This is a genomic window from Paenibacillus sp. CCS19 (assembly GCF_033239625.1).
GTDB lineage: Bacteria > Bacillota > Bacilli > Paenibacillales > Paenibacillaceae > Paenibacillus_T.
Genome location: NZ_BTCK01000021.1, coordinates 57,672 through 102,499 on the forward strand (window position 1 = coordinate 57,672; position 44,828 = coordinate 102,499).

At 51.7% G+C, this 44,828-nt stretch carries 40 protein-coding genes and 1 other annotated feature (1 of these 41 only partly in view); of the genes, 39 read left to right on the forward strand and 1 reads right to left on the reverse strand.

Annotated features, from left to right (window positions below):
* The 36 genes from SBI19_RS15675 to SBI19_RS15850 all read left to right on the forward strand — a co-directional run.
* Positions 1–44 carry the end of a ketopantoate reductase family protein gene (locus SBI19_RS15675; RefSeq protein ID WP_317969776.1) on the forward strand. It extends 955 nt beyond the left edge of the window, so 44 of the gene's 999 nt are visible here — the last part of the coding sequence; the start codon falls outside the window, past its left edge; it ends in the stop codon at positions 42–44.
* 27 nt (positions 45–71) lie between these two features.
* Positions 72–473, forward strand: a complete 402-nt coding sequence (locus SBI19_RS15680) for a DUF3397 domain-containing protein (RefSeq protein ID WP_317969778.1) — start codon at positions 72–74, stop codon at positions 471–473.
* A 209-nt stretch (positions 474–682) separates the two neighbouring features.
* Positions 683–2,347 carry a bacillithiol biosynthesis cysteine-adding enzyme BshC gene (bshC, locus tag SBI19_RS15685; RefSeq protein WP_317969780.1) on the forward strand — a complete coding sequence of 555 codons (1,665 nt, stop codon included), beginning with the start codon at positions 683–685 and terminating at the stop codon, positions 2,345–2,347.
* A 75-nt stretch (positions 2,348–2,422) separates the two neighbouring features.
* On the forward strand, positions 2,423–3,694 hold the full coding sequence (locus SBI19_RS15690; protein ID WP_317969782.1) for an adenosylhomocysteinase: 1,272 nt from the start codon (positions 2,423–2,425) through the stop codon (positions 3,692–3,694).
* A 1,000-nt stretch (positions 3,695–4,694) separates the two neighbouring features.
* On the forward strand, positions 4,695–5,132 hold the full coding sequence (gene mraZ / locus SBI19_RS15695; RefSeq protein WP_191202244.1) for a division/cell wall cluster transcriptional repressor MraZ: 438 nt from the start codon (positions 4,695–4,697) through the stop codon (positions 5,130–5,132).
* A gap of 47 nt (positions 5,133–5,179) precedes the next feature.
* Positions 5,180–6,130, forward strand: coding sequence for a 16S rRNA (cytosine(1402)-N(4))-methyltransferase RsmH (gene rsmH, locus SBI19_RS15700; protein ID WP_317969785.1), 951 nt, complete (start codon positions 5,180–5,182; stop codon positions 6,128–6,130).
* Positions 6,131–6,237: 107 nt separating this feature from the next.
* Positions 6,238–6,660 (forward strand): cell division protein FtsL, encoded by a 423-nt coding sequence (ftsL, locus tag SBI19_RS15705; RefSeq protein WP_317969787.1) that lies wholly within the window; start codon positions 6,238–6,240, stop codon positions 6,658–6,660.
* A 9-nt stretch (positions 6,661–6,669) separates the two neighbouring features.
* Complete coding sequence (locus SBI19_RS15710) at positions 6,670–8,925, forward strand: penicillin-binding transpeptidase domain-containing protein (protein WP_317969789.1); 2,256 nt, start codon at positions 6,670–6,672, stop codon at positions 8,923–8,925.
* Between the two features lie 191 nt (positions 8,926–9,116).
* Positions 9,117–11,078, forward strand: a complete 1,962-nt coding sequence (locus SBI19_RS15715) for a stage V sporulation protein D (RefSeq protein ID WP_317969791.1) — start codon at positions 9,117–9,119, stop codon at positions 11,076–11,078.
* A gap of 104 nt (positions 11,079–11,182) precedes the next feature.
* Positions 11,183–12,670, forward strand: a complete 1,488-nt coding sequence (locus SBI19_RS15720) for a UDP-N-acetylmuramoyl-L-alanyl-D-glutamate--2,6-diaminopimelate ligase (RefSeq protein WP_317969793.1) — start codon at positions 11,183–11,185, stop codon at positions 12,668–12,670.
* Positions 12,667–14,097, forward strand: a complete 1,431-nt coding sequence (locus tag SBI19_RS15725; protein WP_317969795.1) for a UDP-N-acetylmuramoyl-tripeptide--D-alanyl-D-alanine ligase — start codon at positions 12,667–12,669, stop codon at positions 14,095–14,097. The genes SBI19_RS15720 and SBI19_RS15725 overlap by 4 nt, the downstream gene beginning before the upstream one ends.
* A gap of 14 nt (positions 14,098–14,111) precedes the next feature.
* The gene (mraY, locus tag SBI19_RS15730) at positions 14,112–15,074 is read left to right on the forward strand and encodes a phospho-N-acetylmuramoyl-pentapeptide-transferase (RefSeq protein ID WP_317969797.1); all 963 of its coding nucleotides are present in this window, start codon (positions 14,112–14,114) and stop codon (positions 15,072–15,074) included.
* A gap of 202 nt (positions 15,075–15,276) precedes the next feature.
* A complete protein-coding gene (gene murD, locus SBI19_RS15735) occupies positions 15,277–16,728 on the forward strand; it encodes a UDP-N-acetylmuramoyl-L-alanine--D-glutamate ligase (RefSeq protein ID WP_317969799.1) in 1,452 nt (483 codons plus the stop codon).
* Between the two features lie 45 nt (positions 16,729–16,773).
* Entirely contained in the window at positions 16,774–17,871 is a 1,098-nt protein-coding gene (gene spoVE / locus SBI19_RS15740) for a stage V sporulation protein E (RefSeq protein ID WP_317969801.1), read from the forward strand.
* A gap of 7 nt (positions 17,872–17,878) precedes the next feature.
* Positions 17,879–18,997, forward strand: coding sequence for an undecaprenyldiphospho-muramoylpentapeptide beta-N-acetylglucosaminyltransferase (murG, locus tag SBI19_RS15745; protein ID WP_317969803.1), 1,119 nt, complete (start codon positions 17,879–17,881; stop codon positions 18,995–18,997).
* A gap of 294 nt (positions 18,998–19,291) precedes the next feature.
* Positions 19,292–20,197, forward strand: a complete 906-nt coding sequence (gene murB / locus SBI19_RS15750) for a UDP-N-acetylmuramate dehydrogenase (RefSeq protein WP_317969805.1) — start codon at positions 19,292–19,294, stop codon at positions 20,195–20,197.
* A gap of 15 nt (positions 20,198–20,212) precedes the next feature.
* Positions 20,213–21,499: a UDP-N-acetylglucosamine 1-carboxyvinyltransferase gene (gene murA / locus SBI19_RS15755; RefSeq protein WP_317969807.1), complete on the forward strand. Its 1,287-nt coding sequence runs from the start codon at positions 20,213–20,215 to the stop codon at positions 21,497–21,499.
* Between the two features lie 177 nt (positions 21,500–21,676).
* Positions 21,677–22,444: a cell division protein FtsQ/DivIB gene (locus SBI19_RS15760; protein ID WP_317969809.1), complete on the forward strand. Its 768-nt coding sequence runs from the start codon at positions 21,677–21,679 to the stop codon at positions 22,442–22,444.
* A gap of 213 nt (positions 22,445–22,657) precedes the next feature.
* Positions 22,658–23,911, forward strand: a complete 1,254-nt coding sequence (gene ftsA, locus SBI19_RS15765) for a cell division protein FtsA (RefSeq protein ID WP_317969811.1) — start codon at positions 22,658–22,660, stop codon at positions 23,909–23,911.
* Positions 23,912–23,927: 16 nt separating this feature from the next.
* Complete coding sequence (gene ftsZ, locus SBI19_RS15770; RefSeq protein WP_317969813.1) at positions 23,928–25,052, forward strand: cell division protein FtsZ; 1,125 nt, start codon at positions 23,928–23,930, stop codon at positions 25,050–25,052.
* 584 nt (positions 25,053–25,636) lie between these two features.
* Positions 25,637–26,569, forward strand: coding sequence for a sigma-E processing peptidase SpoIIGA (spoIIGA, locus tag SBI19_RS15775; RefSeq protein ID WP_317969855.1), 933 nt, complete (start codon positions 25,637–25,639; stop codon positions 26,567–26,569).
* Between the two features lie 34 nt (positions 26,570–26,603).
* A complete protein-coding gene (gene sigE / locus SBI19_RS15780) occupies positions 26,604–27,326 on the forward strand; it encodes an RNA polymerase sporulation sigma factor SigE (protein ID WP_317969815.1) in 723 nt (240 codons plus the stop codon).
* A gap of 531 nt (positions 27,327–27,857) precedes the next feature.
* The gene (locus SBI19_RS15785; RefSeq protein WP_317969817.1) at positions 27,858–28,268 is read left to right on the forward strand and encodes a GntR family transcriptional regulator; all 411 of its coding nucleotides are present in this window, start codon (positions 27,858–27,860) and stop codon (positions 28,266–28,268) included.
* On the forward strand, positions 28,269–28,958 hold the full coding sequence (locus SBI19_RS15790; RefSeq protein WP_317969819.1) for an ABC transporter ATP-binding protein: 690 nt from the start codon (positions 28,269–28,271) through the stop codon (positions 28,956–28,958).
* Positions 28,955–29,794 carry a hypothetical protein gene (locus SBI19_RS15795; RefSeq protein ID WP_317969821.1) on the forward strand — a complete coding sequence of 280 codons (840 nt, stop codon included), beginning with the start codon at positions 28,955–28,957 and terminating at the stop codon, positions 29,792–29,794. The genes SBI19_RS15790 and SBI19_RS15795 overlap by 4 nt, the downstream gene beginning before the upstream one ends.
* A 41-nt stretch (positions 29,795–29,835) precedes the next feature.
* Positions 29,836–31,038 carry a hypothetical protein gene (locus tag SBI19_RS15800; protein WP_317969823.1) on the forward strand — a complete coding sequence of 401 codons (1,203 nt, stop codon included), beginning with the start codon at positions 29,836–29,838 and terminating at the stop codon, positions 31,036–31,038.
* Between the two features lie 201 nt (positions 31,039–31,239).
* On the forward strand, positions 31,240–32,022 hold the full coding sequence (gene sigG, locus SBI19_RS15805; protein WP_110047538.1) for an RNA polymerase sporulation sigma factor SigG: 783 nt from the start codon (positions 31,240–31,242) through the stop codon (positions 32,020–32,022).
* 154 nt (positions 32,023–32,176) lie between these two features.
* On the forward strand, positions 32,177–32,461 hold the full coding sequence (locus SBI19_RS15810) for a YlmC/YmxH family sporulation protein (RefSeq protein WP_110047537.1): 285 nt from the start codon (positions 32,177–32,179) through the stop codon (positions 32,459–32,461).
* A 102-nt stretch (positions 32,462–32,563) separates the two neighbouring features.
* A complete protein-coding gene (gene pgeF / locus SBI19_RS15815; protein WP_317969826.1) occupies positions 32,564–33,415 on the forward strand; it encodes a peptidoglycan editing factor PgeF in 852 nt (283 codons plus the stop codon).
* On the forward strand, positions 33,412–34,128 hold the full coding sequence (locus tag SBI19_RS15820; RefSeq protein WP_317969828.1) for a YggS family pyridoxal phosphate-dependent enzyme: 717 nt from the start codon (positions 33,412–33,414) through the stop codon (positions 34,126–34,128). Before pgeF ends, SBI19_RS15820 begins: the two co-directional genes overlap by 4 nt.
* Positions 34,129–34,131: 3 nt before the next feature.
* Positions 34,132–34,611 carry a cell division protein SepF gene (locus SBI19_RS15825; RefSeq protein WP_317969830.1) on the forward strand — a complete coding sequence of 160 codons (480 nt, stop codon included), beginning with the start codon at positions 34,132–34,134 and terminating at the stop codon, positions 34,609–34,611.
* A 7-nt stretch (positions 34,612–34,618) separates the two neighbouring features.
* Positions 34,619–34,888 (forward strand): YggT family protein, encoded by a 270-nt coding sequence (locus SBI19_RS15830; RefSeq protein ID WP_317969832.1) that lies wholly within the window; start codon positions 34,619–34,621, stop codon positions 34,886–34,888.
* 15 nt (positions 34,889–34,903) lie between these two features.
* Positions 34,904–35,692: a YlmH family RNA-binding protein gene (locus tag SBI19_RS15835; protein ID WP_317969834.1), complete on the forward strand. Its 789-nt coding sequence runs from the start codon at positions 34,904–34,906 to the stop codon at positions 35,690–35,692.
* 81 nt (positions 35,693–35,773) lie between these two features.
* A complete protein-coding gene (locus SBI19_RS15840) occupies positions 35,774–36,262 on the forward strand; it encodes a DivIVA domain-containing protein (RefSeq protein ID WP_317969836.1) in 489 nt (162 codons plus the stop codon).
* Positions 36,263–36,352: 90 nt separating this feature from the next.
* Positions 36,353–36,700 (forward strand) — a binding site (T-box leader).
* A 56-nt stretch (positions 36,701–36,756) separates the two neighbouring features.
* Positions 36,757–39,852, forward strand: a complete 3,096-nt coding sequence (gene ileS, locus SBI19_RS15845) for an isoleucine--tRNA ligase (RefSeq protein WP_317969838.1) — start codon at positions 36,757–36,759, stop codon at positions 39,850–39,852.
* Positions 39,853–40,281: 429 nt separating this feature from the next.
* Positions 40,282–40,626, forward strand: a complete 345-nt coding sequence (locus SBI19_RS15850) for a DUF5665 domain-containing protein (RefSeq protein ID WP_317969840.1) — start codon at positions 40,282–40,284, stop codon at positions 40,624–40,626.
* On the opposite strand, the gene SBI19_RS15855 is transcribed toward SBI19_RS15850, so the two are convergent.
* Complete coding sequence (locus SBI19_RS15855) at positions 40,623–41,372, reverse strand: TraR/DksA C4-type zinc finger protein (protein WP_317969842.1); 750 nt, start codon at positions 41,370–41,372, stop codon at positions 40,623–40,625. The two genes, SBI19_RS15850 and SBI19_RS15855, sit on opposite strands and share 4 nt — an antisense overlap.
* 290 nt (positions 41,373–41,662) lie before the next feature.
* Between SBI19_RS15855 and lspA the strand changes: the two genes are divergently transcribed.
* The 3 genes from lspA to SBI19_RS15870 all read left to right on the forward strand — a co-directional run bounded on the left by lspA (position 41,663) and on the right by SBI19_RS15870 (position 44,589).
* Complete coding sequence (gene lspA, locus SBI19_RS15860) at positions 41,663–42,196, forward strand: signal peptidase II (protein ID WP_317969844.1); 534 nt, start codon at positions 41,663–41,665, stop codon at positions 42,194–42,196.
* An 18-nt stretch (positions 42,197–42,214) separates the two neighbouring features.
* Positions 42,215–43,219: an RluA family pseudouridine synthase gene (locus tag SBI19_RS15865; RefSeq protein WP_317969845.1), complete on the forward strand. Its 1,005-nt coding sequence runs from the start codon at positions 42,215–42,217 to the stop codon at positions 43,217–43,219.
* A gap of 134 nt (positions 43,220–43,353) precedes the next feature.
* A complete protein-coding gene (locus SBI19_RS15870; protein ID WP_317969847.1) occupies positions 43,354–44,589 on the forward strand; it encodes an LL-diaminopimelate aminotransferase in 1,236 nt (411 codons plus the stop codon).
* The last annotated feature ends 239 nt before the right edge of the window (positions 44,590–44,828 follow it).

Here is a 44,828-nt window from a genome sequence, read left to right on the forward strand (position 1 = left end):
CGGTGAATGCCTCGGTCGTGCAGCTGGTGCAAGCGATGAAATAATACTGCACATAGAAGGAGGCGGCGGGTATGTGGTTATGGGAAAGCGTTCGGCTTATTTATGCATTCCTTGCAGTCATACCAGTCATTCCGTTCGCTCTCATTTATTGGGGCTATGGATCTCTAACTAACGATAAGAAGAAAGCCTTCATGCTGGCGATGGATGTGACGACTGCACTTCTGGTTGGCTGCGTAGCTGTTTTGTTTGACAAAGTTTTCGGATTAGGAGGCACTTTCGGCTTCTACTTGATCGTTCTTGTTCTGCTGCTGCTTGGCGGTTTCATCGGCAATATTCAATTCCGCAAACGCGGAGCAGTGGATACGAAGAAAGTGTTTCGAGCGGTATGGCGAATCGGCTTTCTGTTCATGAGCGTATTGTATGTGCTGTTTATGTTTATCGGAATCGGCAAGGTGCTGCTGCTTCCGATGTAGTCTTATCACTTTGTGTATAAAGTCATCCGGCATACGTGCCGGCTGGCTTTTTTTCGTTCATACCGATTTATGAGCTTTGACGCTTCAAGGCTCCATTGTGTACAATGAATAAGTTAACTTTTAACATCGTACATTCATGATGACTTTAAGCATACAGTGTGGTTCTAACGGGCTGCTGAATATGATGCGGATCGAGGTTGAAATGGGATATGACATCTACTGAATTTTATGAGCTTCCGGCTTCCCAGCCGTTGAGTGAAGCTTATGCACAGCAATCGGATCAACGTCTTGGCGAGCTCTTTCACAGCGGCCATCCGTCCTCGGACGAAGCGTGGCGCAGTCGTGCGCAATATCTTGATCGCTCCGCCAGCAAGCGTGTTTCAGCCTCAGATATCGCAGGGGTGCTTCGTGCTTACAATTCTCGGTTTGGTATAACTTCGGAAGTGGCATCGAATATCGATGCGCTTGGCGAAGGAGCGCTAGTCGTGGTTGGCGGTCAGCAGGCTGGATTATGGACAGGTCCGCTGCTGGTGATCCATAAAGCGATATCGGTTCTGTCTGCAGCTAAACATGCTTCATCCGTCCTTGGACGAACGGTCGTACCCGTGTTCTGGATTGCCGGTGAAGACCATGATTGGGATGAAGCCAATCATGTGATGGCAGTTACGGATCAGGGACTGCGCAAGCTGTCGATTGCAAGACCCGATGGACCGCGCACATCGGTTAGTCGGACGCCAGTATCATCGGAAACCTGGGAAGCTGCGATTGAAGAGCTTGCTGCTTCGCTTCCGGGCTCCGAGTTCAAAGAGGGGCTTCTGGACAAGCTTCGTTCGATCTCGGCAAGCAGCAGCACGTTAAGCGACTCGTTCGCATATCTCATTATGATGCTGTTCGGCAGTGAAGGACTTGTCCTGATGGATGCGGATGACAAGCAGCTAAGAGCGATTGAAGCGCCGATGTTCTGTCGCATCCTTAGCGAGCAAGAGCCGCTTGGGCATGCTTACAGCACTGCATCGGCAAGACTGACTGAGCTCGGCTATCGGGCGCAGGCCTCTTATACGCCTGGTTGTGCGAACTTGTTCTTGTTCCGTCAGGAGAATGACGAGTTCGGCATGAAGAATGAGCGCGTATTGCTGTATAAGCGCGAAGATGGCGATGGCTTTACGGACCGCAAAGGCGAGTCGAGTTGGAGCCGGGAACAAATGGTTAACATCGCAGAAACGAAACCCGAGCAGCTCAGCAACAACGTACTGACGCGTCCGATCATGCAGGATTACGTGCTGCCGGTGCTTGCGGCTGTCCTTGGACCAGGCGAGATCGCTTATTGGGCGCAGTTGGGGGAAGCTTTCCGCCATTTTGGAATGGAAATGCCTATCCTTGCACCCCGCATGTCGTTTACCTTAGTCGAGGGAACGATTGCCAAACATATGTTGAAGTATGAGCTCACATTCGATGACGTCGTTGCACGCTTCGAGGAGAAGAAACAGGCGTGGCTCTCTGCGCAGGACAGATACGACATCGCTGCGAAGTTCGGTCATGCGAAGGAGCAGTTCGAGCAGCTGTACACGCCGCTAGTGGCGCTTGCTGCAGAGGTGCAGGCTGGACTAGAGAAGCTGGGACAGACGAATATGAGCAAAATCGTTGAACAAATTAGCTATTTGGAGTCGAAGACAGCCGACGCGTTCCGTAAAAGCCATGATGCGTCCCTTCGCCATTGGGAGCGGATTGGCCTCGCGATATGGCCGGCGGGCAAACCGCAGGAGCGCGCCTTGAATATGACAGCTTATTGGAACCGGTACGGATTAGACTGGCTGCAGCGTCTGCTGGAGCTGCCGTATGATCCGAACGGCGGACATCGCGTTATTTATTTGTAAATGTAGTTCAAAAAGTCCGTCGGTGCTGAAAACCGAACTTTTTGAACACCTAATTACAGAAAGGTTGAGATGAACATGAGTACAGATTCGAAGCAAACGAGCATCGTAGCCGATATGTCACTGGCGCCGGAGGGCCATCTGAAGATTGATTGGGTCAGCGCCCATATGCCAGTGTTGAACCGTATTCGCGAGCAATTCGAGCAAGACCAGCCGTTCAAAGGGCTGAAGGTTACAATCGCGCTTCACTTGGAAGCGAAGACGGCTTATCTTGCGAAGGTTGTTAAAGCCGGCGGCGCTGAAGTTACGATTACAGGCAGCAATCCGTTGTCTACGCAGGACGATGTATGCGCAGCGCTGGTAGAAGACGGCATCACCGTATTCGCGAAGTACAACCCAGAGCCGAAGGAATATAAAGAGCTGATGATCAAAGCGCTCGAAACGAAGCCGGATCTTATTATCGATGACGGCGGCGACCTTGTTACGATTCTCCACTCGGAGCGTCAGGATTTGCTGTCGACGATTCGCGGCGGCGCAGAAGAGACGACGACGGGCATCATCCGCTTGAAAGCACTCGAAAAGCAAGGTGCGCTGAAATTCCCGATGGTTGCGGTTAACGATGCCTATTGCAAGCACTTGTTCGACAACCGTTACGGAACAGGCCAATCGGTATTCGACGGCATCAATCGGACAACGAACCTTGTCGTTGCGGGCAAGACGGTTGTTGTTGTTGGCTATGGCTGGTGCGGTAAAGGCGTTGCGATGCGTGCCAAAGGGCTTGGCGCGAACGTCATCGTAACCGAGATCGATGCGATCAAAGCAGTGGAAGCTTACATGGACGGTTTTGCCGTTATGTCGATGATGGACGCTGCGCGAGTCGGCGATATCTTCGTAACGGTAACGGGCAACCGAGACGTTATCCGCGGCGAGCACTACGATGTGATGAAGAACGGTGCGATTCTATCCAACGCTGGACACTTCGATATCGAAGTCAACAAACCGGAGTTGGCAGAACGTTCGTCGAATATTCGCACGGTACGCCGCAACATCGAGGAGTATCAGTTGAAGGACGGACGCAGCATTTATCTGCTGGCAGAAGGCCGTCTGGTCAACCTTGCAGCAGGCGACGGACATCCAGCGGAAATTATGGATATGACTTTCGCGCTGCAAGCGGTGGCACTGCGCCATGTGAATGAGAATTACGAAGCGATCGGGCGTGCAGTCGCGAACGTGCCTTATGAGCTCGACGAGCAGGTGGCACGACTGAAGCTTGAAGCGCTGGGCATTGGTATTGATACGTTGAGCGATGAGCAGAAGGCTTATCTGGAGAGCTGGACTTCGCACGAGTAATGTAGGCTAACGCGCGGGGCACTCCGCATGGGAATGTTCCTACGATCGCTGTTGTATCCAGATTGTTCTGATTGCATAAGATCAGAAAAGGTAACAATCCGGATACAAAGGCGAACGCTTAAAAGCTTTTCGGAGAAAAGCTGCATCGGAAGCATATGCTTCGCTTCTCCGGAACAATTCCCATGCTTCGTTTACCGCAATCACAACATTTTGTAGCAGAGCAGGATTCGCAACCGCTCATCGTTGGGTGGGAAACTTGGTGGCTGCGCTTGAAGAATGCGCTTCGCCTGGAAGTGGGAGAGAGTGGGGCGGCTAATCATGCATTAGCCGCCTTGGAGTGAAAGGTTGAACAGGTGATGGACCTGTTCAACCTTTTTTTGTTACTAAGTGTGACTTTGCCTTAATTAAATGCAATTGAGGAGAGTTGAAGCGAGTTTAGGTGTGGCCTTGCTGCACTTAAATGAAAGTGTAGGGGGGTAAAGGGGTTTAGGTGTGGTTCTACCACGCTTAACGCAGACGTCGAATCATTAATTCGATATCAGAACGGAATTAAGTGTGGTTATCCCGCATTTAGATGAGTTTATAAAGGGGAATTATGAACGATAGGAGCGAATTTACCACTCTTAATCCCGAATCAGTACATGACATTTTCGGGGGAAGTGTTGAAAGTGGGAGCAAGTGGGGGAACTCCCTCCTGAAGCGATACTCGCTGAAAGTGGAGCAGAGTGGGGCGGCTGCGGTGCGTGTCAGCTGAATAGGAAGCGGTTGTGCAGGATTTGGCCTGCACAACCGCTTTTTTTTGTTTGTATGAACGTGAAAGTGGGGAGAAAGCCCATAATGACGGGCTTTGTGAGGCGGTGAACGCGATAATTTATATCATAAAATTATTTTAATAATCGTTGGTAAGTAGAAGGATTTTTATTTTAGGTGGCGAATAAGTGTGACTTAGTGGAGAAAAGTGGGGCGTAGTGGAGGAAAAAGGGGAAGGAGTGGGGCGGACGTGTTCATGGGCGAGCATCAGCATAGCATCGATGACAAAGGCCGTCTGACCATCCCATCCAAATTCCGTGAAGCGCTAGGCGACACTTTCATTGTTACGCGTGGCTTGGATAATTGCTTATTTATTTATCCGATGAGCGAGTGGAGCGTTCTGGAGCAGAAGCTTAAGGCGCTTCCTCTTATGAAGTCGGATGCGCGTGCTTTCACTCGGTTTTTCTTCTCAGGTGCAACCGAATGCGAGTTGGACAAACAGGGAAGGGTAAATTTGCCGAAGCATTTGTGCGAATATGCCAAGCTGGACAAGGAATGCATGGTACTTGGCGTATCCAGCCGAGTAGAGATTTGGAGTAAAGAGACGTGGGCAGGCTATTACGAGCAGTCTGAACAAGCCTTTAACGAAATTGCAGAGAAGCTGGTTGATTTTGATATTAACTTCTGATAAGTAGAGACAGCTAGAATCGACAGCAGGAATGGGAGGTTGACCGTGTGTTTCAACATGTAACAGTGCTCATGGACGAAGCGATTGAAGGATTAGCCGTGAAACCGGATGGCATTTATGTCGACTGTACGCTCGGAGGAGCGGGTCATAGCTCTGGCATTGCAGCTAAGCTAGGTAAGGGTGGAAGGTTGATCGCCTTCGATCAGGATGATTGGGCGCACGATAACGCACGTGTCAGACTTGCGCCATACATGGAGCAGGTAACGTTGGTGAAGAGTAATTTCCGTTATCTCGAACAGCGTTTGCGCGAGTGCGGCGTGCCGGAGAAGGACGGTATTCCACAGGTTGACGGTATTTTGTTCGACCTTGGCGTATCCAGCCCGCAGCTTGACGAAGCGGAACGCGGCTTCAGCTATAATCATGACGCGCCGCTAGATATGCGGATGGATCGCGGGATCGCGCTCACTGCAGGCGACATCGTGAACACTTGGGATGAGCGGGATATTGCCCGCGTTCTGCTTGAGTACGGCGAAGAGAAGTTTGCTCGCAAAATCGCCAGAGAAATCATTGCGGCAAGAGCGAATGCGCCGATCGAGACGACAGGCGAGCTTGTCGAACTTGTGAAGGCCGGTATCCCGGCAGCTGCCCGCCGAACGGGTGGACATCCGGCAAAACGGACTTTCCAAGCGCTGCGTATTGCAGTCAACGATGAGTTGGGTGCGGAAGAGGATGCACTGGAGCAGGCGATACGCTGTTTGAAGCCAGGCGGACGGGCATCGGTTATTACGTTCCATTCGCTGGAGGATCGCATTTGCAAGCAAACGTTCACGAAGTATGTGGAGAAATGCACCTGCCCGCCTGATTTTCCGCTGTGCGTATGCGGTGGTAAGGGAACGCTTAAGCTGGTTAATCGTAAACCGATCGTGCCTAGCGAAGCGGAGCTGGAAGCGAATCCACGCGCGCGGTCTGCGAAGCTAAGGGTGGCAGAGAAGCTATAGCCTCTCTTGCCAGCCTTCTATGGAGTTAATAACAACAACGTACATCATGCACCAAAACATATACATGAAGTCGTGCTATGCGACGCATTAACGAGAGGGGGATCATCATGGCTTATACGAATGGCAATCTGGCTTTGCAGCCGAAGAAAAAGCAGCAGGAGCAGCGTCAGCGACAGGTTGTCCGTGAAACAAGACGAACCGTAGTGGTGAAGCGTACGTTGCCGATGAAGGAGAAGCTGCTATACTTGTTCACGATCATCGCGGTCGTGCTTGTAATGGGAGCGGTTATATTCCGTTACGCTGAAGTCTATCAAATGAAATTCCAAGTGATGCAGTTGACGAATGAGCAGTCGAAGATGAATGCGGAAATCGAGGAGCTGCAGAAGCAGGTCGAGACGCTCAAGGATCCGAAGCGAATCGCTGATACCGCGGAAAAGCAGCTTGGCTTTAAAACCCGTGATTCAGAAGACGACAATGTGATCAAAGTGACGAAGCCCCAAGACGAGACGGACCTTGCATTGAAAGACTAGGTGAGCGCAATGATCAGAAGAATAAGATTACGAGTCATTTTTTTAATCGGAGGGCTGATTACCCTCTTTTTTGTTATTCTCATTGGGAGACTCTATTGGGTCCAGGTTGTAAAGGCGGATTTCTGGCTGTCGAACGCAGAGAGTTATTGGTCAGCTTCTGAGCATCTAACAGCCAAGCGCGGTGAAATAATGGACCGGAATGGTAACGTACTAGCGATGGATGGTAGAGCGTATACTGTTGCAGTCAGTCCGAAGCAGCTTAATAAACTAGGCATTACCGACAAGGTCATAACCAAGCTAGCAGGATTACTAGGGATGAATGAATCAGACATGCGGAAGGTTGCAACCGCAAAGAACGATAAGAATGAGCTGTATGCGCAGCGCGAGATTCATCCGAAAGGGTGGAAGATCGATACTGCGCTTGGGGATAAGATCGCAGCGTTCAAGCAGGAGCTCGAAGATGAGACGCGCAGCGTAGATGTCGGCATTTATTTGATTAACGAATCAAAACGCTATTATCCCAAAGGTACACTAGCATCACAACTGTTAGGTTACGTCGACAAAGACGGGAATGCCAAATACGGTTTGGAATCCTTCTTCGACAGTACGCTCAGAGGCGAAGACGGCTATCGAAAGTATCAGAAGGACGGTAACCGGATTCAACTCGACAGTGGACAAGTTGATTACAAGGCTGCGCGCGATGGCAGCAATATTATGCTCACCATCGATAATGAGATTCAGAACTATGTTCAGCAAGCGATTCAGAAAGCGTACGACAAGTATACGCCGAAAAGCATTACAGCTATCGCGGTCGATCCGAATACGATGGAGATCTTAGGTTTAGGCAATCTTCCATCTGCCAATCCGAATATTTATTCGACGCAGGATCCAGCCGGATTCTACAACCACGCGGTTCGCTCTCTCTATGAGCCGGGATCGACGTTCAAGATTGTTACGTTGGCAGGCGCTGTGCAGGAAGGTATCTTTAATCCGAATGCAACCTATATGTCTGGGCGCATTCGGGTAGCAGACGCAACGATTCGGGACATCAAGCGCGACGGCTGGGGTGAAATCAGTTACTTAGAAGGATTGAAACGGTCGAGTAACGTCGCGTTCGTTCATCTTGGTTACGAGGGCCTCGGTGAGGAGAAGCTTCGCAGCTATATTACGAATTTCGGCTTTGGCGCAAAGACGGGTATTGAGCTTCCTGGCGAGCTTGTTGGTTCGATCAAGTTCCATTATGCAAGTGAGATTGCAACTGCAACGTTCGGCCAAGGCGTATCCGTAACGCCAATTCAACAGGTTGCAGCCGTATCTGCTGTTGCGAATGGCGGCAAGCTGATGAAGCCGCAAATCATTAAGCAGATTGAAGATCCCGTGACAGGTAAAGTCGAGGTACGCAAACCTACGGTTGTGCGTCAAGTCATCTCGGAAGAAACGTCACGCAAAGTGAGCGAGTATTTGGAGCAGGTCGTTTCCGACAAAGAAATCGGTACGGGTAAGAACGCATACATTGAAGGTTATCGTGTCGCTGGTAAGACGGGTACAGCACAGAAATGGGACAACACGCTTAGAGATGGCAAAGGTGGCTATTCAGATGATAAGTTCGTCGTTTCGTTCATCGGATTCGCGCCGGTCGGCAATCCGAAGATTCTCGTCTACGTCGTTATTGACGAGCCGAACGATAAGTATGTAGGCGGCGGTACGGCGGCAGCGCCTGTATTCAAGGAAATTGTACAGCAAAGCCTGCGTCGACTTGGTGTGAAGCCGCAGCTGACGGCTGAACAGGAAGCGCAGCTGAAGGCGGAGGCTGCAGGAGATAAGAAGGCCGTTACAGCCACTGTCCCCGATCTCGTAGGAACTCCGCCTGCTACAGCCAACTCTAAGTTGGAAGGATTGGAGCTTGTATCCAAAGTGGTAGGAAAGGGCAAGGAAGTGCTGCAGCAAATTCCGCGAGCAGGCTCTGTTGTTCCGCTCTCTCAGAAAGTTTACTTGATAACCGAGAAGCGGGATCAACTGACCGTGCCTGATCTGAAAGGTTTATCGCTGCGTGACGCGATGGAAGTCAGTACGCTGTTCGGCATGCGCACAATAACGGAAGGCGAAGGCTACGTTGTCTCGCAGTCGATCGAGAAGAAGAACGGCATTCGCATTCTGAAGCTTGTGCTCGCTCCGGAAGATCCGGAATCCTATTCGGATCCAACGGATGACAAAACAGCAAACGACAAGTCGAAGGATTCGTCAAGCAGCGAACCGCAAGATTAGTTCCTCAGCAGATTCGTCCATTAGTCCGCGCCTTTGTGCGTAGTCTCGTGATTCGATTTATCTCCCAGTCCGCGCTCGTAGAGCGCGGGCTTGTTCTATTGCCGGCGCCTCCCGAATACGATGGCTGTAAGCGGCGTACAGTCTGTCCCCTTGAGACAGCGGCGCTCGTGACGGGAGGGGGAAGCAGATCAATGAAGGTATCAAATGTAACGGTGCGCAGACGCCTGTTTGCGGCGCTCCTTGTCGGCATCATCGCTTTTTTCGGACTGATCGGACGTTTGGCATACGTACAGCTGATGAAAGGCGAGGAGTTGGCTGCTAAGGCTGAAAATTCCTGGCGACGGGAAGTGCCGTTCACCGCGAAGCGCGGAGAAATACTCGATCGCAATGGTGTGCGTATGGCCTATAATATTAGCTCGCCAACGATTTGGGCTGTTCCTGTCCAAATTAAGGACAAGGCGGCGACGGCACGGACGCTGGCGCCGGTGCTTGGCATGTCCGAGATGAAGCTGCTGCCGCTGCTTCAGAAGAAGGCCTCTATCGTGAAGCTGACGCCCCAAGGCCGTAAAGTGACGCTGGAGAAGGCGCAAGAGGTTCGTGCGCTCGCATTACCGGGTATTATGATTGGTGAGGACAATAAACGGTTCTATCCTTATGGCAGTCTTGCGGCGCACGTGCTTGGGTTCACCGGTATCGATAACCAAGGGTTGACAGGCGTTGAGGCCAAATACGATCAATATTTGAAAGGAATTCCGGGCAACGTCGCCTATCTGTCGGATGCCAAAGGCAACCTGATGCCTGGTTCGGGGGACCAGTACAATCCGCCGAAGGACGGGCTTAGCCTTCAGTTGACGCTCGACAAGCAGATTCAGACGATTATGGAGCGAGAGATGGATCAAGCGGTTGCGAAGCTGCATCCTGACCATATTATCGCGATAGCCATGAATCCGAACAACGGTGAAGTGCTCGGGATGGCCAGCAGGCCAACGTTCCAGCCGGATCAATATCGGGAAGTGGCGAAGGAAGTTTACGATCGCAATCTGCCGGTATGGATGACGTACGAGCCTGGTTCAACGTTCAAAATCATTACGTTAGCAGCAGCCATCGAAGAGAAGAAGGTTGACCTGCTCAACGAGCGGTTCTTTGACCCAGGCGCTGTTGAAGTAGGCGGCGCGAGGCTCCGCTGCTGGAAGAAAGGCGGACACGGCAGCCAGACGTTCCTTGAGGTTGTGCAGAACTCTTGCAACCCTGGGTTTGTAACGCTAGGCCAGCGGCTTGGCAAAGAAACGTTGTTCGATTATATCCGCAATTTCGGCTTCGGCACGAAGACGGGCATCGATATTAATGGCGAAGAAAATGGTATCCTGTTCAAGCTCAGCCAAGTGGGTCCTGTCGAGCTGGCGACGACGGCATTCGGTCAAGGGGTGTCCGTTACGCCGATTCAACAGATAACAGCTGTTGCAGCAGCGATAAATGGGGGTACATTATATAAGCCGCACATTGCCAAGGGTTGGATCAATCCGGATACAGGCGAGACGGTGGAATCGATCGAGCCGGAAGCCGTACGCCAAGTCATTAGTGAATCGACCTCCAAGCAGGTGAGAGAAGCGCTTGAGACCGTCGTTGCGCAAGGTACGGGCGGCAATGCCTTTATCGACGGCTATCGGGTAGGCGGCAAGACCGGTACGGCGCAAAAGGTTATCAACGGCCGTTACTCGCCGAACGAGCATATCGTGTCGTTCGTTGGCTTCGCGCCTGCCGATGATCCGCAGATCGTTATTTACCTCGCGGTTGACAACCCGCAGGGCATACAATTCGGCGGCGTCGTTGCCGCGCCGATCGTCCGCAACATGCTTGAAGACTCGCTTCATTACTTAGGTATTCCGCCAAGGGAGAAGCAGGTTGAGAAAGAGTATAAGCCCACCGAGAACAAAATTGTTACTGTACCGAACCTCGTAGGCAAGACGGTATCGGATTTGTACGAGGATCTCAACATGAACTTCAATTTAAGTGCGGCAGGCACCGGGCAGACCGTAATTCGTCAAGCGCCGTCGGCAGGTTCGCGCGTCGAGAAAGGTTCGACGATACGCATCTACCTAGGCAGCGAAGAGAATCTGCCTAAAGCAGCGGAAGATGGTCACAATCATGAATAGTAAGAGCGTTGCGGCTGCTCGAGGAAGGAATTGCAAGAAACCGATGGTTGAAAATCCGGCAAGATCGATCATAATGGAATAATAATGAATGGGGGGATGCACCAATGAAATTGAATGAGATTGCAGGATGGCTTGCGGCTGCTCGCCTCGAAGGTGACGGCAGCGTTGAGATAACGGCAATTGAGAACGACTCGCGCAAAGCCGGGCCGGGCTCGCTGTTCATTTGCGTTCCCGGCTTCAAGGACGATGGACATGATTATGCGCCCAGCGCCTATGAGAATGGCGCGGCAGCGCTTATCGTAGAGCGGAAGCTTGATATTCCGCTGCCGCAGCTGATTGTGAAGAGCAGCCGGACGGCAATGGCGATCCTTGCTGATCGTTTCTATGATCATCCTAGCCGTAAGCTTCGTCTGATCGGTGTGACGGGTACGAACGGCAAAACGACGACGACGTACTTGATCGAACGAATCATGACGGAGGCAGGCAGGAATGCGGGCGTCATCGGTACGATCGAGACGCGTTATGCAGGCAATACAGTACCGATGTCCGGCACGACGCCTGGCGCATTGGAGCTGCAGCGAATGCTGTCCGATATGGCCGATTCGAAGGTGGATATTTGTGCAATGGAAGTATCCTCGCATGCCTTGGACCAAGGACGTGTGCTTGGTACGCGGTTCCGCACTGCTGTATTTACGAACTTAACCCAAGATCATCTCGATTACCATGAGACGATGGAGCAGTATGCAGCAGCGAAGGGACTGCTGTTCGCAAGACTCGGCAACGAGTTCAGCGAAGCGGAAGAGGAACGCAGCTATGCGGTGCTGAACGCCGATGATGCCGCATCTGCTATTTTTGCGAAATTAACGGCTGCCGAGACGATTACATACGGCATTGAATCCGATGCGGACGTGCGCGCCAGCGGCATTCGCATCTCGTCCCGCGGTACGGCCTTCAAGCTGGATACATTCGCCGGAAGCACGGACATCGTCATTCGAATGGTCGGCAAGTTCAATGTATACAATGCGCTCGCCGCAACTTCTGCGGCGCTGCTTGAAGGCATTTCGCTGGATACGATCAAGCGCAGCCTGGAGGCGCTCCCCGGCGTTCCAGGACGTGTAGAGTCGGTAGACGCGGGACAGTCATTCGCAGTCATCGTCGATTACGCCCACACGCCGGACGGTTTGGAGAACGTACTGCGTACAGTCACAGAGTTCGCCGAAGGCCGCATCATCTGCGTCTTCGGCTGCGGAGGCAATCGAGATCGAACGAAACGTCCGATTATGGGCCGCATCGCAGCGCAGTACGCAGATGTGTGTGTGATTACAAGCGACAATCCGCGTCTTGAAGATCCGCAGGCTATTCTGCTGGATATTGAAGCGGGACTCAAGTCAGATAACGTTGCTCCTGATCGTTACATGCTTATTGAGGATCGCCGCGCTGCGATTGAAAAAGCGGTTGAAATGGCAAGCCCGGGCGATGTAGTATTGATTGCGGGGAAAGGTCATGAAACGTATCAATTAATCGGCGGGGAAACGTTCACGTTCGATGATCGGATCGTGGCGGAAGAAGCGATAAGGGGAACGAACAAGTGATTAAACGAAATTTGGGTCAAGTCGCCGACATGTGCGGTGGAACATTGGCGCACGGGGAACGGGATACGAACATTGTCATTCGCGGCATTACGCGGGACTCCCGCGATGTGCAGCCTGGACAATTGTATGTACCGCTTATCGGGGAACGGTTCGACGGACATGAATTCGCAGCGCAGACACTCGCAGCAGGCGCAGCAGCCTCGTTGTGGGAGGAAGGCTGTCCGGTGCCGGAGGAGCTTGAAGACGCTCCGCTCATCCTTGTAGCGGACACGCTGTCAGCGCTTCAGCGTCTGGCGTCATCTTACCGAGATCAGCTGAATGTTCGCATCATCGGCATTACGGGCAGCAACGGCAAAACAACGACGAAAGATTTGACCGCAGCGGTGCTTGGCACCGCATTTCGCGTGCATAAAACAGAAGGCAATCTGAACAATCACATCGGCGTTCCGTTGACGCTTCTTCAGTTGGATGAATCCACGGAGACGGCCGTGCTCGAGATGGGCATGAGCGACTTCGGCGAGATTGAGCTGTTGACGAACATCGCTTCGCCGGATGCGGCAATCATTACGAATATTGGCGATGCGCATATGCTGCAGCTTGGCTCACGCGCTGGCATAGCGGAAGCGAAGCTGGAGATTGCCTCGGGCCTTCGTCCAGGCGGCGCATTAATCTTCAACGGAGATGAACCGCTCATTCGTGAGCGTCTTGTTGCGATTGAACTGCCGGAACAGACAAAGCTTGTTCCATTCGGCAGCGCCGACGACTGCTTGTGGTCGGCAGCCAACATTACGTTGAATGCGGACTCCGCGACGTTCGATGTTGTATCTCCACAGCTCTCAACGGAGGAACAGGAACAGCTGCGAGGTGTGTTTCTGCCCGTTCCAGGCGCTCACAACGTGAGCAATGCGCTTGCCGCCATTGCCGTATCCCATCGGTTCGGCGTATCCGCTAAGCAAATTCGCGAAGGTTTGGCATCGGTAACGCTGACGGGCATGCGGATTCAGCCGGTTACAGCATTCAATGGCGCCAAAGTGCTCAATGATGCATACAATGCGAATCCAACAGCAGTCCGCGCAGCGATCGACTTGGTTGAAGAACTAAGCGGCTACCGCCGCAAATGGATTGTACTCTCGGATATGCTGGAGCTTGGACCGGAAGAGGCAGAGCTGCATCGCGGCGTCGGTGCCTATGTTACGCCGGAAAAGGCGGATGCCCTGCTCACATGGGGAACGCTTGCGCAATATATTGCAGATGGAGCGTCATCGGCATTCGCAGCGGCAGGCCGCGCAGAGGACGTTCGACATTTCGAATCTAAAGAAGAGCTGACGGCTTGGCTGCGTGAACAGCTTAGCAGCGATGATCTCGTGCTTGTCAAAGGGTCGCGAGGCATGCGTATGGAGCAAGTTGTCCAAGCTTTGGAGAACTGACAGGGGGTGAAACAATGGACATCAAGGTCATTTTGCTTACAATCGGAGCTTCCTTTCTTCTAGCGGTACTATTGGGACCTTTGTTCATCCCGCTCCTGCGCCGCATGAAGTTCGGGCAGCAGATTCGGACGGACGGCCCGCAAAGCCATTTGAAGAAGCAAGGCACACCGACAATGGGCGGCATTATTATTATGCTGGCATTGCTGCTTGCCTTCCTGAAATTTGCGGATAAAACAAACGACTTCTGGGTGCTGCTCGTCGCATCGCTCGGATTTGGACTCGTCGGTTTCTTAGATGATTATATTAAAATCGTATTCAAACGCTCGCTTGGCCTCACTGCCAAGCAGAAGCTCGCCGGCCAGCTGTTGTTCAGCATCGTCGTGTGCATCCTGCTGCATCGGATGGGCCACGATACTTCGATCGGCGTGCCGGGCACGGACTGGTCGTTCGATCTGGGTTGGTTCTATTATGCATTTGTCGTCATCATCATGTTCGCTACGAGCAACTCCGTTAACTTTACGGATGGACTCGACGGACTGCTCGCTGGTACGAGCGCGATTGCGTTCGGCGCATTCACCATTCTCGCGCTGAGCGTCAACGAATACGAGTCGGTCGTGTTCTCGGCAGCCATGGTAGGTGCAGTGCTCGGCTTCCTCGTCTTCAACGCACATCCTGCGAAGGTATTCATGGGCGATGCAGGATCGCTTGGCATCGGCGGCGGTCTTGCCGCAGTCGCGATGCTGACGAAGATGGAGCTTGTTCTGATCATTGTCGGCGGCGTATTCGTATTCGAGATGCTGTCGGTCATTATCCAGGTCACTTCATTCAAGCTTAGAGGCAAACGCGTGTTCAAAATGAGTCCGATTCATCATCACTTCGAGCTGTCCGGCTGGTCGGAATGGCGAGTGGTGACAACTTTCTGGGTTGTCGGTTTTATACTGGCAGCCATCGGACTTGTTGTCGGCAAGGCTTTCTAGACAGACCGATCTGATTGCTAGGAACGTGTTTGATAGCAGCGCCGTCCTTTCGCTTGTCGGGAGGACGGCGAAGCCGTTTTCAGGTATAATTCAATTTGGACTTGAAAATTTCACCGGAATGAAACGTACTGCGCCACTTTATGGACGGCGACAGCCGGTTAACCTTGGCAGCAGCATTTGACAATAGAGAGAGGTCACTGTTATGGATCATCCGTCAATGTACCGCAATAAACATGTCGCCGTGCTCGGCTTAGCGAGGAGCGGCGTCAGCGTTGCCAAAGTGTTTCACGCGCTTGGCGCCAATGTTGTCGTGAACGACAAGAAGGAGCGCGAATTAAGCCCGGAGGCAGCAGAGCTAGAGGCATTAGGCATCCCTGTTATTTGCGGCTACCATCCAGAAGATTTAGTAACGGCAGACACCGCGCTGCTGGTTAAGAACCCAGGCATTCCTTATACCGCGAGTCCTGTTCAGCAAGCTGAGGCTCACGGCGTTGAGATCGTTACGGAGGTAGAGGTTGCATACCATCTGTCTCAGGCGCCAATGATCGGCATTACAGGCTCCAACGGCAAGACGACTACGACAACTTGGATTGGCGAGCTGCTTGAAGCAGCAGGTCAACAGCCGATCGTTGCAGGCAATATCGGGACGCCTCTGTGCGAAGCCGCTCAGCAAGCGACGCCAGACAATACGATAGTCGCAGAGCTTAGCAGCTTCCAGTTGAAAGGCACAACAGGGTTCCGTCCGCGAGTTGCGCTCCTCCTCAACGTCGTAGAGACGCATCTGGACTACCATGGCGGCATGGAAGACTATGTTGCTTCGAAGAGCAAGCTGTTCGCGAATCAGACGGCGGAAGATACGGCTGTTCTGAATTGGGATGATCCAACATGCCGAGCGATAGCATCACGTGTGAAGAGCCAAGTGTTTCCATTCTCGTTAGTCGAGCGACTGGAGTATGGCATGTACATAGAACCGCCGTATCCGGTCGAAGTTGAATTCAATGGCGGAGATGTGTCGGCAGCTGCTGATGACGTAACTCGAACGATCATCTATCGTGATCGCAATGGATCTGCCATAGAGATCCTTCCTGTAGCGGAACTCGGCATTCCCGGCAAGCACAATGCTGCGAATGCAATGGCAGCCATTGCTGCCGCGATTACGATCGGTACGCCGATCGAATCGCTCCGAGAGCCGCTTCGCGCGTTCCGCGGGGTTGAACATCGCCTTGAGTTCGTATGCGAGCGCAATGGCGTAACGTTCTATAACAATTCCAAGGCGACGAATCCGGTAGCGACGATTACAGGTTTGAAGTCGTTCCCGCTGGACAAAGTCGTGCTTATCGCTGGCGGACTTGACCGCGGCTCAGACTATATGGAACTTAAACCTTGGTTCAGCGGTCTGAAGGCGCTTGTAACCCTTGGCGAGACGAGAAACAAGCTCGCACGCGTGGCGGAGCTGGCAGGTTTAGCGGCCGTCGAAACGGTCGAACCTGTTGAGGACGCCGAAGCGACATTGCAGGAGGCTGTCCGGCGCGCGGCTGCGCTGGCGGAGTCCGGCGATGTTGTATTGTTAGCACCTGCATGCGCAAGCTGGGACATGTTTAAGACCTATGAGCATCGCGGGCGCATTTTTAAACAATCGGCGCATACCTTGTAATAGGGGGCATGTCCCTACTATTCACGTGTTAGAGGTGTCGGCGCAATGGCTAAAGCTCGGTCCGCCCCGGACGTATGGATGATCGGCTCAATCGGACTTATACTCACGATCGGTATTGTTATGGTGTACAGCGCCAGCGCTGTGCTTGCCTTTCACGAATTCGGCGATAAGTTCTACTTTGTGAAGCGTCAGCTGCTGTTCGCTCTATTAGGCGTCGGTGCGATGCTGTTCACGATGAATGTCGACTATAGCCTATGGAAGCGGTGGGCGGGCATCGGCTTGCTCGTATGCTTCGGGCTGCTTATCATTGTCCTTATACCAGGCATCGGCGTCGTTCGCGGAGGTGCGCGAAGCTGGCTCGGCATTAGTTCATTCGGCATCCAGCCGTCTGAATTTATGAAGCTTGCGATGGTCATGTTTCTTGCCCGCTGGCTGTCTGACAACCAGCAGCAGGTAACGCAGTTTTCCCGCGGATTGCTGCCGCCGCTCGGTTTCATGGGAACGGCATTCGGTCTGATCATGCTGCAGCCTGACCTTGGTACAGGAGCAGTAATGGTAGGTGCTTCGCTGCTTATCATCTATACCGCTGGCGCTAGACTTGCTCACTTGGGCTCGCTTGCGATGGTTGGCGTGGCGGGGCTCGTGGTGCTCATTGCGATTGCGCCGTATCGGCTGCAGCGCATTACCGCTTTCCTCGATCCGTGGCAGGATCCTCTTGGCGCAGGCTATCAAGCTATCCAGTCGTTATATGCGGTAGGACCTGGCGGTTTGATCGGGCTGGGACTCGGGATGAGCCGGCAGAAGTACAACTATTTGCCGGAGCCGCAGACAGACTTTATTTTTTCTATACTGGCTGAAGAGCTTGGGTTCATTGGCGGCACTCTGCTGATCGGACTGTTCCTCGTGCTCGTCTGGCGGGGCATTAAGGCAGCTATTGCAGCGCCTGATACGTTCGGCAGTCTGCTGGCCGCAGGCATCATTGGCATAGTAGGCGTACAAGTACTTATCAATATCGGCGTCGTTATCGGCATGATGCCGGTAACGGGCATTACGCTGCCGCTTGTCAGCTATGGCGGTTCATCGTTGACCTTGCTGCTGACAGCGCTCGGCATTTTACTTAATATATCCCGTTATTCGAGGTGACACATTCATGCGAATTGTACTAACCGGAGGAGGGACGGGCGGACATATCTATCCGGCTGTTGCGATTGGGCGGCAGGCGCAGGAGGAATCCGGCGCCGAGCTGCTTTATATCGGCACGACGCAAGGGCTGGAGAGCAGAATCGTACCGAAGCTGGGCATTCGATTCGAGGCAGTCGAGATTACCGGCTTCAAGCGCAAATTGTCATTGGACAATGTGAAGACGGTCGTTCGTTTCCTAAGAGGGGTCAATAAAGCGAAGCGGCTGCTTCGTGAATATAAGCCTGACGCCGTAGTCGGAACTGGCGGCTACGTTTGCGGGCCAGTCGTGTACGCCGCAGCGAAGCTTGGTATTCCGACTCTCATCCATGAACAGAACGTAATTCCAGGGCTGACCAACCAATTTCTTGCTCGCTATGTAGATACAGTGGCCGTCAGTTTCCCTGAATCGGAGCAGCATTTCAAGCGTGCGAAGCGGACCGTTTATGCCGGCAACCCTTGCGCGACGAACGTCATGCGAGCGGATGCTGCGCAAGGACGTGCTTCACTAGGACTGTCGGATGCGAAGCAAATTGTGCTTGTGTTCGGCGGCAGCCGCGGCGCACGGGCGATTAATGAAGCGATGCTGGCCATGGCGCCTCAGCTGAATCAGCTGCCGGGCGTTCATTTTGTGTTTGTACCTGGCGAGTCGTATTATGACAATACGATGAAGAACATTGAACAGCTGCCTGCTTATCGCAGCGGACAGCTGCATGTCGTTCCTTATTTGCACAATATGCCGGATGTATTGGCCGCTTCTTCGCTGGTCGTCTGCCGCGCAGGCGCTTCGACGATTGCCGAGATGACGGCGCTTGGCATTCCGTCCATTCTTATTCCGTCGCCTAATGTGACGAACAACCATCAAGAAGCGAATGCACGCAGTCTCGTTGAGGCAGGTGCCGGACGCATGCTGCTGGAACGGGAGCTGAACGGCGAACGTCTGCTCGACACCGTGAAGGAGCTGCTGCTTGATGAACCACTGCTTGCGAAGACGGGGCAGGCTGCCGCGCAGCTGGGCATGCCATCGGCTGCCGTTACGGTTGTTAACGAGCTGCAGAGGCTGCGTCAATCCCGCAAATACCGCCGCTAATCATGCTTAGCATGACATTCCAATTGCCTATAAGCTGCATGAAGCAGCTTTGAATAAACGTGGCATCGTCTAGAATCCATGAAAGCAACGAACCGAGCCGCTTAAAGGCCGACAACGTTCGCTAACACCTTGGGCGATTGTCACACTCCATATGCCGGGGGCATAAGATACGTTATAAATCGCGACCGTCACCGTGCGGCCCGATTGTAACGAATAACTGGTGTGCCCGGCGACACCGTATCCGCGCGAACAGCGGCATACGGTTGGACTGACGTAAAGGGGAGGTACGACTCGATGCAATCTCTATTGGCGGAGCTGGAACAGAAAAACTGGGGTAAGGTTCTGTATCATGAACCGCTCGCTAAACATACAACTTGGAAAATCGGCGGTCCCGCCGACTGCCTCATTATCCCGCACGGCATCGATCAACTAGTGTCGACCATCCAATGGCTGAATGAACATGACATTCCTTGGACCGGATTAGGCCGCGGCTCGAATCTGCTCGTGTCTGACAAGGGCATTCGTGGCGTTGTAATCAAAACCGGCGGCGGACTGGACTATGCTCATTTTGACGGTACGACGGTACGGGCAGGTGCTGGTTATTCGTTTATCAAGCTTGCGATCATGGCCAGCAAGGAAGGACTGAGCGGCTTGGAATTCGCGGGGGGAATTCCAGGAACGGTCGGCGGCGCTGTCTACATGAACGCTGGTGCACACGGCTCGGATGTGTCGCGTATTTTCAAATCGGCAGTCATTGTTCGTGAGAACGGGGAATTGGCAACGTACGATCTGGAGGATATGGCGTTCTCGTATCGCCACTCTATCCTGCATGAGCAGAGGGGGATCGTCGTTGAGGCGACCTTCCAGCTCGCGGAAGGCAAACGAGAAGAGATCGAGGCCGTATATGCCGCCAATAAGGGACGCAGGCTGAGCACGCAACCGCTTCAGCTTGCAAGCTGCGGAAGCGTGTTCCGCAATCCGACAGGCGACTTTGCAGCTAGACTCATTCAAGAAGCCGGACTGAAAGGGCTTCGCGTTGGCGCCGCCGAGGTATCGCAGCAGCATGCCAATTTCATTATCAACACCGGGCAAGCGAAAGCCGAAGACGTTCTCACCCTAATCGAACAGATCAAGCATATTGTCAAAGACCGTTATGGCGTTGACTTGGTGCCTGAGGTATTGGTAGTGGGTGAGCGGTAATTCGGAGGTGATACATTGGATAAATTGGTGATTGAAGGCGGGAAACCTCTCTCAGGAACCATTGCGATCCAAGGAGCGAAAAACGCTGCATTGCCGATACTGGCTGCTAGCATGCTCGTTAGCGGTACAGTAACGATCGATCATGTGCCTAAGCTGCTCGATATTGATGTCATGCTTAGCATATTGCGAGATCTCGGCTGCAAGGCGGAGCACACCCTGGATACAGTCGTGCTCGACACAACCACAGCTCATTCGCCGCACGTGCCCGAGACGCTTATGCGCCAGATGCGTTCCTCGATTTTCTTGATGGGACCGCTGCTTGCTCGCTTCGGAGAAGTTCATATTTATCAGCCAGGCGGCTGTGCGATTGGTGAACGCAAGATCGATCTGCACTTATCCGGTCTCCAGGCGCTCGGCGCAACGATTACGGAATCTGGCAATCGAATCATTTGTCAAGCTGATAAGCTGTACGGTGCTGATATCCATCTGTCATTCCCAAGTGTAGGTGCTACGGAGAACATCATGATGGCTGCCGTGCTCGCGGAAGGCCGGACAACGATCAACAATGCAGCACGTGAGCCGGAGATTCAAGATTTGCAGCGATTCTTGAATGCGATGGGCGCTAGAATTATCGGCGCAGGCACGGACACGATTACGATTGAAGGGGTAGAGTCGCTTAGCCCTTGCCGCTACCAAGTCATCCCGGACCGAATCGTCACAGGCACGCTTATGGTTGCCGCTGCCGCAACGAAAGGTTCAGTTGTTCTGCAAAATACGAATCCGTCGCATGTATCCTCTCTGATCCATGTGCTTCGCAGAGCCGGTGTTCAGATTACAGCTGACGGTGATATAATCAAAGTAAATGCCGCTTCGCGTCCGAAAGCGATCGAGCGCATCGTGACGAATCCGTATCCTGCATTCCCGACTGATATGCAGTCGCTCGTCATGGTGCTTCTCACATTGGCTGATGGCGTCAGCGTTATGAAGGAAACGATTTTTGAAGGCCGCTTTAAACATGTCGGGGAGCTGGCACGTATGGGAGCGGATATTCGAGTCGATATGAATGCCGCTATCATTCGCGGCGTACCGCGGCTGTATGGCGCCACTGTGGAAGCGACGGACCTTCGGGCAGGTGCGGCTCTGGTTGTAGCGGGGCTTGCAGCGCAAGGGCGTACTGTGGTTGAACAGGTGCATCATATTGATCGCGGCTATGATCGAATCGAGCATATGCTGAGTCATCTTGGTTCACGCATTAGCCGTCTATCGCCGGTTCCTGACGATCGTGCGGTAACGAATGGCTAGAAAATGGAGCATAGCCGGCGCCTGCAATCCATGCGGGGGCCGGATGCTTTTTTGGAAATATAAGACTCTATCAATAATTGAACTGACTGGTAGAGCTTATCGTTTACCAGAATGAAACGTGCTGCCCCGCCATCGGAACGGCGACAGCCGTTTCGCCTTGAGAAAGGTGGGACAAGCGTGAGACAATCGATGCCCGTGCTGCGAGAGCCTGCAGTCAAGCGCCGCGGCAGCCGCAGGCTGAAGATGATTTTGCTGCTGCTATTTATCGTCGTGTTATCCGTATTATTCTTTAATTCGTCGATCAGCGAGGTATCGACGGTGACGGTATCCGGGCAGCGATTCGTAAGTGAGGATTCGATCCGCAAGCTATCGGGTATTTCTATAGGAGATGCTTTCTTCGGCTTTACCGAACGTTCGATCGAGCGCAAGCTTCGCACAAGCAAGTCGATTGAACAGGCAACCGTGACGAAAGTTTTCCCTGGTGAAGTTCGAATTCGCATACAAGAATTTGCCGCAGTTGGCTATGAATTATCACCTGAAGGAGAAATAATGGCGATTCTGTCGAATGGGACGAGCGTTCCTGCGACAAATGCTGACTTCGTTGTCGATAAACCGCTGCTCTCTGGCTGGAAGAAAGAAGATCCTATCAAGACGGCGCTTTCGAAACAGTTAGCTCTTATCCCGGCCCAGCAATTGTCCGATTTATCAGAAATTCGCCCTGATCCATCCAATGCCTATCCAGACCGTATCCGCATCTATACGCGCACTCGCTTCGAAGTGATTACTGCAGTATCGGTACTGGCGACCAAGCTGGACACTTTGAATGCCGTAACCGAGACGCAGCAGCCTGGCAAAGTAACGATGCTGCTGGCTGATACGTACGAGCCATATTTGCCAGAATCAGCAGAAAATATGGAAACTCTTGAAAAAGAGTCTACTCAATAGTCTCAATCGATGGTAAAATTTTAGTTACGGATTTAGGTTTGTTTTCATTTCACAGATGATAGTGGTTGACGCCCACGGTTGCTGGAATTTGGAAGCCTTTTAACTGCGAAAATTTTGTAGAAAAAAGAGGAAAGCCGTCAATCATGTTGAATATGTAGATTGTTAACAAGATGAATGTCCTATTTTCTTATGGGAATGGAGGTGCCGCGAACGATGAGCACTAGCGAAATCATCGTCAGTTTGGACATCGGTACATCCAAAGTTCGTGCTATTATTGGTGAAATTACGAATGGAGCCATTAATATTATTGGAGTTGGATCGGCCGACTCGGAAGGAATCCGCAAGGGTGCTATTGTCGACATCGATCAGACGGTTCGATCGATCCGCAACGCGATTGATCATGCTGAGCGTATGGTCGGCATTCAAATAAGCGAGGTTTGTATTGGCATCCAGGGTAATCACATCGCATTGCAAACGAACCACGGAGTAGTCGCTGTTTCGAATGAAGATCGTGAGATTGGCGAAGAAGATATTGAGCGTGTCATGCAGGCGGCTAGAGTTGTGGCGCTTCCGCCGGAACGTGAGATTATCGGCGTCGTGCCAAGACAGTTTTTAGTAGATGGTTTGGAGGGAATTTCTGATCCGCGAGGCATGATCGGTGTACGTCTTGAAGTAGAAGCGACGGTAATCACCGGGACGAAGACGTCCTTACATAATTTGATCCGCTGCGTAGAGAAAGCCGATCTGCATATTTCAGAACGGATTCTGATGTCGCTGGCATCCGGCTCAATGTCGCTCACGAAGGACGAGAGAACGATGGGAACGGTGCTGGTTGATATCGGTGCTGGGTCTACAACGATCTCCGTATTCGAAGGCGGCGGACTCGTCGCTACATCCACACTGCCAGTCGGCGGTGAGCATGTGACGAACGATATTTCGTATGGTCTGCGCACGCATACGGAGCAAGCTGAGAAGTTTAAATTGAAGTACGGCTGTTCGCTCATTTCGGACGCAGCTGAAGATCAGAAGTTCAAAGTCATGCGAATGGGCAGCAATGTAGAGAAAGAATTTACTCAAGTGGATTTGGCGAATATTATTGAGCCGCGCATGCAAGAGATTTTCCATCTGGTGAGGCAGGAAGTTAGACGTCTTGGCTACGGTGATAAAGTGAACGGTTACGTATTGACCGGAGGAACAGTGTCAATGCCGGGAACGCTGAATTTGGCACAACAGGAGCTCGAATCGTCTGTTCGAATCGCAGTGCCTGATTTTATTGGAGTTCGTGATCCAGCATTCAACAACGGTGTTGGCATGCTCCAATATATCGTGAAAAGCGCCCGTGCAAAGAGCATGTCTGTATCCGCGAAGAAGCCGGCTGCTCGCAAAGTAGCCACAAGCAGCGTCTCTACATCGCCGAAACCCGGATTGTTCGAGCGACTCAAAAATTACTTTAGCGAATTCATTTGATCGGGGGAAACGACAGATGTTGGAGTTTGATATGGACATGGAACAACTGGCACAGATTAAAGTTATCGGTTGCGGCGGCGGCGGAAGCAATGCCGTTAACCGAATGATTGAGAACGGCGTTAAAGGTGTCGAGTTCATTACGGTGAACACCGACGCACAAGCGCTCCATTTGGCTAAATCCGAACATAAGCTGCAAATCGGCGACAAGCTGACGCGTGGACTTGGTGCAGGTGCGAATCCTGAAGTAGGTAAGAAAGCCGCGGAAGAATCCCGTGAGCTCATCAGCAATACGCTGAAGGGCGCAGACATGGTATTCGTAACGGCTGGCATGGGCGGCGGTACCGGCACGGGTGCAGCTCCGGCAATCGCTGAGATCGCGCGTGAGTGCGGCGCGCTGACGGTAGGTGTCGTTACACGACCATTCACGTTCGAAGGACCCAAGCGTTCTAGACAAGCTATGCACGGGATCGAAGCGCTGAAAGAAAAAGTAGACACGCTGATCGTTATTCCGAATGACCGCCTTCTCGAGATTGTTGACAAGAAGACGCCAATGCTCGAAGCATTCCGCGTAGCGGACACCGTTCTGCTTCAAGCCGTACAAGGCATTTCCGACCTGATCCAAGTACCGGGTCTGATCAACCTCGACTTCGCAGACGTGAAGACGATTATGACGGAACGCGGCTCGGCACTGATGGGCATTGGTATGGCGACGGGCGAGAACCGTGCATCGGAAGCTGCTCGCAAAGCAATCCAAAGCCCGCTTCTTGAGACATCGATCGATGGCGCTCGCGGTGTCATCATGAATATTACAGGTGGCGTGAACCTGTCCCTCTATGAAGTAAATGAGGCGGCGGAGATCGTTATCGCAGCATGCGACCCCGAAGTAAACATGATCTTCGGCGCTATCATTGACGAAAATTTGAAGGAAGAATTCAAGGTTACGGTTATTGCGACGGGGTTCGAGCATAAAGAGATTCCAGAGCCAGTACGTCGTCCTGGTCAGCCTATGGAATCGACTGAGTCGCGTGCAGCAACAACTAGCAGCACTTCAGGCATGCGTACATTCAGCAACACAACGACCTCGAGCGACCAGCTCGACATCCCGGCATTCCTCCGCAACCGCCCACGCGGCGAGCGCTAGGACAAGCCATTATCTCTATTAACAAGCCAGTCAAAGGCAGTCAATCTGCCCGCGACTGGCTTTTTTATTTGGTGTTGAAGTGTAGATAGCATGCTGGCGAATGAAGGTGAAAAATGCGCCTACATGGCGCGGAGAGCAGCATAGTGGATTTAAACTAACTGATCATCTATGTGATTCAGCTGCCAGCTGAGAACAAACTCGTTAGCGCGAACAAAAGCTGTGCCCTAGAGGGCACGCGACTCCTTGCAGGTATTAACTCATACGCGGCTCTCTAAAGCCCGCGTTCCTCATACCGGGGTCCCGGGGTTGGAAACCCCGGGGGTCCTCCCTAGCAGGGAGGATTTAGGTGGGTAGAAATTATTCATTTAAAGTGGGTATAACCATGTTAAAAAGTGTTAGTTTAGTTAGATGTTGAATAGAGGGTTCAAAAGGGCGCAGCCCTTTTCCGACAAAAAAAGATCGTCCCGTGCGTCATGAATAGACAGACATCGAAATACGATTACAATATACTAGTCTCAATCGTTCCTGAAGGGCGATGCGAGGCAGGGAAGTCCGGTCAGGAACCGGCGGGCAGGTGATCATCACTGGCGGTATACGTTGACGTCTTGTTCATGAAAGAAATGTTGATCGATGGTTCGTTGCTGCTCGTTACGGCGTGGGTCAGGGGAATACGTACGGTATGGTATCGGATCGTCGGGGCGAGTATCTTAGGTGCCTTGTATGTTGTCATGTTGTTCGTTCCGTCGCTGTCGTTTCTGTATACGTTTCTTTTCAAATTCGGGATATCGCTAATCATGCTGTGGATCGCATTCGGCTTCGGAGGACTTCGTGCATATGGACGGACGTTCGCTGCGTTTTACGCGGTTAACTTTATCGCTGCCGGCGCTATACTCGGTTTTTATTATTTGATTATGCAGCAAGGCTCTCTGGCGCTGTGGAGAGGGCTGCAGTTCATCGAAGGCGGTATTCGAACCGAGTTTAAGGCAGGCTTCATCTTCATTGGATCGGCCGGTTGTATAGGGCTGTACATCGCGCGTTCAGTCGTGGTTTCTCGTCGTGAGAAAGCGCTTATCAAAGCGCATGTTGCGAAGCTGAAGGTGACGATTGGCGAGCGGGAAATCGAATGCGAAGGACTCATCGATACGGGGAATCAACTTTATGATCCGCTGACGCGGACGCCGGTTACGATCATCGAGGCGTCGCTGCTTGAAGCGGATTTGCCGTCTACGTGGATGACACGCATCCGCGAGGCGGAAGTCGATAAGCTGGTTGCACAGGAGTCTGAGCAGCCGTTTATTTGGCAGGACCGGCTTCGGCTGGTGCCTTACCGGGGCATAAACCGCGGTACACAGTTTATGCTTGCGCTTAAGCCGGATGCCGTTACAGTGGAGTGCAATGGAGACACGATCGTCACTCGCAGAGCTCTGATCGGTCTGGATGGCGGGCAGTTGTCATCGGATCGTACGTATCGGGCGGTAATCCATCCGTCAATGGCGGAGCAGAGTGGCGGGGCGTAACGGCGTATATCACCTTGACGGGGGGCATGATGCCATGATAACAAAATGGAAATTGGTTCTTCAGCTATATTATTATCGCGTCTTGTTTTTATTCGGGCTGAAGAGTGAAGAAATTTACTACATCGGCGGCAGCGAGGCGCTTCCGCCGCCGTTAACGCGGGAAGAAGAGGAGTACTTGCTAGAGAAGCTGCCTTCCGGCGATACGGCGATACGGGCGATGCTGATTGAACGCAATCTACGTCTTGTTGTGTATATCGCACGCAAGTTCGAGAATACGGGCATTCATATCGAGGATCTGGTTTCGATCGGCGCAATCGGCTTGATCAAGGCCGTGAATACGTTCGATCCCGAGAAGAAAATCAAGCTGGCTACGTATGCATCGCGGTGTATCGAGAATGAGATTCTAATGTACTTGCGTCGCAACAGCAAGACGCGTACAGAGGTGTCTTTCGATGAGCCGCTCAATATCGATTGGGACGGCAATGAACTGCTCTTGTCGGACGTTCTCGGTACGGAGAACGATACGATTTATCGCAACATCGAGGAGCAGGTTGACCGTAAGCTGCTGCACAAGGCGCTAGATAAGCTGACGGAGCGGGAGCGCATCATTATGGAGCTTCGCTTCGGCCTCGCTGACGGCGAAGAGAAGACGCAGAAGGATGTTGCCGATCTGCTTGGCATTTCGCAGTCCTACATCTCCCGCCTAGAGAAACGAATCATTAAGCGTCTGCGCAAAGAGTTCAATAAGATGGTGTAGAGCCATCAACTATTACCAAAACAGTAAAAAGCGCTGCTCAGCAGCGCTTTTTACTGTTTTGTGTACAAAAGAATTATTAGGTTCCAGGGATGCCTCCCTGGAAATCCTCTATTGGTGGAGCCAAGGTCCTTAGGGGCGAAGCCCTTGTAGTATCTTTTCATCAATGGGCGGTGACAGGTGGACACGAAGGAACAATGTATGCGAACGCTGAAACGAAATTAGGTAAACTTATTCAAGGAGCTTTGCCGCGTAGGCGCGGCAAGTGCGGGCACACGCTCCCAAGTAATCAAAGCAGCGTACTTGTGAGGAGTCCAGAGGGTAAAGGTTTCAGCAAGGAAACCACATCGGGAGCATACGCTTACGACCTTTGGGGCCCTCCCTTGCAGGAAGGGTTTGGGTGGTAGAAAAAGACTTGACACGAAAGCGTATTACGCACATAATACACTTATGGTGTATGAACCACGTAGTACACACACTAGAATTTGGATAAGATAGCGCGTAATTGAGAAAGTATGCAAAGGAGCTGCGCGGATGGAACTGCTGTTTAACAACCGGGATCCCGTCTATCTGCAGGTCGTGAGGCATTTTAAGGAACGGATCGCAACCGGGAAGCTGCTGTCAGGGGAAACGATTCCGTCTCGGCGCGAGCTGGCCAACCAGCTTGGCATAAATCCGAACACGGCTCAGAAGGCGTACAAGGAAATGGAGGAACAAGGCTTGATCGTAACCGAAGGAAACTCACCGAGTCGAATTACGAGTGACACTATCATACTAGGACGCATACGTAACGAATTGCTGACGGAGGCAGTGGACACCTTCCTTGCTTCCGTCAACAACATTGAAGTACCTGCAGAGCAATTGCTCTCGCTCATTCGGACAAGGCTGGAGAAGAAACAGGCCTCGCAGCCCGGACAGGATCAGGGAGAGAAAGGAGTAACGTAAATGATTGAACTTATCGATGTAAAGAAACGGTTTGGCCTTAAGAAGGTATTGCAAGGCGTTTCCTTCACCGCACCCCGTGGTGCGATCACTTGTCTTACGGGGTTGAACGGAGCAGGGAAGACGACCATTCTGAAGGCGATCATGGGGCTTACGCCGATTCAATCGGGATCGATTCGAATTGACGGAAGCGCACCTCATCAAGCGATGTATGAACGGATCGTTTATGTTTCGGATCAATTGACGATGCCGGGACGAATGCGGATATCCGATTGCTTTGCTTTTATGCAAGACTATTATCGGAATTGGAACAGCGAAAGGGCAAACGAGCTGCTTGCGAGATTTCAATTGAATGCTGAGGACAAAGTAAATTCCTTGTCGAAGGGGATGGCGGCGAAGCTGAATTTGCTGATGGGACTCGCAATGGATGCAGATTATATGCTTCTTGATGAACCTTTCTCAGGCGTTGATCTATTCAGCCGCGAAGAGATTGCAGCTGTATTCTCGAGTGATATGGTAGAAGGCCGCGGCATCATTCTTACCACGCATGAAATTAAAGAAATCGAGCATCTGCTCGATTATGTCGTCATGCTGGATCATGGACGCATCACGAAGCAATTCGCAAGCGAGGATATGCGGATGGAGGAAGGCAAGTCGGTTGTTGATGTCATGCGGGAGGTGTATAAGCGATGACTACTTATTGGAAGCTGCTCAGCTTCGAGCTTAGACGCCTGCTGCTGCCGTTCTGCATTCTAGTCGTATTCACGACAGTCATGCAGCTATACAATGCTTACTCCAAAGCCCATAAGGCTGTAGATTATGCGAATAAAATCATGAAGAAAGAGCATCTGTCTACCATGGAGCAATATGCGGCAGCGCATGGTTACTTCAGTTATTCCGATGTCTTTAATCAAATGAATTGGATTGTTTTCTCGATCTTCATCTGTGCGGCGTTTGTTGGTTTCTACTTCGTAATCATCTGGTATCGGGATACGATCGGCCGTCATCCGTTCATGACGCGGCTGTTGATGCTGCCAGCTTCGAGAAACAATCTATACTGGGCGAAGTTGACGGCGCCGCTGCTGATCATGTTCTCTTTACTGGCGCTGCAACAACTGCTGGTGCCGATTGGAGATTCCATTTATTCATCGATCGTACCTAGCGAGGCAAGAGAGGATGTACCGCTGGAGATGTTGATCGGAATAAATCCTGTATTGAACATTCTCCTCTCGAACAGTCATCTTGACTTTTTACTCTATTACGGAACGGGAATTACGATGGTCATTGTAGTATTTACCGTAATCTTGCTTGAGCGAAGCTATCGGCTGTATGGCCTTCTTGCGGGGATTGCCTATGCGGCAGTGTCTATCCTGTTGATCATCATTCCGCTCATTCTTCTGCAATCTGATCTACGATATTCGATGTCGGAGGTCCAAGTAACGTCCATGTATTTTGGCTTGCTATTCGTGGTAAGCGGAGTATCCGTCTGGTTCGGTCAACATTTGTTAGCTAAGAAGATTTCGATATAAAGACAGCATGAAAGGCTTGAGGATCGAGAGGAGGCTTAAGATTGTTTAGAAAATATGGATTTACGTTTGCAGTGCTTGCATTCACAATCGTGGCTATCGGAATGTACGCTGTAACGACGGGCTGGAAGACGAGCGGAAGCCCCGAATTCAGATTGGTTACGGTGGAGGGCAAAGCCCCGTCCGATAAAGATTTTACGGTGGAAGCGAACTATAAGTATACGAATTCGATATCTAGCCAGGTCAATATCGGTGAACAAGGAGTATCTTACGAACCAACCCGTTTTCATTTCCGATGGTTCGGTGTCGATACGGTGAATGATGAGTTCGGCAATACGAAAGAGAAACGTCGGTTCATGGCTGGGAAGAAAGCTTATGGAAGATTCGTTAATGAACCGTCCATGTTAAGCTATTCCAATAGTGAGCAGGTCGAAGGGCGTTGGGAATTGGAAGTCGCGACGCTGAATAAAGAGACGAAGAAGACAACCCAGTTTACGCTGGATCTGCCGAAACATGAACGAGTAAATTACTGGTTCACCAATGTTAATCGCCAAATCGATGATTCGAATATTAGCGTCTACATGGTACGGTATGAGGAACCACAGTCATCGAAAGAAACAAACTTTGGCCAGATCGCGAAAATCATTCGATTGGATATCAATTTGGATACGCAAACGATTACGAAAGAGACCGATTTGATAAGCGAATTAGCAGGGCTCGACTCGAATGCTGCATATCGCGCGAACTTTATTACCTTCACGGATACGATCGGGTTGATCGCGTTAGCAAGTAAGAAGCAAGCAAGTAACGATGAAACGGCATCATCTGAAACGACGGATTATTACGCTTACGATTTCCGTGATTATTCATTGCGAAAGCTAGCCATTAATGATGAACAGACGGGCAATTCCTATCAAACGACAATCGTAAATGACCGAGTGGACAGTCTTTCCGTGAACGAAGGTGTCGTTTACTACAACGCCTTCAAGCTGTATGAAGACAGTCAAGAGCTGCCTGCTCCATGGAAGGTTGATACGCATGCTTGGGGAGCTAATGATGCACAGGTGGGCACCTATAATGCTGAATTAGTTCGGATTACGTATCAAAACGATAACAATAGCGCGCCGCTTCGCGGAGTTGCTCTTGTCAACGCTAAGACGGGCGAAGTGATTTATCGAGGCGAGGTGCAGACAGACGGCAGCGCGGAAGAACAGAATAAACGGATAAGCCGACTTGTATTGATGTAATGCATATGCTGCAAGCTCTCTGGTCACCTGGCCCGAGAGCTTGTTTTCTTTTTTTCTAGAGATGCTACAGCGCTTTCATGGCAGCAACCGCTTATACGACAACGTTTTCATGAGGCGTGTCGAACTGTGTCGGGGACAGGAATATTTCGGGGGGGCGGGGAGATAATGAACATTAATGTTTCTCCTTGGGAGGTAATCACGTTGACCCGAAATAAAGTCGAGATCTGTGGTGTGGATACGTCGAAACTGCCTGTCCTGACGAATGCAGAAATGCGTGAGTTGTTCACGGCGCTGCAAACGCGCAACGAACGGGCAGCAAGAGAGAAATTGGTGAACGGCAATCTGAGGCTCGTTCTCAGCGTCATTCAACGGTTCAATAACCGTGGCGAATATGTCGACGATCTATTCCAGGTCGGCTGCATCGGACTGATGAAGGCGATCGATAATTTCGACTTGAGCCAGAATGTCAAATTCAGTACGTACGCCGTACCGATGATCATCGGTGAAATTCGCCGCTATTTGCGTGACAACAATCCGATTCGCGTATCGCGCAGTCTCCGGGATATCGCATACAAAGCGCTGCAAGTACGCGACAGTTTGACGAACCAGAATTCGCGCGAGCCGACGATTTTCGAAATTTCGGAGGTGCTCGGCGTGCCGAAGGAGGACGTCGTCTTCGCTCTCGATGCTATCCAGGATCCCGTCTCGCTCTTCGAGCCGATCTATCATGATGGCGGCGATCCGATCTATGTGATGGATCAGATTAGCGACGACAAGAACAAGGACATCTCGTGGATAGAAGAAATCGCGCTCCGCGAAGCGATGCACAAGCTTAATGAGCGTGAGAAAATGATTCTGTCCATGCGCTTCTTCGAAGGCAAGACGCAGATGGAAGTGGCTGACGAAATCGGCATCTCACAGGCTCAAGTTTCTCGCCTGGAGAAGTCGGCCATTCAACAGATGCAGAAGCATGTCAAGACCTGAACAATCGTTAGACCTTCGACACTAAGCTTTCCAAACGGCGCTGGCTGCGCCGTTTTTTTGCGCCGGCAGGACATTTTAGACAGGATGGTCATATAGTAATAACAGGAGTTCATGGGCATTGGTCTACCATCCGGCGCAGAAAGCGGTGAACAGCGTGAAAATATCAGACTTTCAGACCAAGGATGTTATCAACATCGTGGATGGGAAGAAGCTGGGGCAAGTAAGCGATCTGGAGCTTGATCTTCGTCAGGGACGTATCGATTCGATCGTTGTGCCAACCTTCACTCGTTTCTTCGGGATGTTCGGAGGCGGCACGGACATCATTATTCCGTGGCGGAACATTGTGAAGATCGGTGCGGATGTTGTGCTTGTTCGCTTGGATGAAGCGAAGGCGGCGGCGTATAAGACGGAAGAGGAAGAAATACCGGTAAGAACGTAAGCAGAGCCCGAACGCCTGTTGTGCGCCGGGCTCCCTTTTTTGCTGTTCCGTCGTACTGCCCTATGGTACACTTAACTGAATAGACATAAAGAGGTGGCACGAATGGAACCATTTGTATGGGATCAGGCTGAGCGCGAAGGGGCTTCGCTCATGCGGCTTGACGCGTGGGAGAACGCAGATGCCCGCATTACGGCAGGCTTTACGACGAAACTAGGCGGCGTTAGCGGCGGCCAATGGTCATCGCTCAATATGGGACTGCATGTGGGTGACCGGGATGAGGATGTTGTAACGAATCGCAAGCGGCTCACAGACGCGCTTGGATGGCCGTTCACAGCGTTCACATGCGCGGAACAAGTTCACAGCGATAGCGTACATATTGTAACGGCTGAGGATATCGGTCGCGGACGCGATTCGCGGCAGTCGGCATTGCAGGATACGGATGCCCTTGTAACGAATGTTCGCGGCGTGCTGCTCGCATCCTTTTATGCAGATTGTGTGCCATTGTACTTCTATGACCCTGTCCACAAAGCTGTTGGCCTGGCTCATGCTGGATGGAAAGGTACGGCTTCTGAGATCGCGTGCCGGACTGTCGAGACGATGCAGCAGGCGTTCGGAACGGATCCTTCGCAGCTTCTCGGTGCGATTGGTCCTGCTATCGGCGGGTGCTGCTATGAGGTAGATGGCCCTGTTATTGGTCGGATGGAGTCGCTCTGCAGCGGTTTTGCCGGTACGCCGGCAGTTGAGTCAATGATTCGCCGAACGCAAGATGGCAAGGCGATGCTCGACTTGAAAGAAATCAACCGACAGATTATGATAAAAGCAGGAATTTTGCCGACTCATATCGAATTATCATCGTGGTGTACCAGCTGTCGGAGTGATCTGTTGTTCTCGCATCGCGCAGAGCATGGTGCAACCGGCCGCATGGCAAGCTGGATTGGCATGGAGAAGAGGTGAACCTCTTGTCGACGTTAGCAGAACGGATACAAGATGTGGAACAATTAATTCAGGCAGCATGCGCACGCAGCGGAAGAAGCCGTGATGAAGTGAACGTCGTCGCTGTAACGAAATACGTGTCGCTTGACAGCGTTCGAGACGTTGTCGCGCATGGCGTTCGTCAGCTGGGAGAGAACCGCTGGCAGAACGCGAAGCCGAAGTGGGAAGCGCTGCAGGAGCTGCCGCAGTCGGAGGCGCCGATCTGGCATTATATCGGATCGCTTCAGACGAACAAAGTGAAGGACGTCATCGGCAAGTTTACATACATTCATTCACTGGACAGGCTGTCGCTGGCGCAAGCTATCGCAGATCGAGCAGACAAGCTAGGCATCATCGTACCTTGCTTCATTCAAGTCAATGTATCGGGTGAGGATAGCAAGCAGGGCTTAGAGCCGGAGGAAGTGCCAGCGTTTCTACGCGAGTTGAAAGGATATCGTTCGATTCGGCCAATCGGTCTGATGACGATGGCGCCTTTCGAGGCGGAAGCAGAAGAGACGCGGCCTGTATTCCGAGCGCTCCGGCAGCTGCGCGATCAGCTCAATGAACTTGGCATTGTGGAGCATCCGTTGACCGAGCTCTCGATGGGCATGTCCAACGATTTTACAGTAGCAATTGAAGAAGGAGCAACCTGGGTACGTCTTGGCACGATTCTAGTGGGGAAAGAGGAGGCGTAAGTAATGAGTGTAATGAATCGTTTCATGAATTTTTTTGGTCTTCAAGACGAAGAAGAAATTATTGAGCACGATAAGGTTACGCAGCAGCCGCATCAGCAGCAGCATGCTGAAGAACAACACGAGAATGATTTTGAAACCTCGCCGTTCGAAGCGCGTAAACAATCGAAGAGCTCCAATATTGTGAGTATCCACTCGCAGAAAAATGTTCGGGTTGTGTTGAACGAGCCACGTTCGTTCGAGGAAGCACAAGAAATTGCCGATCATCTGCGTGCGCGCCGCGGCGTTGTAGTCAATCTGCAGCGTGTACCTAGTGATGTTGCGAAGAGGATCTTCGATTTCCTGCTTGGCACGCTTTATGCGGTCAGCGGAACGATGAACCGGATCGGACCAGGTATTTTCTTCTGCGCGCCAGAGAACGTAGAAATTCAAGGAACCATCTCCGAACTGCTAGTGGACGAACAGGATTACAAACGAATGAGGTGACCTTGATTTGCTAAGCACACTTAGCCACTATGTATTTCAGCTTGAATACATTTATACCTATTTGATTATCGGTTACGTATTGTTGTCGTGGTTTCCGAATGCAAGGGCGAGCTTTATTGGCCAGCTATTGGGCAAAATCGTCGAGCCGTACTTGTCCATCTTCCGCAGATTCATTCCACCAATCGGCGGCATGATTGACATTTCTCCGTTCATTGCGCTTGTAGCGCTCAATTTCATTGCTTACGGCATTGTGTTCGTGCTGGACTTCTTCCTGTAGGTACGAAGGCAGCCGATGAATGCGAAGAGCAATATTTACGACCATTTCCACCCGGACGAGCGTGCATTCGTCGATCGGGTGGACGAGTGGATCGAGCGGGCTGCACAGCAGCATGAGTGGAAACGTACCGATTATTTGGACCCTAGGCAGATAGAGATTGTACGTTCGCTTGCTAACCGGAATGGCCGCGTCGAGATTCGGTTCGAAGGCGGCGGTTCGCATGCCGAGAGGAAGCGGGCGCTTATTGCGCCGGATTACGCGTATCTCGACGATGAGCCAATGGGCGTGCAGGCAATTGCCGTTACGGCAGATTCGCAAGGCCATTTGGAGCTGGACCACGGGGATTATCTCGGGGCACTGCTCGGGCTTGGCGTCAAGAGAGATCTGATCGGCGACATTCATGTGCATGAGGATGGCTGTCATGTCCTTGTCACGGAAGAAATTGCCGACTATATCAATATTCATTTGCGTCAAGTCCACCGGATTCATGTCCTGACCGAGCTGATTCCGTTATCAGCGCTTCGCGAAGTTGTGCCGAAGCTGGAGGAAATGAGTCTTTCGGTGGCTTCTCTGCGTTTGGACGGTATCGCAAGCGATGCTTACCGTATCAGCAGAACGCGTATTGTTGATCCGATCCGAGCCGGACGATGTCGTGTCAATTGGAAGGTCGTCGAAGACCCTTCCGCCATGCTGAAAGCTGGCGATATGATTTCGATCAAGGGGCTCGGCCGATTCAAAGTAATGGAAATTGAAGGAATGACAAAAAAAGGCAGAGTTCGCGTGCTGATTGGGAAATTTATTTGATCTGATGCAGGATTTTGGACGGTGCTGTCGAACAGATTCATTACAAACACAGATCCGTCATATCCATTAGGAGGTGCGCCAATGCCGCTAACGCCATTGGACATACATAATAAGGAATTTGGAAGAAGACTTCGCGGTTACGACGAGGATGAAGTTAATGAATTCCTGGATCAGGTCATCAAGGACTACGAGTCGTTGATTCGAGAAAACAAAGAAATGCAGAACCAGATGCTCGGACTGCAGGAAAAGTTGAACCACTTCTCCAACATCGAAGAAACGCTAAGCAAGACCATTATTATCGCGCAGGAAGCTGCCGATGAAGTGAAGACGAACGCGAAGAAGGAAGCGCAGCTGATCGTGAAGGAAGCGGAGAAGAACGCTGACCGGATCATCAATGAGGCGTTGTCCAAGTCGCGTAAGGTAGCTCTTGAGGTCGAAGAGCTGAAGAAACAGGCTTCGATCTACCGCGCAAGGTTCCGTACGCTCGTTGAGGCGCAGCTCGAGCTGCTCAGCCAAGACGGTTGGGAAGCACTGGAATCGAACGCCGCAGCAGCGCAGGAACGTCTGTAGCCTGCCTGCTGTTCAATAGGAAGAGATGCAGCGTGCCGAATTTGACAATTCCGGCACGCTGCGCTATAACTAGTTATATTATGAATGAAGTGAACTTCGTTGACGAGAACAAGTACGCTGCGTTTCCGTTCCCCAGAGAGCCGGCATTTGCTGAAAGCCGGCGTTCGGTATGCATCGGAATATCCTCTCTGAGAAGCAGTGCTGAACATGTGCAGACCGGTTGTCGCAGCAGCGATAACATCAGGCTGGCAGCAATAAGCGCTGACGGATGTCCACCGTTACAGGGAACTCGAACGAGAGACGCTTACTAGCGCTCGTTCGTGACAGAGGTGCCATTCATACCTCGGCTGCAGCATATAGAAGCTGCGACGATGGCCGCTATTCGCGGAAGGATGAATGGAACGAGGGTGGTATCGCGAGCAATGACTCGTCCCTTATTGGGGACGGGTCTTTTTTCATTTCATTAAGGTTCAATTGGAAGGGGAATGACAACGATGCAGCGCGTAGACGTCAAGGAACGCGCGCGGAGCCGCGAGCTTCGCGTACTGGAACAATGGAGAAACAATGACACGTTCAAGCAATCGATTACGAACCGGGAGGGCAAACCGAACTTTGTATTCTATGAAGGACCTCCTACCGCTAACGGTGCGCCGCACATCGGTCACGTGCTTGGCCGCGTAATCAAAGACTTCATCTGCCGCTATAAGACGATGTCGGGTTACCGTGTCGTTCGCAAGGCGGGCTGGGATACACACGGTCTGCCAGTTGAGCTGGGCGTGGAGAAGCAGCTTGGCATCTCCGGCAAGCAAGAGATCGAGAATTATGGCGTTGAAGCGTTCATCAAGAAATGTAAAGCGAGCGTATTCGAATACGAGAAGCAATGGCGCGAGCTGACGGAAGCAATCGCATACTGGACAGACATGGACAATCCGTATATCACGCTCGACAACAACTACATCGAAAGCGTGTGGCATCTGCTCTCTAAGATTCATGAGAAAGGGTTGCTGTATCGCGGTCACCGCGTAAGCCCATATTGCCCTTGCTGCCAGACGACGCTCAGCTCGCATGAGGTTGCCCAAGGCTACGAGGACGTTAAAGATCTAAGTGCAACGGTTAAGTTCAAGCTTGCAGACTCGAACGAGTATGTGCTTGCATGGACGACGACGCCTTGGACGCTTCCTGCGAACGTAGCGCTCGCTGTGAATCCTAATCTCGATTACGCGAAAGTGAAGCGCGGCGAAGAGACTTACGTTGTAGCACAGGCGCTTGTTGAGTCGGTGTTCAAGGACGGCGAATACGAAATTGTTGGCACAGTTAAAGGTGCGGACCTTGTTGGCAAGAGCTATGAGCCGCCATTCCGCTACGTTGCGATCGAGAAAGGTCATTTCGTAATCGGCGCTGAATTCGTCAGCGATACGAGCGGTACGGGTATCGTTCACATCGCGCCAGCGCATGGTGACGATGACTATAAGGCAGCACGCGCGAACGGCATCAGCATGCTGAGCGTCGTGAACAATGCCGGCCGATACGTTGACGAAGTAACGGATCTCGCAGGCCGTTTCGTTAAAGATTGCGATATTGACATTGTCAAAATGCTGAGCGAGCGCGGCCTGTTGTTCAGCAAAGAGAAATACGAGCACAGCTATCCATTCTGCTGGCGCTGCAAATCGCCGCTGCTCTACTACGCAACGGAGAGCTGGTTCATCGAGACGACAGCTGTCAAAGATCAGCTGATCAAGAACAACAGCGAAGTGGATTGGTACCCAGGCCACATTCGCGAAGGCCGCTTCGGCAAGTTCCTGGAAGACTTGGTCGACTGGAACATCAGCCGTAATCGTTACTGGGGCACGCCGCTCAACGTATGGGTGTGCGAAGCAACGGGCAAAGAATATGCGCCGAGCAGCATCGCCGATCTTCGTGCTCGCGCGGTTGATTTTGTGCCAGAGGATATCGAGCTTCACAAGCCTTATGTGGACGAAATCAAACTGAAATCGCCATTCGCAGAAGGCGCTGTGATGACGCGTACGTCTGAAGTTATCGACGTCTGGTTCGACAGCGGCTCGATGCCCTTCGCTCAGCAGCACTATCCGTTCAGCGACGAGTCGAAGTTCGCGGATCAATATCCAGCAGACATTATCTGCGAAGGCATCGACCAAACGCGCGGCTGGTTCTTCTCGCTGCTCGCCGTATCGACGTTATTCAATGGCAAAGCGCCATATAAAGCGGTCATCTCGACGGGTCACATTCTTGATGAGAACGGTCAGAAAATGTCCAAGTCGAAAGGCAACGTTATCGATCCTTGGGAAATCATCAATGAGTTCGGAACGGACGCATTCCGTTGGGCATTGCTTGCGGACAGCGCTCCTTGGAACAGCAAGCGTTTCTCCCGCGGTATCGTAGCCGAGGCAAAATCGAAAGTCATCGACACGATCGTCAATACACACGCGTTCTTCGCATTGTATGCAACGATCGATGGCTATAACCCAGCCGAGCATCCATATCAGCCTTCGACGGCTAAGCTGGACCGCTGGATCGTATCGCGTCTCAACAGCTTGATCGCGCAAGCGGTGAAAGGTCTTGATGCGAACGACTTCCTGAACCCTGCGAAAGGCATTGAAGCATTCGTTGATGAACTCAGCAACTGGTATATCCGTCGTTCGCGCGATCGATTCTGGGGAAGCGGCTTGACGGAAGAGAAACTGGCTGCATACGGCACGCTGCGTCACGTTCTCGTAACACTGTCGCGTCTGATTGCACCTTACGCTCCATTGCTTGCAGACGATGTATACGGCAATCTCGGCGGCGAAGGCAGCGTTCACTTGGCGGACTTCCCGACGGCCGATGAGTCGGCAATCGACGAAGCGCTGGAACGCGATATGGAGACAGCGCGTCAAATCGTTGAGCTCGCACGCAACGTGCGTAACGAGACGGGCATCAAGACGCGTCAACCGCTGTCTGAGCTGATCGTATCCCTTGACCGCGACTTCAACGTCGCAGCCTATGAGGACATCATCAAGGACGAGATTAATGTGAAGACGATCGTAATCGAGAACAGCGACAGCGGATTCGTTGATTTCACGCTTAAGTTAAACCTCAAAGTAGCAGGCAAGAAGTTTGGTAAGAACGTAGGACCAATCCAATCGTATCTGAAAGAGCTGGCTGCTGATCAGACACGTGCAGCTGTCCAAGGTGGCGGTCTGTCGTTCACGACGGCGGAAGGCGAATCGATAGCGATCACGGTTGAAGAGCTGCTTGTTGAAAAGCAGGCGAAAGCTGGCTTCGCATCGGCATCCGGTTACTCGCTGACGGTTGCTCTGAACACGGACATTACGCCAGAGCTCGAGCAAGAGGGTTGGGTGCGCGAAGTGATCCGCGCCGTGCAGGATACACGCAAGAAGCTGGATTTGCCAATCGAGAAACGTATCGATCTGGTACTCGAGGTCGATGCAGAGCTGCAGGCAGCGCTGCAATCGTTCGACAACGTGCTGCGTGAGAACGTACTTGTCAACACGGTATCGTTCGGTTCGGCTGAAGATATGGAGCGGGTTGAACTCGGCGGCAAGACAGTTGGAATTCAAATCCTGAAATAAGGACAATCTAAATAGCAGCACAACATAAAACGAGCGCAAACTGGATGAGCAATCATCAAGTTTGCGCTCGGTGTTGTTATGAGGGAATTATAAGTTCTCGACTTCTAGGGAAACTTATTTATTTGCAGCCTTGATAGCCTTGTGTTTCATTGGGACACGATGCTCGAACAAAAGTTAGTTGTGCCCCGCAGGGGCATTGTTCTTAAAAGCTCGAACAAAAGTTATGCCCACAGGGCATACGACTCCACGCACGCATGACATAAACTGCGCCTCTGTTAATCCCTCGATCCATTCCGGGGTCCAGGGGTTGGAAACCCATGGGGCCCTCCCAGGGAGGGTTTGGGTGGGTAGAAACTCTTCATTTAATAAGTTAATTAAAGGGGTAAAGGGGCGCTGCGCCCCTATCCTTCACCGAAAGGATGGGCCGTTATGGTATCGATTACGAAAGATGCGGACGAGAAACAGGAACTGAATGCTCTTCGGGCTTCGTTGAACGCAGTTGATCGGCAGCTGCATCAAGTAGCCAAGGATATGGAACGGGCGCAAATACGCGACTACATCGAGCTGCTGAATCGGCCGTTTCGGCTCATATGGCGCAATTTCTTGTCAGGAACAGCGCGCGGCGTCGGCATCGCGCTAGGCTTTACCGTATTCGCCGCGACCATCCTCTACGTACTGCGGTTACTCGGTGCGCTGAATCTTCCGATCATTGGAGATTTCGTCGCTGACCTGGTTAGAGTCGTTCAAGCACAGCTGGAAGGCAAAATGTATTAGAAACTGCGATTGTTCGAATCGTCATCGGCGTCATAAGAGTTGAAGGACAACTCGTCATCGCCTTCGCCATGCGACATATATTCATGGTATTGACGATTGCGGACGACGGAAACGACTCGACCAGTAATATCGGTAGCGAGGAAGCTTTCAATGGGCTCGACGAATCCTTCATTCTCGTCGGCTTCTGTATACATTTCGTTATAGGAGTCGACTTCCCGATTTTCAGACATGGCGGGCGAGTTCGAGTTGCCATAATGCTCGACGATCTGCCAAGCATCTTCACCATCGAAACCGACATAACCATCATCCTCGCGACGACTTCGACCGAATGCAGGCTGCAGGAAATCTTCTTCGGCAGGGCGTCGGTTTGACAGCTCCTGCCGCGGTGCATGCTGTGCACAGTATAAAGAATCGGGCAGCGCCTCCAGCCGTTCAATCGGAATGGCTTGTCCGCATGTTCTGCACTTGCCATAAGTGCCGTTATCGATCGCTGCTAACGCGGCGTCGATCCGTTCGAGATGTAAATCCTGCAGCTCATGAATCGCTAGATCTTTGCTGCGTTCGAACATTTCAGTTGCTACATCGCCAGGGTGGTTATCGATCGGAGACAGCTCGCCGGTCTGATCCTTGAGCGAGTTGGCCAGACCGCCATCTTCGCTGTCATGCTGCGATTGCTCGAGTGATTTTCTGTTGTCGATGAGCCGACTTCGAAAATGGGCGATTTGCTGCTCGCTAAGTATCGTCAATGTCAGCACCTTCCTTCTTATGCATTTACACGTGTTTTCGATTGTGCGGCAATAGCTATAGGGTGAGCGGAGAGGCGACATTTTAGCAAAGCAGGGAGGCGGAGGTTCAAGCCTGTTCTGGATAGTTCTGCAATCGGTAAGCAGGACCTTCGTCCTTGTATGATGTGGTCGCTGTTGCAAAGTTTATGCTACAATAGATAGGACTGTCATGCATATGCTTACGAAGCCAGCAATTTGCTAGCAGAGAGTGTATTTCAGAAAGTAACGCGAATTGCTTTAGGAGGGAAACGATGCTGCGATTATTGTTTTATCTTGTAATTAGTGGTATTACGTTTTTGGTGGATTACATATCCAAGAAGGTCATCGTCAATGAGCTGGATCTGTATGAGCAAGTGCATGTAATCGGGGATTTCTTCGTCATTACATCGATCCGGAATACGGGTGCGGCGTTCAGTCTTCTTGAGGACCAGCGCGTATTCTTTCTCATTATCACGACCGTCGTCACGATTGCGCTTGTTAGTTACATGACCTATCTGACCCGCAAGCAAGGCAGAGCTGTTCTGCTTACGGGACTTGCCATGGTGCTTGGCGGCGCGCTTGGAAACTTCATCGACCGCGCAAGATCAGGCGAGGTAGTGGACTTCCTGCAATTTACGTTCGGCAGCTATACGTTTGCTATTTTTAACCTTGCAGATACAGGGATTTTTATTGGTGTCTGTTTAATCATCCTGGATTCACTGCTTGCAGCAAGAGCGGAGAAACAGGCTTATGTTGACAAGGCGATTGCGGCGTCGTATCTGGAGCCGAAACAACCGCAAGAATAGGAAGGAAAGATCGGAATAATGGCACAAGATTGGAATACGGATCAAGAAGAGACCGAAATCGAATATGTATATGAAATAGATGAAGACGATACTTCGGAAGATGGGACATCACTCGAATGGGAAATCGATGATTCGGCTGCCGGAGAACGGCTGGATAAATTCGTAGCTGACGCTTTCGACGATGAGGCTGTTTCGCGTACGCAGATTCAAGAGTGGATAAAAGCGGGCGCAGTGCTTGTGAACGAGAATGAAGCGAAGCCTAAGCACCGACTCGTTGTTGGTGATGTGGTGACTGTTAATGTGCCGGAAGCACAGCCTACGGAAATTGTGGCAGAGCCGATTCCGCTGCAAGTTGAGTACGAGGACAGCGATGTCATCGTCATTAATAAGCAGAGAGGACTTGTTGTGCATCCTGCGCCGGGGCACTCGTCTGGTACGGTCGTTAATGCGCTGCTATACCACTGCAAGGATCTGTCGGGCATTAACGGCTCGATTCGTCCTGGCATTGTGCATCGTATCGATAAGGATACGTCCGGCTTGTTGATGGCTGCCAAGAACGATACAGCGCACGCCTCGCTTTCTGCACAATTGAAAGCGCACACGGTTACTCGCAAATATATTGCGCTTGTGCACGGTAACGTGCCTCATGAACGCGGTACGGTTGATGCGCCGATCGGTCGTGATGAGCGTGACCGCAAAATGTTCACGGTCACGGAGAAGAACAGCCGGCATGCGGTAACGCACTTCAACGTCATCGAGCGCTTCGGCGATGACTATACGTTGCTTGAGCTGCAACTGGAGACTGGCCGCACCCACCAGATCCGCGTCCATATGAAGTATATTGGCCACCCGCTGGCCGGAGATCCAATGTATGGAAGAAGCAAGACGGTCGATCTGAACGGTCAGGCGCTTCATGCGGCGATTCTAGGCTTCGAGCACCCGAGAACAGGCGAATATCTGGAGTTCGAGGCACCGATTCCGGATGATATGGCTCACGTGCTTCATAGTTTACGTCAGCGTTAAGCCGTGAAATAGTACAAATTTTTTGCGCATTCGTATATTTTAGTCGACGTATAGGATGAGCTATGCTGTTAACATAAATATACGCGGTTCGGGAGTGCTGCTCCCGCGCCCTGTCACGGAAAGGTGATCGAGCAATGACGCAGATGAATCAGAACTATTTGGAGCTTCAAGGCAGCTATCTGTTCTCTGAGATAGCGAAACGCCGTACGAAATTTGTACAAGAGAATCCGAATGCCGACATTATTAGCCTTGGTATCGGTGACGTAACGCGAGGACTTCCAACTGCAGTCGTGCAAGCGATGCATGCAGCCGTCGATGAAATGGCGCAGCCGGGTACGTTCCGCGGCTATGGTCCGGAGCAAGGTTATGATTTTCTTGTTCAAGCGATTATCGAGAATGACTATAAATCACGCGGCGTCGACATTCAGTTGAACGAAGTTTTCCTGAGTGACGGCTCCAAGTGCGACGTTGGTAACATTCAAGAAATTTTCAGCCAAGATGCAGTTGTTGCGGTACAAGATCCGGTATATCCGGTTTATGTCGATACGAACGTAATGGCTGGTCGCTCCGGCAAGTTCAACCGTGAGACGAACCGTTATGACAATATCGAATATCTGGAGTGCAATGCGGCTAACAACTTCAAGCCAGCTCTGCCGAAGCGTAAAGTTGACATCATCTATCTGTGCTACCCGAACAACCCTACAGGTATGACGCTGTCGAAGGAAGAACTGAAGGTTTGGGTTGACTATGCGAAAGCGAACAACTGCATTATTTTGTTCGATTCCGCTTATGAAGCATTCATCACGGAAGCGGATGTGCCACGCAGCATCTACGAGATCGAAGGCGCGAAAGAAGTAGCGATCGAGTTCCGCAGCTTCTCGAAGACGGCAGGCTTTACAGGCATCCGCTGCGCATACACAGTTGTGCCTCGCGAGCTCAAAGGCTTCGACAAGGAAGGCAATGTGCTGCTTGTGAATGACCTGTGGAACCGCCGTCACACGACGAAGTTCAATGGCGTGTCGTACGTCACGCAGCGCGGCGCTGCAGCGATCTACTCGCCAGAGGGCAAAGAGCAAGTGAAGTCGATCATCGATTACTACATGACGAACGCGAGCATCATCCGCGAAGGCATGAAATCGATCGGTCTGGAAGTGTACGGCGGCGTTAACGCGCCATACATTTGGCTCCAGACGCCGAATGGCGTTGACTCCTGGTCGTTCTTCGACCGCCTGCTGTCGGAAGCGAACATCGTTGGTACGCCTGGCGTTGGTTTCGGCCAAAGCGGTCAAGGCTACCTGCGTCTGACGGCATTCGGCAGCCGCGAGAACACAGAGCGTGCTGTTGAGCGTATTCGCAAGCTTAAACTGTAAATGTTGATAGGAACGCCATCATCCTTCGGGATGGTGGCGTTTTTTATCTCGTATGAAGTATCCAAGGTTGAGTAGTAGGTGCAGAAATGCGCATTATGGAGACGTTGAGTCGCTAACGGGAACAATAAGGTTAGAAATGAATGCACCCATGGAGCCTGTGGTCGACAACAAGAGTAATAAGGTGCAGAAACGCACCATATTGGAGCCATCGGGTTACAGCGAGTCTGATAAGGTGCAGA

Bases quoted from the DNA above. Each gene is read 5' to 3' on its own strand.
- murB (WP_317969805.1), top strand. From the start codon at position 19,292: ATGCAATCTCTATTGGCGGAGCTGGAACAGAAAAACTGGGGTAAGGTT.
- SBI19_RS15680 (WP_317969778.1), top strand. From the start codon at position 72: ATGTGGTTATGGGAAAGCGTTCGGCTTATTTATGCATTCCTTGCAGTC.
- pgeF (WP_317969826.1), top strand. From the start codon at position 32,564: ATGGAACCATTTGTATGGGATCAGGCTGAGCGCGAAGGGGCTTCGCTC.
- murG (WP_317969803.1), top strand. From the start codon at position 17,879: ATGCGAATTGTACTAACCGGAGGAGGGACGGGCGGACATATCTATCCG.
- murD (WP_317969799.1), top strand. From the start codon at position 15,277: ATGGATCATCCGTCAATGTACCGCAATAAACATGTCGCCGTGCTCGGC.
- lspA (WP_317969844.1), top strand. From the start codon at position 41,663: ATGCTGCGATTATTGTTTTATCTTGTAATTAGTGGTATTACGTTTTTG.
- SBI19_RS15850 (WP_317969840.1), top strand. From the start codon at position 40,282: ATGGTATCGATTACGAAAGATGCGGACGAGAAACAGGAACTGAATGCT.
- SBI19_RS15785 (WP_317969817.1), top strand. From the start codon at position 27,858: ATGGAACTGCTGTTTAACAACCGGGATCCCGTCTATCTGCAGGTCGTG.
- mraY (WP_317969797.1), top strand. From the start codon at position 14,112: ATGGACATCAAGGTCATTTTGCTTACAATCGGAGCTTCCTTTCTTCTA.
- ftsL (WP_317969787.1), top strand. From the start codon at position 6,238: ATGGCTTATACGAATGGCAATCTGGCTTTGCAGCCGAAGAAAAAGCAG.
- SBI19_RS15690 (WP_317969782.1), top strand. From the start codon at position 2,423: ATGAGTACAGATTCGAAGCAAACGAGCATCGTAGCCGATATGTCACTG.
- ileS (WP_317969838.1), top strand. From the start codon at position 36,757: ATGCAGCGCGTAGACGTCAAGGAACGCGCGCGGAGCCGCGAGCTTCGC.
- SBI19_RS15840 (WP_317969836.1), top strand. From the start codon at position 35,774: ATGCCGCTAACGCCATTGGACATACATAATAAGGAATTTGGAAGAAGA.
- SBI19_RS15865 (WP_317969845.1), top strand. From the start codon at position 42,215: ATGGCACAAGATTGGAATACGGATCAAGAAGAGACCGAAATCGAATAT.
- SBI19_RS15795 (WP_317969821.1), top strand. From the start codon at position 28,955: ATGACTACTTATTGGAAGCTGCTCAGCTTCGAGCTTAGACGCCTGCTG.
- SBI19_RS15710 (WP_317969789.1), top strand. From the start codon at position 6,670: ATGATCAGAAGAATAAGATTACGAGTCATTTTTTTAATCGGAGGGCTG.
- ftsZ (WP_317969813.1), top strand. From the start codon at position 23,928: ATGTTGGAGTTTGATATGGACATGGAACAACTGGCACAGATTAAAGTT.
- sigE (WP_317969815.1), top strand. From the start codon at position 26,604: ATGATAACAAAATGGAAATTGGTTCTTCAGCTATATTATTATCGCGTC.
- SBI19_RS15720 (WP_317969793.1), top strand. From the start codon at position 11,183: ATGAAATTGAATGAGATTGCAGGATGGCTTGCGGCTGCTCGCCTCGAA.
- spoVE (WP_317969801.1), top strand. From the start codon at position 16,774: ATGGCTAAAGCTCGGTCCGCCCCGGACGTATGGATGATCGGCTCAATC.
- SBI19_RS15825 (WP_317969830.1), top strand. From the start codon at position 34,132: ATGAGTGTAATGAATCGTTTCATGAATTTTTTTGGTCTTCAAGACGAA.
- bshC (WP_317969780.1), top strand. From the start codon at position 683: ATGACATCTACTGAATTTTATGAGCTTCCGGCTTCCCAGCCGTTGAGT.
- SBI19_RS15715 (WP_317969791.1), top strand. From the start codon at position 9,117: ATGAAGGTATCAAATGTAACGGTGCGCAGACGCCTGTTTGCGGCGCTC.
- SBI19_RS15790 (WP_317969819.1), top strand. From the start codon at position 28,269: ATGATTGAACTTATCGATGTAAAGAAACGGTTTGGCCTTAAGAAGGTA.
- SBI19_RS15870 (WP_317969847.1), top strand. From the start codon at position 43,354: ATGACGCAGATGAATCAGAACTATTTGGAGCTTCAAGGCAGCTATCTG.
- SBI19_RS15835 (WP_317969834.1), top strand. From the start codon at position 34,904: ATGAATGCGAAGAGCAATATTTACGACCATTTCCACCCGGACGAGCGT.
- ftsA (WP_317969811.1), top strand. From the start codon at position 22,658: ATGAGCACTAGCGAAATCATCGTCAGTTTGGACATCGGTACATCCAAA.